General features: G+C 34.0%; 37 protein-coding genes and 1 tRNA gene (1 of these 38 only partly in view). 23 read left to right on the top strand and 15 right to left on the bottom strand.

All coding sequences use genetic code 11. The annotated features are described in order from the left end of the window. Positions 1–330: 330 nt before the first annotated feature. The 20 genes from HJ01_RS00820 to HJ01_RS17585 all read left to right on the top strand — a co-directional run bounded on the left by HJ01_RS00820 (position 331) and on the right by HJ01_RS17585 (position 31,872). A complete protein-coding gene (locus tag HJ01_RS00820) occupies positions 331–909 on the top strand; it encodes an RNA polymerase sigma factor (protein WP_007136348.1) in 579 nt (192 codons plus the stop codon). Positions 910–1,006: 97 nt separating this feature from the next. Then, complete coding sequence (locus tag HJ01_RS00815) at positions 1,007–1,945, top strand: FecR family protein (protein ID WP_007136347.1); 939 nt, start codon at positions 1,007–1,009, stop codon at positions 1,943–1,945. Between the two features lie 95 nt (positions 1,946–2,040). Then, positions 2,041–5,490 (top strand): SusC/RagA family TonB-linked outer membrane protein, encoded by a 3,450-nt coding sequence (locus HJ01_RS00810; RefSeq protein ID WP_007136346.1) that lies wholly within the window; start codon positions 2,041–2,043, stop codon positions 5,488–5,490. A gap of 11 nt (positions 5,491–5,501) precedes the next feature. Next, positions 5,502–6,935: a SusD/RagB family nutrient-binding outer membrane lipoprotein gene (locus HJ01_RS00805; protein WP_007136345.1), complete on the top strand. Its 1,434-nt coding sequence runs from the start codon at positions 5,502–5,504 to the stop codon at positions 6,933–6,935. 18 nt (positions 6,936–6,953) lie between these two features. Continuing rightward, positions 6,954–8,528, top strand: a complete 1,575-nt coding sequence (locus tag HJ01_RS00800) for a calcineurin-like phosphoesterase C-terminal domain-containing protein (protein WP_007136344.1) — start codon at positions 6,954–6,956, stop codon at positions 8,526–8,528. Between the two features lie 100 nt (positions 8,529–8,628). Then, a complete protein-coding gene (locus tag HJ01_RS00795; RefSeq protein ID WP_007136343.1) occupies positions 8,629–9,543 on the top strand; it encodes a glycerophosphodiester phosphodiesterase family protein in 915 nt (304 codons plus the stop codon). Between the two features lie 1,749 nt (positions 9,544–11,292). Continuing rightward, entirely contained in the window at positions 11,293–12,525 is a 1,233-nt protein-coding gene (locus HJ01_RS00790; RefSeq protein ID WP_007136342.1) for an ROK family transcriptional regulator, read from the top strand. A gap of 521 nt (positions 12,526–13,046) precedes the next feature. After that, positions 13,047–16,496: a SusC/RagA family TonB-linked outer membrane protein gene (locus HJ01_RS00785; protein ID WP_007136339.1), complete on the top strand. Its 3,450-nt coding sequence runs from the start codon at positions 13,047–13,049 to the stop codon at positions 16,494–16,496. 18 nt (positions 16,497–16,514) lie between these two features. Continuing rightward, positions 16,515–17,966, top strand: coding sequence for a RagB/SusD family nutrient uptake outer membrane protein (locus tag HJ01_RS00780; protein ID WP_007136338.1), 1,452 nt, complete (start codon positions 16,515–16,517; stop codon positions 17,964–17,966). Between the two features lie 106 nt (positions 17,967–18,072). Further along, the gene (locus HJ01_RS00775; protein WP_007136337.1) at positions 18,073–18,993 is read left to right on the top strand and encodes a dihydrodipicolinate synthase family protein; all 921 of its coding nucleotides are present in this window, start codon (positions 18,073–18,075) and stop codon (positions 18,991–18,993) included. A gap of 29 nt (positions 18,994–19,022) precedes the next feature. Continuing rightward, complete coding sequence (locus HJ01_RS00770; protein WP_007136336.1) at positions 19,023–20,195, top strand: kelch repeat-containing protein; 1,173 nt, start codon at positions 19,023–19,025, stop codon at positions 20,193–20,195. An 86-nt stretch (positions 20,196–20,281) separates the two neighbouring features. Then, complete coding sequence (locus HJ01_RS00765; RefSeq protein ID WP_007136335.1) at positions 20,282–21,526, top strand: MFS transporter; 1,245 nt, start codon at positions 20,282–20,284, stop codon at positions 21,524–21,526. A 144-nt stretch (positions 21,527–21,670) separates the two neighbouring features. Further along, on the top strand, positions 21,671–23,767 hold the full coding sequence (locus tag HJ01_RS00760; protein ID WP_007136334.1) for a GDSL-type esterase/lipase family protein: 2,097 nt from the start codon (positions 21,671–21,673) through the stop codon (positions 23,765–23,767). Between the two features lie 88 nt (positions 23,768–23,855). Then, positions 23,856–25,070 (top strand): AGE family epimerase/isomerase, encoded by a 1,215-nt coding sequence (locus HJ01_RS00755; RefSeq protein ID WP_007136333.1) that lies wholly within the window; start codon positions 23,856–23,858, stop codon positions 25,068–25,070. A 20-nt stretch (positions 25,071–25,090) separates the two neighbouring features. Beyond that, the gene (gene nagA, locus HJ01_RS00750; RefSeq protein WP_007136332.1) at positions 25,091–26,203 is read left to right on the top strand and encodes an N-acetylglucosamine-6-phosphate deacetylase; all 1,113 of its coding nucleotides are present in this window, start codon (positions 25,091–25,093) and stop codon (positions 26,201–26,203) included. 250 nt (positions 26,204–26,453) lie between these two features. After that, on the top strand, positions 26,454–28,382 hold the full coding sequence (gene nagB, locus HJ01_RS00745) for a glucosamine-6-phosphate deaminase (protein ID WP_007136331.1): 1,929 nt from the start codon (positions 26,454–26,456) through the stop codon (positions 28,380–28,382). Between the two features lie 96 nt (positions 28,383–28,478). Then, on the top strand, positions 28,479–28,820 hold the full coding sequence (locus HJ01_RS00740) for a hypothetical protein (RefSeq protein ID WP_040473558.1): 342 nt from the start codon (positions 28,479–28,481) through the stop codon (positions 28,818–28,820). Beyond that, positions 28,807–29,691: a BadF/BadG/BcrA/BcrD ATPase family protein gene (locus HJ01_RS00735; RefSeq protein WP_050855198.1), complete on the top strand. Its 885-nt coding sequence runs from the start codon at positions 28,807–28,809 to the stop codon at positions 29,689–29,691. The genes HJ01_RS00740 and HJ01_RS00735 overlap by 14 nt, the downstream gene beginning before the upstream one ends. Positions 29,692–30,652: 961 nt before the next feature. Further along, positions 30,653–31,531 (top strand): site-specific integrase, encoded by an 879-nt coding sequence (locus tag HJ01_RS00730; RefSeq protein ID WP_007136328.1) that lies wholly within the window; start codon positions 30,653–30,655, stop codon positions 31,529–31,531. A gap of 170 nt (positions 31,532–31,701) precedes the next feature. Further along, entirely contained in the window at positions 31,702–31,872 is a 171-nt protein-coding gene (locus HJ01_RS17585) for a hypothetical protein (RefSeq protein WP_157999912.1), read from the top strand. Positions 31,873–32,221: 349 nt separating this feature from the next. Here HJ01_RS17585 and HJ01_RS17845 read toward each other — a convergent pair whose 3' ends face one another. The 9 genes from HJ01_RS17845 to HJ01_RS00695 all read right to left on the bottom strand — a co-directional run bounded on the left by HJ01_RS17845 (position 32,222) and on the right by HJ01_RS00695 (position 39,554). Beyond that, positions 32,222–32,398, bottom strand: coding sequence for a cation transporter (locus HJ01_RS17845; RefSeq protein WP_007136325.1), 177 nt, complete (start codon positions 32,396–32,398; stop codon positions 32,222–32,224). Positions 32,399–32,463: 65 nt separating this feature from the next. Beyond that, positions 32,464–33,567: an AI-2E family transporter gene (locus HJ01_RS00725; RefSeq protein WP_007136324.1), complete on the bottom strand. Its 1,104-nt coding sequence runs from the start codon at positions 33,565–33,567 to the stop codon at positions 32,464–32,466. A 389-nt stretch (positions 33,568–33,956) separates the two neighbouring features. Further along, complete coding sequence (locus HJ01_RS00720) at positions 33,957–34,379, bottom strand: DUF2141 domain-containing protein (protein WP_238531054.1); 423 nt, start codon at positions 34,377–34,379, stop codon at positions 33,957–33,959. A gap of 356 nt (positions 34,380–34,735) precedes the next feature. Next, a complete protein-coding gene (locus HJ01_RS00715; protein WP_007136322.1) occupies positions 34,736–35,116 on the bottom strand; it encodes a mechanosensitive ion channel family protein in 381 nt (126 codons plus the stop codon). Positions 35,117–35,559: 443 nt separating this feature from the next. Continuing rightward, complete coding sequence (locus tag HJ01_RS17950) at positions 35,560–35,694, bottom strand: hypothetical protein (RefSeq protein WP_007136320.1); 135 nt, start codon at positions 35,692–35,694, stop codon at positions 35,560–35,562. Positions 35,695–35,841: 147 nt separating this feature from the next. Beyond that, positions 35,842–37,341: a trypsin-like peptidase domain-containing protein gene (locus HJ01_RS00710; protein ID WP_007136319.1), complete on the bottom strand. Its 1,500-nt coding sequence runs from the start codon at positions 37,339–37,341 to the stop codon at positions 35,842–35,844. Positions 37,342–37,791: 450 nt separating this feature from the next. Continuing rightward, a complete protein-coding gene (locus HJ01_RS00705; RefSeq protein ID WP_007136318.1) occupies positions 37,792–38,319 on the bottom strand; it encodes a DUF4833 domain-containing protein in 528 nt (175 codons plus the stop codon). 250 nt (positions 38,320–38,569) lie between these two features. Next, positions 38,570–38,791, bottom strand: coding sequence for a hypothetical protein (locus HJ01_RS00700; protein ID WP_007136317.1), 222 nt, complete (start codon positions 38,789–38,791; stop codon positions 38,570–38,572). 10 nt (positions 38,792–38,801) lie between these two features. Continuing rightward, entirely contained in the window at positions 38,802–39,554 is a 753-nt protein-coding gene (locus HJ01_RS00695; RefSeq protein ID WP_007136316.1) for a PRC-barrel domain-containing protein, read from the bottom strand. A gap of 1,583 nt (positions 39,555–41,137) precedes the next feature. On the opposite strand from HJ01_RS00695, the gene HJ01_RS00685 reads away from it, so the two are divergent. Then, positions 41,138–42,499, top strand: coding sequence for an exonuclease domain-containing protein (locus tag HJ01_RS00685; protein ID WP_007136314.1), 1,362 nt, complete (start codon positions 41,138–41,140; stop codon positions 42,497–42,499). A 194-nt stretch (positions 42,500–42,693) separates the two neighbouring features. Here HJ01_RS00685 and HJ01_RS00680 read toward each other — a convergent pair whose 3' ends face one another. Next, complete coding sequence (locus HJ01_RS00680; protein WP_007136313.1) at positions 42,694–44,073, bottom strand: exonuclease domain-containing protein; 1,380 nt, start codon at positions 44,071–44,073, stop codon at positions 42,694–42,696. Positions 44,074–44,758: 685 nt separating this feature from the next. After that, a tRNA-Met gene (locus HJ01_RS00675) sits at positions 44,759–44,832 on the bottom strand. Between the two features lie 156 nt (positions 44,833–44,988). Between HJ01_RS00675 and HJ01_RS00670 the strand changes: the two genes are divergently transcribed. Together HJ01_RS00670 and HJ01_RS00665 are read left to right on the top strand one after the other, a co-directional pair. Further along, positions 44,989–45,381: an START-like domain-containing protein gene (locus HJ01_RS00670; protein WP_007136311.1), complete on the top strand. Its 393-nt coding sequence runs from the start codon at positions 44,989–44,991 to the stop codon at positions 45,379–45,381. A gap of 54 nt (positions 45,382–45,435) precedes the next feature. After that, entirely contained in the window at positions 45,436–46,275 is an 840-nt protein-coding gene (locus tag HJ01_RS00665) for an aminotransferase class IV (protein WP_040473556.1), read from the top strand. Here the strand turns inward: HJ01_RS00665 and HJ01_RS00660 are convergent. From HJ01_RS00660 to HJ01_RS00645, 4 genes are all read right to left on the bottom strand, one after another. Further along, complete coding sequence (locus tag HJ01_RS00660; protein WP_040473568.1) at positions 46,272–46,832, bottom strand: YqgE/AlgH family protein; 561 nt, start codon at positions 46,830–46,832, stop codon at positions 46,272–46,274. The two genes, HJ01_RS00665 and HJ01_RS00660, sit on opposite strands and share 4 nt — an antisense overlap. Positions 46,833–46,955: 123 nt before the next feature. Further along, the gene (locus HJ01_RS00655; RefSeq protein WP_007136308.1) at positions 46,956–47,228 is read right to left on the bottom strand and encodes an HU family DNA-binding protein; all 273 of its coding nucleotides are present in this window, start codon (positions 47,226–47,228) and stop codon (positions 46,956–46,958) included. Positions 47,229–47,406: 178 nt separating this feature from the next. After that, positions 47,407–48,354, bottom strand: a complete 948-nt coding sequence (gene fmt, locus HJ01_RS00650; RefSeq protein WP_007136307.1) for a methionyl-tRNA formyltransferase — start codon at positions 48,352–48,354, stop codon at positions 47,407–47,409. A gap of 2 nt (positions 48,355–48,356) precedes the next feature. Then, a protein-coding gene (locus HJ01_RS00645) for an ATP-dependent DNA helicase RecQ (RefSeq protein ID WP_007136306.1) crosses the window boundary here: on the bottom strand, positions 48,357–49,267 show its final stretch. Its footprint extends 982 nt past the window's final position; the window shows 911 of its 1,893 coding nt (coding positions 983–1,893); its start codon lies beyond the right edge, outside the window; its stop codon occupies positions 48,357–48,359.

The following is a 49,267-nucleotide window of genomic DNA, read 5'->3' as shown; positions in this document are numbered from 1 at the left end:
CCCGTGACCTCAGGGTTATGAAAATTGAAATATAACTCCTGTTGCTTTATAAAGTGCTGATTATTAATGATTATGTTTTTGAGCATAAATTGGTTTATGTCGTATTTTTCACTTTTCCTCACTCTTTTTCCTCACTCTACCGAGTCGGCCCCAAACAGCTTTTATAAACTCAGTTTAACCTTCATTTAAAAAATAATATGAAACTATTCTAAATTCCCGAAATCACAAAAGGAATCATTTTAAATTAATAATCTTTAGGTAACTAAATCTTAAACTTAATGGTTCCTTTCCTTCTATATGATTGTTTTCATTTGTAAAAATCCACAAAAAATGAAAACCACACTTTCAAATTTATGCGACAGTGAACTGCAACAATATGTAAAAGAAGGCAATAAACAAGCCTTTGAAGTGATTTTTGACCGCTATTGGAAAAGGCTTTTTGCCTATGCTTTTAAGATATATAATGACGAAAAAATAGCTGAGGACATTGTTCAGGAAATTTTCATCAGTTTATGGGAGAAGTCCAATGATGCAAATATTCTAAATTTGGAAGCTTATTTAATAAAATCAGTGAAATATAAAATTGCAAATCACATAAGGGATTTGAAATTCAGCCCTGTGCATATAGAAATCCTTCACAATATTCCCAATACTTTTAAGACCGAAAAAGACTTGGAATATAAGGAGTTTGAAAAAGATATTTTTAATGAAATAAAAAAACTTCCTCCCAAATGTCAAGAGGTTTTTATGCTCAGCCGTTTTGAGGATTATTCTAGTGCTGAAATCGCCGAACAATTAGACATCTCTGTCCGAACGGTGGAAAAGCACATTAGTAATGCTTTGAAACATTTAAAAGCAACCATTGGCACCTATCATCTAGCGGTTCTTATTACGGGAATGTTTCTTTAATGTAAATAGAGATCTGCGATATTACCAAAACGTTATGACTCAGTTTCAGGCTACGTAGATGCTTTGAAAAATGTGACTATCTGTCAAAAGACATCAAGTGCAAAAAGACGAGTTTATACAATTGGCAAAAAAATATGCCCAAAACAAATGTTCTTGGGGAGAGCAACAGGCGGTGGAAGAATTCTTCAAAAAGCTCCAGGACAATGGTCAAGTCATTCCCTATACTTTTACAGATGAAAAAAGGAATTTTCTCTTAAAAAAAATAAACGCCAAAATCGGCAAGCCCAAAAAGAGGATATTACCTCTATATTCCACAGCCTTAAAAATAGCAGCTATAGTACTCATCTTAATAGGGATTCCATTTTTAGGAAACAGTCTATTAAAAAATGAAAATATATCGGTAGTTGCTGTCAAAGGAGAAAAGAAGACCATTCATTTACCTGATGGAAGTCTCGTTTTCCTTAACTCGAACAGCAGTATCAGCTATTTAAAAGACTTCAAAAATAGTAGGGAACTTCAACTTACTGGCGAGGCGTATTTTGAGGTCGTGAAAAACCCCGAGAAACCATTTTTAGTCAAAACAGACAAAATTACAACCCGGGTTTTGGGAACTTCATTTAATATTGAAGCTTATAAAAACAGCAGAACCAAGGTGAGTGTGAACAGCGGTAAAGTGGAAGTGGATATAAAAGAAATTTCAAAAAAAATAGTTCTAACAAAAAACCAACAACTAAGCTTTATAGCAGGAAGTCAAGCTGTGCTTTCAAAAGGCAATAGCGAAGATTTTAACGCCTGGACCAGAAACACAATTGTGCTCAACAATATTAGTTTGGGTGATGCTGCAAAAATCCTTGAAAATTGGTATGATATCAAAATAAATTTTTCTAATAAGAAATTAAAGGAAATGACAATATCTGGAAAATTTAAAGACGAAAAATTAAGCAATGTTCTTAAAAGCATCGCTATTGTAAAGGAACTCGAAATCGATTTTTTAACTAAAAACCAAATCCTTATAAGAGAAAAACAAAAAAAGTGAATTGCCGATTATAGAACAAAAAGCCCAGTTCTGCTGGAACAGAAATGGGCAGATTTAAAAACAGACTACAAATAAATAATTTATAGCCAATTACAATGAATATAAAAGTACAACAATATTTGAGCTTCAAGTCAAAAATGTTTATTTTTCGATTATGCTGCTTCTTTTTAGCTTCTGGAGCATTTGCTTCACCAGTAAATTATTCGATTTCAAATGAAGCAAACCTTTCTTTTGATCTAAAGAATGTCTTGATCACAGAAGTATTTGTGTCGATTGAAGATAAAACCGACGTTACCTTTGTTTTCGATGATAAAATTTCATCTTCAAAACAACATCTAACTTTAATTGTAAAAAACCAGAACCTTACAGCTGTTTTAAGCAGAATAAGTGCATTAACTGGTTTTCGATTTAAAAAATTAAACAATACCATTTCAGTAATTAAAATGGATGTAGCGCAGCAAATTTCGAGAGGTATCGTATTGGATCAAGAAGGATTGCCTTTGCCTGGTGCAATGGTAAAGGAAAAAGGAACCAATAATGGTACTCTTACCGATTTTGATGGTAAGTTTAGTTTAAAGCTTTCTGGGATATCTACTACATTAATTGTCTCCTTTATGGGATTTGAAGATAAAGAGGTAGTAGCCAATAGTTCTGGATTTCAGGAAATCATATTGACGGAAGACACCAATAAACTCGATGAAGTGATTGTAACGGCTCTGGGAATTAAGAGGGAAGAAAAGAGATTGGGTTTTTCACAAGCCACTATTGGTTCAGATATTTTAAATCAAGCGGTTCCCAATAACTGGTCTTCTGGTTTAAAAGGAAAAGTTGCTGGACTTAATATCATATCGTCCGGATCAGGTCCGATTAATTCCCAACAAATAACATTAAGAGGGAACAATTCTCTTAATCCGAACGGAAACAATGCTTTAATTGTAATTGATGGCGTTCCCATAAATAATGAAATGACAACTTCTGGGTCTTCAAGTGCTTATACTGGGGACGATTCTCCAATAGATTATGGGAATGGTATTTCAGATATAAATGCAAACGACATTGAAAATGTCACCGTGTTAAAAGGCCCTGGAGCTACAGCTCTTTATGGGAGTAGAGCGGCCAATGGAGCATTGATTATCACTACAAAATCAGGTAAAAAAACAAAAGGTTTGGGCGTTACTTACAATTCCAGCGTAAGCTTAGATATTATTCAAAGATGGCCCGATTATCAATATGAATATGGACAAGGAACGGGAAAATCTTTTGACAGTAATGGTGATCCTTATTATTCCTACGGAAGTTCTGCAGACGGTGGAAATACAGGCAGTACAAGTAGTGCTTGGGGGCCTAAATTTGAAGGGCAATTTTTCTACCAATATGACCCTGAACTACAAGGTCAATCTAAAGAAAGACAATTATGGCAGCCTTATAAAAACAATAGAAAGAATTTCTGGCGAACAGGAATTACGACTAACAACAATATTACGCTACAAGGTGGTGATAAAAATGGTTCTATGAGAGCTTCTATCGGCTATCAAAAAAACGAATGGATTATGCCTAATACTGGGTTCGAAAGAATCACTGCCTCTATTAATGCCAACTATCAAATTTCTAAAAAAATAAAAATTGGATCAGTCATTAATTACAACAATAGGAATAGCCAAAATTTACCTGGAACTGGATATAATAACGGTTCGGCGGCCTATTTTATGATCTTTCAAAACCCAAATATCGATTTGGACTGGTACCGCCCAATATGGTTAGACGGACAAAAGGACATTCAAAAAATAGCACCTTTTAGTTCTTATATCGATAATCCGTACCTGATAGCATATGAAGCAACAAATCCATTGCTAAGTGATCAAATTGTTGGAAATGTTTTTGCCAATATAGATCTTTCTACCAATCTGAAGTTAATGTTAAGGACTTCTTTAAATACGTATAGTCAGGATAGGGAACAAAAAAGACCATATAGTATCAACCGATATGCTAAGGGATATTATCAATCTCAAGACATCAATAAAGTTGAGGTTAATTCGGATTTCTTACTTACTTATAATAAAGATTTAACCAAGAAATTAGGTTTGTCATTTTCAGCAGGAGGAAATTCCATGACTTATAAGTACCGCCGAACAGATGCTTCTGTTGAAGGGCTAGTTGTGCCTGGAGTTTATAAATTGGCAAATGGGGTAAGCAATGCTATTATTACAACTCACGACAGGAATAAAAAAGTGAACAGTTTGTATGGTTTATTTTCCCTGTCTTTTGACAAAAAAATATTCCTAGATCTAACAGGAAGGAATGATTGGTCGAGCACACTTCCAGTAGAGAATAACTCCTTCTTTTATCCGTCGATAAATACAAGTTTTATTCTTTCTGAAATACTTAATTTACCTTCTGCCGTAAATTATCTAAAATATAGGTTCTCCTATGCTCAAGTTGGTACTGATACAGATCCGTATAAGACAAGTAAATACTACAGTCAAAATGCTTTTCCTAGTTCTGCGACAGTGCCCACCACATTATATAATGCGAATTTTAAACCAGAAATCACCACTAGTTATGAAACTGGTTTGGAATCAAAGTTGTTTAATAACAGGCTAAATTTTGATGCTACAGTATACCAAACGCTTACAAAAAATCAAATTATTTCCGTACCACTTGATATAACAACGGGTTACAGTTCTGGGGTTTTAAATTCTGGGGTGGTTAAAAATCAGGGAGTAGAATTAACTATGACCGGAAAAATAATTAAAGCGAATAATTTTAGCTGGAGCTCTACTTTAACTTGGTCTAAAAACTGGAATAAAGTTTTAGAATTAGCTGATGGGATTAATGGACAACAGGAAATTGGTTCAGGAGGTACAGCAACTCTTATTGCAAAAGTAGGCGGTACAACAACTGCTATTTATGGATATGGTTTTGTTCGGTCTCCAGAGGGTGAAATTGTTTATGACAGTAAAGGACTACCCGCTTATCCTGATGAAATACAACTAATTGGGGATGCTAGTCCAGACTGGAAAGCGGGACTTTTAAATAGTTTTAAATTAGGGAATGTCACTTTGAATGTAATGATAGATGGACAATATGGGGGAATAATATATTCTCAAACGCATCATAAATTAACGCAACAAGGGAAATTAAAGTCCAACTTAGAAGGGCGTGAAGAAGGTGTTATAGTGGGTGAAGGTGTAGTGCTAAATGCGGATGGAAGTTATTCTCCTAATACCACAGAAGCAATTACCCCTGACTGGTATAACCGCTACTATAGAAGGGCAAATATCGAATCGAATTCGTTTGCCGCGTCTTTCCTTAAATTAAGGGAAGTAAGTGTGAAATACAGTTTGCCAAAGCGGTTTTTAGGAAAGTCGGGGATATTGGGTATGGACATTTCTATATTCGGATCAAATTTAGCAACAATTTCAGATTTTCCAATTTATGATCCTGAAACCGCTGCCTTAAATGGAGATACTATTTTACCTGGTATTGAAATGGGACAAATGCCTTCTCCTGCATCATACGGAATGAACTTAAAAGTGAACTTTTAAAAAACATAAAGATGAAAAAAATTAAAATTTTATCACTTAGTCTGACGCTCCTTTTTATGAGTCTAGCTTGTACTAAGGATTTTGAAGAAATCAACGAAGACCCAAACCGAATTGCTCAAATTAGTCCTGGCACCTTGCTTAATCCTATTATTTATGGATTAGCGACTCATAATGCCGACAGAAGCGCAAGTATTACTTTCGATTTAATGCAAGTTTCCTTGCCTTTTCCAAGCGTTTCAGGAGGATTGCACAGATATGATGTCAGTCAAAGTATTGGAAATTCTTCTTGGTACTGGTATTACCGTTGGTTGAACAATATAAAGGAAATGCGATTAGCATCTGTTAAAGCGGAGGATCCTAATTACGAAGCAATTGCTCTCACTTTACAAGCATTAGCATACGCCAATTTAACTGATATATTTGGGCCTGTACCTATGACAGAGGCGGTGAATGGTGAAGAAGGAAATTTTTACCCTAAATTTGATTCACAGGAATTCATTTATCAAACCATTCTTGCCGATTTAGAAAGGGCAAATAATCTATATAATCCTAAAATTGCAATGGTTTATGCCGATGATATTCTTTTTAAAAACGATGTCAAAAAGTGGCAAAAATTCACGAACTCATTGCATCTAAGATTATTATTGCGAATCTCGAATAGAACTGAAACGAATGCTTTTCAAAAACTTGCAAGCATGATTCAGAATCCGACCCAGTATCCTGTTTTTGTAAATACCCAAGAATCGGCAATACTTCATGTAAGTGGTGTTACGCCAAATGTATCTCCTTGGGGAAGACCTCAGGATTTCAGGTTGAGTGTAAAAATAGGGGAGTTTTTTATTGACAACCTGAATCTATTAGAAGACCCAAGGAGACCTATTATTGCGACTATTGCCAGTGATTTTAATAGTAAGCCAATAGGTTACAAAGGAATTCCTAGCGCCTATGAAGGTGCCGAATCTCAATTTAAATATGACGCTTCGACTTTCAATATAGCACAAGTAACAAATCCAATGAAAATAGTTGTTTTACCCTATTCTGAAGTGGAATTTATTAAAGCAGAAGTCGCTCAAAAAGGATTTATTGCAAACCCAGAAGAGCATTACATCAAAGGAGTAAAAGCAGCAATGGAGCAACTGGATGCGGTGGTGCCAGCAGATTATTTTGACAACCCAATGGCAATTTATAATGGAACTTTAGAAAGAATAATGCTTCAGAAGTATTATGCTCTTTATTTTGTTGATTATCAGCAATGGTTTGAATACAGACGAACTGGATTTCCAGTCCTTCCTAAAACAGAGGCAATGGAAAACAACGGTGAAATGCCTTCAAGGTTTATGTATAATACGGATGTTCAAATAAATAATGCTGACAATTATCGTAAAGCTCTAGAACTCTTGGGCGGCAGTGATGCTATTAATACTAAAGTTTGGTGGGATAACTAATATTTTAAAAATAAGTAAATGAAGAAATCAATAGTATCAATTTGCGTTTTGCTATTTTCAATAGGAATTGCAGCGCAATCAAATGTTCAGGGTTATGTTTTTGAGGATGCTAATCAAAACGCCAAAAAGGATCGTAAGGAAAATGGAATTCCCAATGTTGCTGTTACCAATGGTGTCGAGGTTGTCCTTACAGATAAAAAGGGTAAATATGAATTACCCCTTGCTGACGATCAAATTATTTCGGTAATAAAACCATCGAATTATAGAATTAATGTGAGTGAAAACAATTTACCCCTGTTCTTTTACAATTATAAACCTAACGGTTCTCCTGAATTAAAATTTAAGGGTGTTGTTCCCACTGGAAAACTTCCAAAATCAGTAGATTTTGGTTTGATCAAACAGGAAGAAAAGGAGGAGTTTACGGCACTTGTTTTCGGAGATCCTCAGCCTTATACAGAAGAGGAAGTAGCCTTTTTTGCAAAAGGAATTGTTGCGGAGGTAGAAGGAATTAAAAATGTTCCTTTTGGATTAAGTTTGGGAGATTTGGTCGGAAATGACCTGAACTTGTTCAACCCCTATATTCAAACGGTAAAAAAAATAGGGATTCCTTGGTATAATGTCATTGGAAATCACGACTTGAATTTTGATGCAAAAAGCGATAAAATGGCCGATGAAACCTTCGAGGCTCATTTTGGACCTGCAAATTATGCCTTTAATTATGCGAAAACGCATTTTATAATTCTAGACGATATTCTGTATCCTGATCCTCGAGACGGGAAAGGGTATTGGGGCGGATTCACGGAAGATCAACTAAAGTTTATTGAGAATGATCTTAACAAGGTTCCTAAAGATTACCTGATTGTTTTGGCTTTCCATATTCCGTTAACAGAGCCTAGCGAAGAAGATACGTTCAGGGACAAAGACCGTGCACGATTATTTGAAATTTTGAAAGATTTCCCTAACACTCTTTCGCTATCGGCACATACCCATATCCAACGTCAGGATTTTTTCAACAAAAAAGAAGGATGGCAACGGGAAAAACAGCATCATGAGTATAATGTTGGCACAACTTCTGGAGATTGGTATTCCGGAAAACTCAATGAAGCGGGAATTCCAGTTTCGACCATGCGTGATGGTACACCAAAAGGCTATGCTTTTATTCGTTTCAACGGAAACGAATACAGCCTTGATTATAAAGTAGCTGGGAAGCCGAAAGAATTCCAGATGGAAATTTTCGCACCCAAAGTAGTAGCTAAAGGGCGAGGAACCAAAGCGGGTATTTATGTGAATTTCTTTATGGGAAGTAAGGATGATTCTGTAAAATATCGTGTTGACAAAGGCGAATGGAAAGTAATGGAATATATAGAAGAAATAGATCCAACCTATGCGATTGATGTTTATGAATGGGATCTTTCTGAAGAATTAATTCCAGGAAGACGCTCCTCTAATCCTATAGCGAGCAAGCATCTTTGGAGAGGGAAAATTCCAACTAATCTAGAAACTGGTGAACATCGTATCGAAATAAAAGCCACGAATATGTTCGGAAAAACATTCGACGCAAACAGTAGTTATAGGTTGGAAAACGCAAAATAACGAGTAGTAATCTTTATTTAAAGCATTTTTAATAGTTAATCTGAGCCTGTTTAATTTTATATCAGGTTCAGGTTGACGAATTAATTATAAAATCAAAAAAATGAAATTTTATAAAATATTATTAGTCTGTATCATTATTGCAAGCACATCCTGCAAATCAATTACTGAAGACAAAAAAGCAGTCAACGAAAATAGAGTAGATTCTTCTGAAATTGAAGTTCAAGGCCATCGTGGTCAACGCGGACATTCCCCAGAAAATAGTATTTCGGCTTTTTTAAAGGCAATAGAAAAAGGGGTGGATGTTATCGAAATGGATGTAGTGATTTCGAAAGATGGAAAAGTAGTCGTTTCGCATGAGCCTTATATGTCTTCATTATATGTACTAACACCTTCGGGAAAATCTATTTCTAAAGCAGAAGAGAAAAACTTCAATCTTTATGAAATGACTTATGATAGGATCAGGATGTTTGATATAGGGTCTAAAGGAAACAAAAACTTTCCGGAACAAGAAAAAATGAAAAGTTATAAACCCTTACTTTCTGAAGTGATTGATAGCGTTGAAAGTTATGTGAAATCACAGAATATTCCATCGGTAAAATATAATATTGAAATAAAATCAATCGTATCGGAATATGACAAATCGCAACCGAAGCCTTTAAAATTTATTAAAATGGTGATGGATGTTATTCAGGAAAAAGGAATTAAGAAGAAAATGAATATTCAGTCCTTTGATGAAAATATTCTAAATGAAATGAACCGAATTTATCCAAAAGTGGAATTAGCGTATTTAGTCTCTAATGAAGGAATTTCTAAAAATATGACTAAACTGAATTTTACCCCGGAGATTTATAGCCCCAATTTTAAATTGGTGAAGAATAAAGCGTTTGTAGATTCGATAAAACAAAAGAAGATGAGGTTAATCCCCTGGACGGTAAACGAAAAAGAGAACATTAAACAAATGATCAAACTCAAGGTTGATGGGATTATTACAGATTATCCAGAACGGGTCAGATGATTCCATTCTTCATGATGAAAAGATGCTATGTCCTACTTTGTTTGTAAAATGTTTTATTGACGGCGATAATCGCCGTTATTTTTTTTTTTAATATTTCTATTTTGGTACAGTTTTTTATGCCAGATTTCACTCTTTTTTCTTGATATAAAAATGAAAATAAAAAAAGGACTAGTGTAATTTAACCTGAGGTCTGGTTTCGTATTATTCACATTATTAAGGTGGTACCTTAGTGTTTTATTTAATTTCATCACTCTGATTCCTCACTAAGTGTGGAATTTATTCCAAAAACAAACCCTTAAACAATTGATGTTTAAGGGTTTATTTTTGTAGCGAGGACGGGATTTGAACCCGTGACTTCAAGGGTTGTGAAAATTGAACTTCCATTCTTATTGTTTTATAAAGTATTGATTATTAGTATTTATGCTTTTAATTATAAAGTGGTTTTTGTGGTTTTTTGGACATTTTCTCACTCTTTTTCCTCATTCCGCTCTCATATTTTCGTCGGTAATAATTAGACTAGCATTGTCTGACATTTTTTGTTCCAAACGGAGACACCATCATTATAAAACATTAACTGCGCACTTGCATTTGAAGTGGTTTTGCAGCCTTCTAAAGTAATTAATTCCCCATCTTTTAGAGCTATTGGACTAGCACTATTAAAGTCTAATCCTGCATGATTTTCAAAACACCAAATATTAGCTTCGCCTGTGCAAAACGCTTTAAAGAATGGAATAGTATTACAATAAGTAGTTCTTTTTATATTTTAACAAAGTAATTTTCGTAACAACAGACATTTTATCTTACAAAAACGACAAAAATACGTAATGAAATTTATTGTTTCGTAAATGAAGTTCAACTTTATACTTTAAAAAGAAATAGGATTAAAAATGATTGCTATTAAATTGATTTCTGTATAAAAGCTCAAAATAATGGTACGTTTTATTAAAAAAAATAATGATAGTAGAAATGTTTGTGTATGCTCTCATTGTTTCGTTATTATCTTTATTAAAAGATAATATGAATTAATTTGATTGAAAAATGTTTATTTAACGACGATAATCACCGTTTCAATATTGTAATTTTTATTATTTCTATTTAAGTATTATTTTATTTCAGTTTGCTATGTCTAATTTAGGTTTCTAATTATCAATAAGTTAGTGAAAAAATATTGTTATTTGGTAATTGTTCGCTAAGATGAGGAAGGAATAATTTTAATGAACCTGAGATCATGTTGTGTATTACTCAAATTGTCAAGGTAGTATTTTAGTGGTTTTTTAAAATTCGTTACCCTTTTGCCTAACTATTTAGTTTGTTATATTGCTTATGATAAATTATCGAAACTAATATATAATGAATAGGACCTTATTGCTCCTCTGATTTATTTTAATAAATATTCCTTAAGTACTAATCGAGCAAAAGTTCATGAATTTTCTTTGCCAAGTAAATTTATTATTTCATTTTTTTTTTTAACTTAAGGACTACTATGAAACTAGTAGCCGAATTATATTTGTTAGTTAGGTAGCTTTGTAACAGTACTATTAAATTAACAAAGAATTTTATTTCTGTTGAAGTGGTGTTAATAATAACAGTATGTCATTTATTACAGGAATTGGAGTAATTTGTGCTTTAATTTATTAAAATTTCCATTTTATTGATGTTTAATATAGTGAAATTAGATTTAAGCCATCGTGTAGAAAAATATATAGTAAGTTTGTAAATGAATCCAAATTAAATCTAAAAAGTACAATAATGAGTTTAAAAGATCTATTAGACAGTAGTAAAGACAAAAGCCTTTCTGGGCAGAAGTGGCATATGCTAAGACAAACAATCATAAAAAGGTTATTGTCTGTCGGTAATGCTACAATAGCAGAATTAAGTGCTGAACTACAATCTAGTGTTCCAACAGTTACTAAAGCTGTTAACGAGTTATTGCCAGAAGGCTACATCATAGACCTAGGGAAAATTACAAATAGTGGTGGTAGACGACCTTCCTTATATAGTATCAATCCAACTTGTGCTTACTTTTTAGGTGTTGAAGTCAGTATCGCCAGTATGTCTATTGGTCTACAAAATATTAAAAATGAATTTGTCAGTATTGAATTAGGGACCTCTTTTGTATTAGAAAATACGCAAGAATCTCTTTTTGAATTCTGTAATTTGATAAAGTCATTTGTTGAAGATTGTTCTGTTGAAAAAAAGATGATTGTTGGTGTTTGCATTAACTTCTCGGGGCGTATAAATTCCATGGAAGGGTTTAGCTACAATTATTTCTTTAGCGAAAACAGACCATTAACCGAAATTATTTCAGAACAATTAGACATGCCCGTTCATTTAGAAAATGATACCAGAGCGATGACCTTTGGTGAATATTCCGAAGGAGTAGTTGATGACGAACAAAATATAATATTTCTTAATTACAGTTGGGGAGTTGCTATTGGAATGATCACTGACGGAAAACTTTATTATGGAAAATCAGGTTATTCAGGAGAATTTGGTCACAGTACTATCTTTGATAATGGCATTATGTGTCAGTGTGGTAAACTTGGATGTCTAGAGACCGAGATTTCTGGTTGGTCCCTAGTAAATCAATTTAAGAAAGCTCTAAAAGAGGGGAAACAATCAAAAATTTTAGTTGATGATAGCTCGCCTGTATTACAACATCATGCCATTATTGCAGGAGCTTTTAACTTAGAAGATCCTTTGTGTGTGGATTTGGTTACAAAACAGAGCGAGAAAATGGGGCGCTACCTTTCTATTCTTCTCAATATCTTTAACCCCGATTTACTTGTAATTGGTGGCGATTTTTCTCAATTGGGTGATTACGTCTTATTGCCGATTCAATCTGGATTAAAGAAATACTCTTTAGGTTTAGTAAACCGAGATATGAAACTTAAAAAATCAACTCTAGGCCGTCGCGCTGGAGTTATTGGGGCATGTTGTGTTATAAAAGAGAAAATGTTATCCCCATTAATAAATAATTAAAATAACTTCTATAATTTTAATTATTAAAATAATTTAATAAGTACGTTGTGTTTATTAAATTTATTTATATATTTACGATGTGATAATAAATAACGCGGATAACAATTCTATTAAAAATTATTTTTCAAAATCTATTTTATACTTTTTCACTTAAAAGAAATTGAAAAAACTTTAGTTAAAACAAAACGCTGCATAAAATTACTATCACAGAAAAGGATTTCAGTATTGCGCTGTACTATTTTCAACTAAAATAATTGTTTTATAGGTAAAGGAAGTTTCCTTAAAACGAAAGCAGAAATTTATATTCTTAAAGGCAAAAGAAGGTTTTAAGATTGTCAACATACAAAAGCAACAAAATTGGGAATGCCCTTTTTTATAAAATATTCATTTGTTATCCATAAAAAAAAGCCAGCATATGCTGTACACATTGCTGGCAAGTTCTTCATAAAAGAACCGAAGCTGGAAAACAAATAAATAAACCAAGAAGGAAGAATTATTATTAACCTAACCATTACAAAAGTATGTATTTATTACCAAAAAGCAAGCCGAAAAATTACTGGCTTAACCCAAACTTAGGGAAAGCTCTGAAATTAACATCCTTATTTTTAGTAGCTTTTACTTTACAAGCATCAGCTTCGGTAACTAAACCAACCGTTTTTCGTTTAGAAAAAAAGACTGTCGTTACAAAGGAAACAATCAAATTAGGACTAATCCAAAAGAAAATTACTGGAAAAGTTATTAATGAAAAGGGAGAATCTCTACCTGGAGTTAATATTGTTGCAAAAGGAACAACAATTTCAACACAAACCGATTTTGACGGAAATTTTACATTTGAAGTTCCAGACAATGTTACAACATTATTAGTATCCTATATAGGGCTTCAAGAAGAAGAAGTTTCAGTTAAAAATTCGCCACTTACAATAGTTTTAAAAGAAGTAGGGCAGCAAATGAATGAAGTTCTTATTGTAGGATACGGTTCTCAAAACAGAAGAACTTTAAGTACATCAATATCTAAATTAGATAAAAAAGTTTTAGAGAATGTTCCTTATTCAAATGTTACGCAATCATTACAAGGAAATGTTACGGGTCTAGTAGTCCGTACAGCATCAGGTCAGCCTGGAAAAGCATCTAACATTTTAGTACGTGGTGGAACTTCTATTGATAACCCTGCAGGTGCAACACCTATGTACATCGTAGATGGAGTGATTCGTACTCAAATTGATGACATAAACTCCTTTGATATTGCATCATTACAAGTGTTAAAAGATGCGGCAGCTACCTCAATCTATGGAGCTCGTGCTTCAAATGGTGTAATCATTATCACAACATCTACTGGTAAGGCAGGTAAAACTAAAATTACTTATAATGTTTCTACCCAAAATAGTCAAGTTGGCAAAAAATATGATTTCTTAGATGCAGGAGAATACATTAGATTACAACGTTTAGGATTGTATAATGCTGCCGAAATCGCGGGACTTTCAACTACAACTGGTATCGCAAGATTAGGTCAGTTAACAGGAGCTACTCCTGCAGGTACAGGAAATAACTTATTGAACAATACTCCTTTTGCTACATTATTAAAATCAAATTTGGATGCAACTACAATCCAAGGATTACAAGCAAAAGGATGGCAAGAAATGACTGATCCATTAAATGCCAGTAATACCATTATGTATAAAAACACGAATTGGAATGATGTGTTGTTTCAAAATGCAATCACACAAAATCATACTTTAGGTATTAGTGGTGGTGGTGATACTGGTGTTTTTGATTTGAGTTTGGGTTATTTAAAAGGAGACGGAATAACCATCTTTACAGGTTACCAACGCTTTACAAGTAAATTAAACGCCTCTTTGAAAGTAGCGGATAACTTTACTCTAAATGGTAGAGTTTTATACTCAAAATCAAGTAACAATCAAGTTGTTGCCAATAGCGTTGTTTTCAACAGATATTTAGGAAATTCTCCTACTACAAAATTATATTTGGAAGACGGTACATTAGCACCAGGACAAAATAACATTAATGGAAATCCATTATACCAAATGGGTAAAGTGAAAGGAATTAATGAAAACAATAAATTGCAAATGAGCGTTGATGGTGATTTAAAACTTACTAAAGACTTAACTTTTACACCCTCATTATCGATTTATAACGAAAATGAAAATGATAATACTTTTCAACAAGCATTTTTAAGTGGTAGTAATGGCTTAATTGACAATACTCGTACAGCTACAAGATTAAGCAATCAAATAGCTCAACTGCAATACGAAGGGGTACTAAGTTATGATAAAAACTTAGAAAGCATAGGTGATTTTCAAGCGAAATTGGGAGTATCTAAATTCGACAGAACAATAAAAGCATTTAATGCTTCTGGAAAAGGAAGTCCTTCTGACCTTGCACAAACTCTAGATTCATCACCAATACCCGTTTCAGTATATAGTAACAATACAAAATTAGTATTGAATAGTGTTTTTGGTCGTGTAAATTATGATTACAAAAGCAGGTATTTTGCAACAGCTTCTTTTCGTTATGATGGTTCTTCTAGTTTAGGTCCTGATAATAAATATGGTTTTTTTCCAGGGTTATCTGTAGGTTGGAATGCACATGAAGAAAAGTTTTGGAAAGTAATGCCAGAGGTTCTTTCTTCATTCAAACTTCGTGGAAGTTATGGAGTTAATGGTAACTTAGGTACTTTGGGAGATTTTCAATCAGGGGGATTATATTCTGGTACTACAAACGGATTTGCTAATAGCTACAACGGTCAATCTGCAATTGTAAACTCACAAATTGCAAATCCAGGTTTGAAATGGGAGCAATCACAAACTATAAATGGAGGTTTTGATCTTGGTATTAACCATGATAAAATTAGAGTTATTGGAGACTTTTATAATAAACTAACTTCTGATTTATTAACGAATCTAACGCTTCCTTCTAATAGTGGTTTCTCTACTGTTCTAACTAATTTAGGTGGATTAAGAAGTACTGGTTTTGAATTGGAATTGAATGCTAAAGTGTACGATAAAAATGATTGGAAAATTAATGTTGGAGCTAATGTTTCTCACAATACTAATGTAATTGAAAAACTTCCTTTCAATGGAAATGCAAATAATAGAATTGGTGGAACTGAAATTTGGGATGCTGCTAGCGGTTCTTACAAATTTGTAGGTGGCTTACAAGAAGGTCAAAAAATTGGTGATTTTTATGCTCACAAACAATTGTATATCCTTTCTACACAAGCTGAAGCTGATGCTTATAATTTAACTACACATGATACTTATGTAGGTAAAACAAGTGGTGCGGGTGGAAATCCTACCGGTAAGAAATTTGCTGGAGACGCCGTATTTTTTGATGCAGATAACAATGGTGTTATTGATAGCCGTGACAGAACTTACATGGGTAATATGTTTCCTAAATTTGTTGGGGGATTCAATTTTGATGCCAAATACAAAGGGTTTTCATTGACAGTCCGAACTGATTACTCTTTAGGAGCTACAATTTACAATGAAGCTAGAGCGCGTTTTGTAGGGCAATTTCAAGGAAATTACGGATTATTATCTGAAAGTTTACAGTCTTGGCAAAAAGAAGGAGATGTTACTGATGTACCACGTTACCGTTGGGCTGATCAAACGAATCAAAACAACTTATTCCGTTCTGAAGCAAGTGGTGCAGCTTATAATACCAATATGTTCCAAGGAAATAGTCGTTACTATGAAAGTGGAGATTATTTATGTCTAAGAGAAGTAACATTCAGCTATACTGTTCCAAAATCAGTAGTGGAGAAGATTAAGTTAGCATCAGTACGTGTCTATTTAACAGGAAGTAACTTGTACTATTTCACAAAATACAGTGGCTTAAGTCCAGAAGTTCAAGGGATTGACGGTGGTTCCAGTTTAGGATTAAATTCAGCTGGCTCAACAGGGACCTATCCTGTTCCAAAAAACTTTATCCTTGGTTTAAACATTGGATTGTAAATTTTAACACTAAATATCATGAAAAATAAAATTCTATTATATTCTATACTTTTTACTGGTTTTTCATTATTGAACTCGTGTCAAGATGACTTAAACCTTACATCTGAAAGCGTAATAACTTCTGCCAGTTTTTGGAAAACAGAAGACGATGCAAAAGCAGGTGTAAACGGTATGTACTTCAATTTTAGAACCCAAACCCAACAAAATTATTATTTATTGGGTGGTGCAAGAAGTGCTGAACTTACAAATGGAGTTCAATCTCCGCTAACCTTAGCTAACTATTATAATAACAACCTTACTGCACAAAATATTGATGTGGATTGGGCTGGTTTGTATACTGTAATTCATCAGGCGAATTTGGTTTTGAAATATGTTCCTACAATTCAATTTAGTCCAACAACTGTTAAGGAACAAAAGAGATATCTAGCGCAAGCGTATTCTATGCGTGCTATGGCTTATTTCATCATGGCTCGTTCTTGGGGTGGTGTACCAATTGTAACTGCACCAACTGAGAATACAAATCAATCAGAATATATTGTTCCGCGTAATACAATTGAAGAGACTTTTGCATTTATAAAGTCTGATATTGAATCGGCTATTTCTAATTATCCTGATGCGACAAATAATAAAACGCAATTATCACTATCATCTACTTATGCCTTAAAAGCGGATGTAAATTTATGGACAGCAAAACAATTAGGAGGAGGAAATACGGATTTAAATATAGCTTTGGCTGCCATTAACGCTATTCCTACTGCACCTTCTTTATTACCTAATTTCAAAGATGTATTTAGTTACACTAATAAAGGAAATGCCGAAGTATTATTTGCGGTTAGATATTCTTTAGCAGATGTACCGTCAGCACTTTCTGATAATTGGAATTCTTTCATGTTTGTTGGACCAAGTGACTTTGCACCATTAACAGCGGCACAAGCGACTGCAACTTTTGGAACCTTAGGAGTTGGTACAGGAAATGCAGGTATTTCAAGAGTACAACCTGATATTACACATTTCAACTTTTCAGGAACTGATACTAGAAAAACAGCTACTTATTTAACTTTATACAATGGAACAACTCCAGTAGTAACAGGTTTAATGAAATACAGTGGAACTGTTGATGGTACAACCAGAAGATTTGTAAGCGATATCATTATTTACCGCTGGGCCGATATCTTGTTAATGAAAGCAGAAATTAAAAATGCTTTAGGTCAGGATCCTTCTTCAGAAATGAATTTGGTAATGCAAAGAGCCGATGCTTCTTCTTTATTTACAAACGGATCTCAAGTGGCTAATGACGCTATTATTTTGAATGAACGTTTGAAAGAATTAGCATTTGAAGGAAAAGCATGGTGGGATTTAGTACGCTTCAACAAAACAAATCTTGTTCTTTCAATGGCCGGTAAAAAGATATTGTTTCCAATATCTCAAAACACGATTAACTTCAATCCTAAAATCACGCAAAATCCATAGTAAAAAAAAGGATTTAAAGAGTATAGTTTAAATAGTGAGCCGGGAATATTTACATTCCCGGTCTATTTAAACAAAATAAATAAAAGACAATTAAAAAAAATACCTCATGAAAATTCAACATTTACAAGGCCTAATCTCTGCACCGTTTACACCTTTTGATAGCAATGGAAAATTAGATGTTAGTCAAATTCCAGGATATTATGCATTTTTAAAAAGAAATGGTATAACTGGAGCTTTTATCAATGGTTCAACAGGAGAAGGAGTCTCTACAACAGTAGCAGAAAAGAAAGCAGTTGCTCAAGCTTGGGCTGATTGTAGTAATCATGATGCTGACTTCAAAGTAATGGCTTTTTTGGCGGGTACTTGCCTTGCTGATTGTATTGAGTTAGCTAAACACGCCTATGAAATTGGATTGTATGCCGTTTCTTTGACCGGCCCTTTTTATTTTAAACCAGCAAATGTTGATGTGTTAGCTCAAGTTTGTATCGAAGTTGGGAAAAGTGTTCCTAACATGCCTTTCTATTACTACCACATTCCAGTATTGACAGGAGTGAACTTACCCATGTTTGATTTAGTACAAGCCCTAGACGGAAAGCTATCTAATTTTGCAGGAGTGAAATATACACACGAAGATTTTATGGATTTTCAAAGTTGTATGAGTTATGAAGACGGAAAATTCGATATGCTTTGGGGGCGTGACGAAAATATGTTATCAGCATTAGTGTTAGGAGCTAAAGGCGCTGTAGGAAGTACCTTCAATTATGCTGCTCCTTTGTATAATGATCTGATTGCTGCTTTTAATACAAATGACTTACTTACAGCGCGTGCTTTACAACAAAAATCAATCAATATGATCCGCTTATTGGGTAAATACGGTGGGATCTCTGTAGGAAAAGCCTATATGAAAGTAGTAGGGTTAGATTTAGGAGAATTTAGATTACCAGTTAAAAACATGAGTGCAGACCAATTTGAATTATTCAAAAAAGATGTAGCAAGTCTAAATTTTGAAGATTTCAAATCGAAATAATTTTACTCGATTTGTTTAAAATAAATACCATGAATAAACATTTTTATATTCTAATTCTTTCCTTCTTGATTATGTCAACAACTCATGCCCTTTCCCAAAATAAAGCTATAAACCATGTAGAATGGAAAAAAGCAGCGCAACTACAGAATGCTGATGGTTCAACCTCACTAGGTTTTGCAGGTGCTATTAATGGTATTAGTAACGACGTTTTAATAGTTACTGGAGGAGCTAATTTTCAAGATAAAATGCCTTGGGAAGGTGGGAAAAAACAGTATTCAAAAGAAATTCATGTATTACAAAAATGTAATGATACTTATAGCTGGAATAAAAAAATAAGCAGCACTTTACCCGAACCAATCGCCTATTGTGGTTCTACTTCTACTGATTTAGGAGTGGTATATGTAGGAGGAGAAAATGAAAATGGACTTTCGAATAAAGCTTTTATTCTAAAATGGAATGCTACTAAAAACGAGGTTGAAGCCACTTCCCTTCCCAATTTCCCAGTATCTATTGCAAATATAGCTTTAACCCATATTGACAACGTAGTTTATGCCATTGGTGGTGATGAAGCAACTAAATCATCTGATTTGTTTTTAAGTCTTGATTTAAACAATACTAATCCAGAGTGGAAAACATTACCAAAATTACCCATTGCTTTGGCAAATTCAGTTGCAGTGGTTCAGAAAGACAAGGACGCAATCCATATTTACGTAATTGGAGGAAGAACCAAAGCACCTTCTGGAATAAGTGATTTACACAATACTACTTTTGCTTTTAATATAAAAAAACATATTTGGGAAAGTCGTGCTAACATTTCCGATGGAGAAAACACAACCAACTTTTCAGCGGGTGCTGGTGTGGTAGTGGGGAACCATTCCATCTTAATCGTTGGTGGTGATAACGGTACCGTTTTTCATAAAATTGAAACTTATTTATCCCAAATTGCACAAACCAATTCCCCTGAAGAAAAAGCCAAATTAGTTGCAGATAAAAATGTATTGAATACAAATCATGATGGTTTTTATAAAGGAATATTACTGTACAATACCGATAACAATACTTGGTCAAAAATTGGAGAACTGCCTTTTCTTGCTCATGTGACTACAACGGCAACTATGTGGAATGATGAAATTGTGTTATCAAATGGAGAAATTAAACCCGGGATTCGTACTCCTGATGTCATGTTAGGAACAGTCAAATAATTAAACTCAAAATATGATTTTACCCCATTTTCCAGGTTGAAAAATGAAGGTAACATTACAAATAAAATTTTAAAGCATATCAAAATATGAAAAACAAAAAGTATTATCCTTGGGTAGTAGTAGGCTTATTATGGATTGTAGCCTTACTAAACTATATGGACAGGCAAATGCTGGCAACGATGCGTCCTTCAATGCAAACTGATATTCCTGAATTAGTATCTGGCGAGAACTTTGGACGTTTGATGGCTATCTTTCTTTGGATTTATGCGCTAATGAGCCCCATTTCTGGAATTATAGCAGATAAATTAAATAGAAAATGGCTGATTGTTGGGAGTTTATTTGTGTGGTCAGCAGTAACATTTGCTATGGGATATGCAACCACTTTCACTCAGGTATATTGGTTAAGAGCCCTAATGGGAGTAAGTGAAGCCTTATATATTCCAGCTGGATTATCACTAATTGCTGATTACCATCAACAAAAAACTAGGTCCCTTGCAATTGGTATTCACATGACAGGACTTTATGTGGGTTCAGCATTAGGAGGATTTGGCGCTACTATTGCCGCTGCCTTTTCTTGGCATACTACTTTTCATTATTTTGGAATAGTTGGTATTTTTTATGCTTTTGTTTTGGTTTTCTTTTTAAAAGAGAAAAAAACAACCCTAACTAAAATTATTCATTCTGATGTAACACCAATAAAAAATAAAAGTTCGTTTTTCAAAGGCATTGCTTTGTTATTCACTAACATCTCCTTTTGGGTTATATTATTTTATTTTGCCATCATTAGTTTACCGGGATGGGCAACAAAAAACTGGTTACCTACCCTGTTTTCAGAAAACTTAGGTATACCAATGGAAGAAGCTGGACCCATAGCTACAATTGCGATTTCTTTCTCCTCCTTATTGGGAGTGATTTTTGGAGGAATTCTATCTGATAAATGGGTGCAAAAAAATATAAAAGGAAGGGTTTACACCAGTGCTATTGGTCTGAGTTTAACGATTCCTGCTTTATTATTAATCGGTTTTGGACATTCATTATTCAATGTGGTAGGTGCAGCACTTTGTTTCGGTATAGGTTACGGAATGTTTGATGCCAACAACATGCCTATAATATGTCAGTTTGTTTCTTCAAAACACCGGGCAACGGCCTATGGCCTGCTTAATATGACTGGAGTTGGTTGTGGCGCTTTAGTAACTTCCCTTTTAGGCAAATCATCGGATAACGGAAATTTAGGTTTCGGTTTTGCTTTAATGGCGGGTGTAGTTTTAATTGCTTTAGTAGTCCAAATTAGTTTTCTACGTCCAAAAGTAAATGATTTTGTTGACGTTTAAAATCGATTAGCATCATTTACTAAGTTCAATAACTGTTTAAGTTGGTTTTGGTTTTTATCTTTTAAGGCGGAGCCTTGTGTTCCGCCTTAGGGATAATTTATCCCTATTTGCAATGATTTCTGAAAAAATAAAAACATAAATACAATGAAAAAGAATCTATTTCTAGTAGTCTTTTTGATTTCAATACTACTTCATTTTGAGTCATTTGCCCAAAAAGGAATACTTAAAGTGGCTTGTATTGGAGATTCGGTAACAGCAGGATATCTCTTATCTGATGCTGCAAATGAATCTTATCCAGCACAACTTCAAATTTTGATGGGTGAACAATATGAGGTGAAGAATTTTGGGCATAGTGGAGCAACACTTTTGAAAAAAGGAAGCACCCCTTATTTTAATACAAAGGAATTTACGGATGCTATTGCATACAGACCTGATATTGCTATTATCCATTTAGGTTTAAATGATACAGATCCTAGAAATTGGCCAAACTATAAAGAAGACTTTGATGCAGATTATTCTTGGATTATAGACACATTAAAAAAACAAAATCCTGCGGTAAAAATTTATATCTGTCAATTAACTCCCATATTTAATGAGCATCCCCGTTTTAAATCGGGAACTAGAGATTGGTTTTGGCAAATTCAATCTCATATACCCAACATTGCAAAAGCAAATCAAGTGGGTTTAATTGATTTGCATGAAAAGTTATATTCTCGTCCTGATCTTTTTCCAGATGCTTTACATCCAACAAAAGAAGGAGCAACAATTCTTGCTAAAACGGTATATGAAAATATCACTCAAAATTATGGAGGATTAAAACTAGCTGCAGTTTTCACAGACAATATGGTTTTGCAACGCAATCAACCCATTCAGGTTTACGGAACGGCTAACGGTGGAAATGCAATAGAAGTAACTTTTAAACAACAAAAAAAGACAATTATAGCCAATGCTTACGGAAAATGGAAAGCTATTTTTCCCGCGATGACAGAAGGTGGTCCATACGAAATAACGATCCAATCTAAGGGAACAAAGATTGTATTAAAAAACATTCTGGTTGGAGATGTTTGGTTTTGTTCAGGACAGTCAAATATGGCTTTTCAACTTCAAAACTCAGAAAATGGATCGGAAGAAGTAAAAAAAGCTATTGCTAATACTACTATCCGGTTATTCAATGCCAAAGCGATACGTGATACTGATGAAACGGCTTGGGATTCTCTCACTTTGGTTAAAACCAATCAGCTACAATTCTTTTCGGGAAGCTGGGAAGTTTGTGATTCAATAAATGCCAAAGATTTCTCTGCCATTGCCTATTATTTTGGTAAAAACATTGCCCTTGAAGAAAATGTACCCGTGGGTTTAATTCAGGTTGCCGTTGGAGGTTCTCCGATAGAGTCTTGGATTGACAGATACACATTGGAACATGATGACAAAGTAGTTGATGTATTAACCAACTGGCGAAAATCAGATTTTATTATGCCTTGGGTAAGAGAACGTGCCGATTTAAATTTAAAAAATGCTACAAATGCTAAACAACGTCATCCTTATGATCCTAGTTATAATTTTGAATCCGGAGTGAAGGCTTTTACACAATTCCCAATAAAAGGGGTAATTTGGTATCAAGGAGAAAGCAATACACATAATGTTGAATTGTATGAACATCTCATGCCAACGTTAGTACAAAGCTGGCGAAAAGCTTGGGGGGCTAACCTACCTTTCTATTATGTGCAATTATCAAGTATTGAGCGACCAACCTGGCCGGCTTTCAGAGATCTCCAAAATAGATTGCAAAACAAGATTCCAAACAGTGGTATGGCAAGTAGCATGGATTATGGAGATCCTATAAACGTGCATCCAATTAAGAAAAAAGAGGTAGCCGATCGTTTAGCGCTTTTGGCCTTGCGCTACACCTACGAAAAAGCTGTAATTGCGGATGGTCCTTCCGCTTTGAAAGCGATACAAAAAGAAGAAAACATTCAAATCTCATTTGCATTTGCAAAACAATTAACTACTTCGGACAAAAAAGAACTAATTGGTTTTGAATTGGTAAATGACAAGGGAATTCACATTCAAAGCAAAGCAACTATAATAAAAAATAAAGTCCTAATTTCTATTCCGAAAGGGGAGAAAATAAGAACCATTTTATATGCCTGGAAACCGTTCACTAAAGCCAATTTAGTAAATGAAGTAGGTCTACCCTGTTCTACTTTTAAACTGGAACTGAATCCTTCAACTGAAAACTAAAAATAGTCAAATCCATTATTTACTGACTAAACGACATAAAAAATAACATCTACTACAAAATACTAGTTACATAAAATATATTAAAAAAATGAGCTACTCAAAAACAGATCTTATCAGCTTAAAAGATTTTTATCAGAATCAATTATTAAATGATACCGTGCCATTTTGGTTTCCACGCTCAATTGATACAGAGTTTGGAGGTTATTTATTAATGCGTGATCAAGATGGAAGCTTGCTTGATGATGACAAAGCCGTTTGGATACAAGGACGTAGTGCTTGGTTATTGGCTACACTTTATAATACAGTTGAACAAAAGCAAGAATGGTTAGAAAATTCTAAAACGGGTATTGATTTCTTAAACAAACACTGTTTTGATACCGATGGCAGAATGTTTTTTCATGTTACTCGTAATGGAAAACCTATTCGTAAGCGTCGTTATTACTTTTCGGAAACATTTGCGGTTATTGCAATGTCTGCTTACGCAAAAGCTAGTGGAGATGAAGTAATTGCAGACCAAGCCCGTCATTTATTTGGAGAATGTATTAAATATTCAAGCACTGCAGGTTTATTAGATTCAAAATATACTGCTGAACGCCCTGCCAAAGGAATTGGGACTCCTATGATTATGATCAACACAGCACAACAGTTACGCGAAAATATTGGAGATCCGCGTTGTAATGAATGGATTGATACATGGATAACCGAAATTGAAACCGATTTTGTAAAAGATGACATTAAATGTGTGATGGAACAAGTAGCTCCAGATGGATCAATAATCGATCATATTGATGGTCGTACCTTGAATCCAGGTCATGCAATTGAGGGAGCATGGTTCATTTTACACGAAGCAAAATATCGTAATAATGACCCTCATTTAATTGAATTGGGGTGCAAAATGCTCGATTATATGTGGGAACGCGGATGGGATAAGGAGCATGGAGGAATTTTATACTTCCGTGATGTCTATGACAAACCCGTTCAGGAATACTGGCAGGATATGAAATTCTGGTGGCCTCATAATGAGGTAATCATAGCGACACTCTTAGCCTATACCCTAACTGGTAATGAAAAATATGCAACTTGGCACGAAATGGTACATGATTATGCGTATAGCAAATTCCATGATGTAGCTAACGGAGAATGGTTTGGATATTTGCATAAAGACGGAACCATTGCTCAAACAGCTAAAGGAAATATGTTCAAAGGACCATTTCATTTACCAAGACAAGAATGGTATTGTTTGCAATTGCTTAATGAGTATTTAAAAGATAACAAAAACACTGTCAATAGTCAACTAGATTAAATACCTTGAAATTATAAAAAATGAAACAAGCTATTGTTAACGGAATTGTACATACTGGCGAAGAAATAAATAATGACGTCATTATTATAGAAAACGGAATCATTATTTCTGTTCAAAAAGAAGTTCCCAATACTATTCCGCTAATTGATTTGAAAGGGGAACACATTTCTGCTGGTTTTATAGATATTCAAATTAATGGTGGACAACAACTTTATTTCAGTCAATTTCCAACTGAAGAAACTATTCAGGATATTTATGATTCGAGTTTGAAGTATGGTACCACTCAAGTACTTCCATGCCTGATATCGTCTTCCAAAGAAACCATTCTTCAAGGAATTGAAGCCATTCGAAATTATAAAGAAAAACACAATAACGGAGTGTTGGGAATGCACCTAGAGGGTCCATTTTTAAATCCAGTGAAACGTGGTGCACATAGTATTAATCGAGTTCGTAAACCTACCAATGCCGAATTAGAAGAAATTATCCGCTATGGCAAAGAGGTGATAAAAGTAATCACTATTGCCCCAGAATGCTTTACTGACGAGCAATTGGATATGTTATTAGAAAGTGACATTGTTATTTCGGCGGGACATTCGACCATGACATACAAACAAGCACAATATTACTTTTCTAAAGGGATTAAACTAGTTACCCATTTGTTTAATGCTATGACTCAATTTGGGCATCGGGAACCTGGTTTGGTTGGAGCAACATTCGAAAACGAAAACGTATATGCTCCTGTTATTTTAGATGGTGCGCATTGCGATTATGCCGCTGCACGATTAGCGTATAAACTAAAACAGGATAAATTCTTTTTAATTAGTGATGCTGCTTTCTTAGGACGCAAAGTTTCTAGTTTTAAATGGGAAAATTTTGATGCTCATCTCGATAATGGCTTTTACAGAAATGAAGAAGGTAATCTAGCCGGCGCTAGTATTTCAATGAAAGAAGCGGTTCAAAATGCATTTAATCATTTGAATGTTTCGGCAGACGAAGCAATTAAAATGGCAACTTGCCGCGTTGCAGCTGCTATTAATATGGAAAATCAATTGGGTAAAATAAAACCCGGATTTCCAGCAAGTTTTGTCAAATTTAATGGTAGTCTGTCAATTATCGAAACTTTACATTATTAAAGAATTAAATACTAAATGCATAGATAAAATAATTTAAACTATTGTCTTTTTTGGTTAAGCAATATTTCAGAATTAAAACTTTGTTTTTGCTAGACTACTTTTTCTTTTTTTGGTGCTGCACTTTTAACATTAAGAAGTAATTACTGTTTTTTTTTCAGTTATGTTATTGTTTGCTATTTGTCGACATAAGTATAAAATAAGTTTAAGAAAATAAATTAAATAGAAGTAAAAAAAATAAAAAAATAAAGCCATGTTAAATAGTCATATAGATAAAGCCACAGGCTTTGAAAAACGATTTGAGAATATAGGAACTACAGTTTATGAAAATTCAGCTATAGCTTCCAAATCAGTAGCGAGAGAAATAGCTGATTTAATAAAAAAAAAACAAGCCCAAAAACAACCTTGTATCTTAGGGTTAGCGACAGGTTCGTCTCCAAAAGGGTTGTATGCAGAATTAGTGCGATTACATAAAGAAGAGGGTGTAAGTTTTAATAATGTAATCACCTTTAATTTGGATGAGTATTATCCAATGCAAGCAGATTCTATAAATAGTTATGTTCGATTTATGAATGAACAACTGTTTAATTATATTGATATTCTTCCAGAGAATTGTCATGTACCAGATGGGACTTTAACTAAAGAACGGATTTCAGATTATTGTAGTCAATATGAAGCAAAGATAGAAGCTTTGGGGGGTATCGATTTACAAATATTGGGTATTGGAGGAAATGGTCATATAGGATTTAATGAATCAGGATCATTACAAAATTCGAAAACACGGTTAGTTGCTTTAGATCATATCACAAGAGTTGCTGCAAGTGGTGATTTTTCTGGTTTAAGCAATACTCCTAGAACAGCAATTACTTTAGGGGTTAAAAAAATTATGGAAGTGAAAAGAGTGATATTGATGGCTTGGGGAGAAGGGAAATCCAATATCATCAAAGCTTCAGTAGAAGGAACAGTAACTAATTTAGTTCCTGCTTCTTTTTTACAAGAACATAATAATGCCACTTTCGTTTTAGATCAAGGCGCAGCTTCTAAATTGACACGAATCAACACACCATGGTTAGTTGAAAAAATTACTTGGACAGATAGCCTTACTAGAAAAGCAGTTTTAGGATTAGCATTGAATCTAAAGAAGCCTATTTTGATGTTGACTGATGCTGATTATATAGAAAATGGTATGAGCGATTTACTAGCAGATTCAGGTCCAGCTTATGATATTAACATTACCATTTTCAACAAATTACAACACACCATTACAGGATGGCCCGGAGGGAAGCCTAATGCAGATGATACTAATCGGCCTGAGAGAGCTGAACCTGCCAAAAAAAGAGTACTGATCTTTAGTCCACACCCTGATGATGATATAATAAGCATGGGAGGTACTTTTAAACGTTTGCATGAACAAGGGCACGAAGTACATATTGGGTATCAAACTTCGGGTAATATTGCAGTCGCGGATGATGAGGCTTTACGTTTTGCAAGTTTTGTGTGTGATTACAATGATAAGTTTGGGATAGAAAATAAAGAGGCAGATAGTATTTATAAAAATGCAGCGACTTTTCTTAAAAACAAGAAAAACAGCGAAATAGATAGTCCAGAAGTAAGGTATATTAAGGGATTAATTAGAAAAGGTGAAGCAAGATCTACTTGCCATTATGTTGGGATTCCAGATGAACAAATTCATTTTATGAATCTTCCATTCTATGAAACGGGTACTATTGAAAAAAAACCTATTGGTGAAGAAGATATTCAAATCACAATGGATCTCATTGAAAAAATAAAACCACACCAAATTTATGCTGCCGGTGATCTAGCCGATCCACACGGAACACACAAAGTATGTTTAGATGCTATTTTTGAAGGGGTAAAACGCTTAAAGCCTAAAAAACTCATGAATGATTGCTGGGTGTGGTTGTACAGAGGTGCATGGCAAGAATGGGGAATTGATGAAATAGAAATGGCTGTTCCTATGGGACCAGATCAAGTTTTAGAAAAACGAAAAGGTATTTTTAAACACCAATCACAAAAGGATGGAGTAGTTTTTCAAGGAGCCGATAGTAGAGAGTTTTGGCAACGTGCTGAGGATAGAAACAAAGAAACAGCGGATCTCTACGACCAGTTAGGTTTGTCTCATTATGCCGCTATGGAGGCATTTGTTAGATGGAAGTATTAGATGTTGTTTTAATTGGGATAGTTTATAATTATTAATGACAATCCAAAAGTGGTTTTATTTTAAAAGCATTTATGGTAGTCTTTTATTAAAATTAGTATGGATTACAAAATAGACATAACGTATGAAGCTCCCTACTATAAATTGATTCAAAAGAAACCTATTGATTCAAAAGAAATCTATTCAAAGTTAATAAATTGGGTTTCTGGAGAGTTTGATGTATATCTACAGGATGAAACTTCAGGGTTAATAATATATTATCCAAACGGATCTTTTAGCATCGATTGTAATTTTCAACTTAATGATGAAATTATAGAGTTTATAGTTATAAGTAAATCAAAAAAGAGTTGCTTTAATATGTTAGTTAAAGTAATATTTATTTACAACAATATTTGTCAAATATATGGGTTCAATAATCCAATCACTTATGAATTACAATAATAACATCATGATATTAACGGCGGATAGCGGATCTACAAAATGTGATTGGATTTTGTTAAATGTAGAAACAGGAATAATTACTAAAATAAGAACTAAGGGTATAAACCCTAAACTTTTAAACAAAAAGCAAATAATACAAATAATAAAGCAATCTCCTGAATTAATTCAATTAAAAGAATCCATTTCGAAGGTCAACTTTTATGGTGCTGGATGTGGTGATCAAAAAGCTAAGGATGGAATCACAGATATTCTTAAAGAGGTCTTCCCAAATGCTTTCATAAATGTTTATGAGGACTTAGCAGCAGCAGTATTTGGAACCACAGATAAACATGCAGTTATATGTATTGTTGGTACAGGTTCAAATAGTTGCTACTACGACGGAGATAAGATACACAGACGTATAACCTCTTTAGGATTTTTAGTTATGGATGATGGTAGTGGTAATTATTTTGGAAAAGAATTGTTAAGGGCTTTTTTTTATAAGAAAACGCCCTCGATTTTGAAGTACAAATTCTCAAAATCATTTAATCTTAATGAAAATATTATTTTGGAAAATTTATATGAGAAGGAGAACGGTAGTGGATATTTAGCAAATTATGCAGTGTTTCTAATTGAAAATAGATCTCATCCATTCATACAAGAAATGATAAAGAAAGGTGTTTGTCAGATTTTTGACAATTTAATAAATCCTTATGCTTTGGAACTTAAGAAAGTCCCATTACATTTTGTTGGAACTATTGCCTATTTTTTACAGCAAGATATTTTACAAGAAGCTAATAAAAGAGGTTACAAAGTAGGTTCCTTTGTAAAAGCACCAATAGATAATCTAATTTCAAAATTATGTAGTAGTTCAAGGACTCAAATGTCATAAATAATTAAGTTACTTACTTATGGATTTTTTAGTTAATTTGTAATATTTTAACGACTTCAATAAAATAAGTGTTGTGGGTAAGTTACGCCGAGCGGAAGGTTAAAAAACTTATTGCAAAAAAACAATAGTGAATTATCTGTGACTTGTTAGCAACACTTTTAACTACCTAGTGAAACCAAGAAAATTATTTATTGAAGAAGTTTAATTGATTTGATACGATATAAATCAGTATCTTAAGTATAATAATGATGTTGTGTAATATTTATGTTTGTTATTTCAATATCTTATAAAAATTTTATTAGAAATGACTCTTGTTGTTTATTGAGACTTAATCGTTTTTTCAATGCCATATATTTCATCAATTCTAAATCGTAAAAGGCAATAATTAGGTCGAAAATAATGGTTTGATTGAGCTAAATTCAATTCCTTATTATAAACTCATATAGATGTCATCTAACTCTTCTTGTCTTATGCCCAAGTACCTTTTGGTAATTGCTGGTGATGAATGATTAAACAGCCCACTAAGGTAGAGTAATGCTTTATTACTTTCGTCATTATTTGACCACACCTGTCGACCAAAAGTTTTCCTGAGACTGTGGGTTGAAACACCTAATGATTTAGAAGCAAACATTTCTTTGAGTTTACGATTAACATATTGTTTACTATAAACTGTGTTTTGATTTGATAAAAACACAAATCCGTCAATATAAGATAGATTTTTAGTGTGTTATGATTTTGGCGTATGTTAAAGATCGTCAACGGAGAGATCCTAAAGGATGGAAGCGTATTATCAAAAAACGATCAAAAACGAAGTATTGTTTGAATTAATAATGTTCGAGTTAAAAATTATGGTCGATTATAGACCTACCACTAAAGTTAAGAGAAATAAAAGCGATGAGGAATTGTATAAACAGCTTTTGTCATTAATAAGTTAGTCCTTCCCAAAAAAGCATATAAAGGCATGAAGATATTTTGTCGCGTTTGTAATTTAGGCAATAGTAATTATAAGCATTTTGATAGTCAAGTTTACAGGGTTCGGATTCATGTTCTTGGGACTAAAATATTAGAAGCTACTGATTATGCTGATGCCTTAATTGAAGCAATTGCATTTGAAAAAGAATTGAATGCAACTGAATTTACTACAATTGGGAATGAAATAATTGAAAACGTACTAGATGAAGATATAAGAAATGATTATTCTCTTGCTGATGCAGTAATTAGATATAGTCAATATCTCAATGGTGAGAGTAATTATGCCCTTCTTAAAAAAGATATTAGTGTTGGGCATAGAAAAGAGCTGTTACGTTATTGTAAATTTTATTCGCAAAATGTGCATAAAAAAAAGAATATTACAAAACTTCGGGTAAAGGATATAGCTCGAGATGAAGTTTCTGATTTTTTTAAGTGGGCAGATAATAAATATAAAGAAAAGACATTAAAAAAATTTATGGGTACTTTGAAAGGTTTCTTTGAATTTTTAATCGACATTGAGGAAATTGATATGAGGAATCCGTTTCGAACCTATATAGTTAAGGACACTGGTAGTTCTGTAATTAAAACCATAATAAAAGAAGAGTTTCAAACAGTTTTGGAAGCTGTTGATACAGCAGACCCAATATTTAAGTTAGGTGGAAAAGGAGAAAAGAAAAATCTGTATAGGTCATATTTAAAACAGGCTTACAAACTATTTTTATTAACTGGATGTAGAAGAGAAGAATTAGTGGTTATGAAGTGGAATGATTTTCATAATTTTAATAAGAGTGTCAAATTTATGTATATTGATAATATAAAAGTGCAGAGAATTAAAAATAGGTCAAATATATTAAGCCTATTGCAATAACTACCCAATTGATGGAGTTGCTTGGTGAGATGGGACACAATGAAAAGTATTTGACGGATGATTATATTTTATGTCCAGATCGCGATATGAACGTGAATTCTCTGATGGATCTTTTGTCCAAATCTTTTTCGCATTAATGGAAAAGTACCGGAATTAATAAAGATTATAGTTTGAAAAATTTACGAAAAACATATTTTACTTGGGTCAATAGAGTAATGGGTGATGATACGATGATTGTTTCATCTCATTCGTCTAATGAAGTGCTAAAGAGATTTTATTTAGATCCTAAACTTTCGGCTGTGATTGCAAAAGGAGCTCTAGAAATTAAAATATTTGGCTAAACAGAAAAGGCATCCATGAAAAACTATATTTCAATTATACCTTTTTTTCTTAATGATTGGTGATATTTGAATCCCTATTTATACAATTCCTCACTCGAGTTCTTCACTTGACAGATTTGAAGTCTGTATTTTCGAAACATAATTCCAATATAAAACCCTTAAACAATTGATGTTTAAGGGTTTGTTTTTTTAGCGAGGACGGGATTTGAACCCTTGACCTCAGGGTTATGAATACCTTCATATATCGACATTCCACCTCCAATGCCGAATATAAGCAACAATTAGAGTCCAGAAATAAAGTTCCTGCCCGTAGCCGAAGGGATGTGTATTAGCCGAAGGTTTTTTACTTTTATTTATTTATTCCTAAAAGTAGCAGCAGTTGGTTTGTTGAGTCAACTGCATTGTGGATGCCTTCAGAAAGCATCGACGAACTTCTAGTAAACGCTGCAGCAATAAATTTAACGACGGCTATTCCAATATTTGCGCCTAACGCAACATAAATAGCTATTTTAGATTTTTCCTTCATTATAAATTAATCTGAAAAGTTTGAGAAATTAAACTACAAAAAAATATACTTGTATCCATTCTCAATTATTTTATCTGAGAAGCTTGCCTCTCAATATATAATTTGTTTACCAAGGTCATTATAACGACTACTACTGGAGTCGCCAACAATACTCCCCAGAAACCGGCTATTAATCCCATAACTACCTGACCGAAAATAATAAGTGCAGGAGGAATGCTTAACATTCTTTGTTGAATGAGTGGCTGGGTAACAGCACTCTGAATAATTTGAATTAACACATAAAGGCAAGCAACCAACACAGCTATGGAAGTTCCTTGGGTGAGACCAAGAAGTATTGCAGGAATGGCTGCAATTACAGGTCCGAAGTTAGGAACAAAGTTGGATAAGCCAGCTATTAATGCTAAAGTGAGTATGAGCGGTAATCCTAAAATCCATAAACCTAAAGCTGTAAGAACTGCTATAAAAAAGAAACCAAAAATCTGACCTTGTAGCCATTTTTTAAACTCTTCATTGAGCTTGGCCAGGATTTTTTCGCCCTTATCTTTGGCATTTGGCGGTAACAGTTTAATCAAGCCATTTTTATAAAGAGAAGGGCTTGCAATAAAAAAAGCGGCAAGTAACAAAATGATATACAGGTCGCTTACAATTCCAAAGCCCGAAGAAAAAAAGTTTTTTACGAATGCTGTGGTCATTTGTGAATTTCCAGAGTTTTCAAGAAAATTTAAAATTTTATTTCCTAATGGCTGTTGCTCCATTTGGGTTCTTAAATGCGCAATTGTTTTTGGAAGCGTATCAGATAACTCAGTTGCTTGTTGTTGCAATCTTGCTCCTACAAACCAGAAAAAAGCAATCAATAACAAAATATTTATAGCAGTAGAAATCCCAAGACTCCATTTTTTTGAAAAATGTAATTTCTTATGAATAATATTGGCGCATCCATGAAAATAGGATGCGATTAAAACGCCCGCCAAAACAAGGAGAAGAATGCTAAAAATAAATTTAATCAGAACTAACAAAATTATCATTAAAGATAGAATTGCTCCTGCAATCCAGATTTTTTTTGAATAAGAAATAGTGCTGCTCTGATCCTGAGCCGTTCTATTTTCCTTTTCTTTTACCTCAGATACCGTTTTATCTTTTATCTTATCAATTTTTTTAGCTTCTTTCATTGAATATATTTATTACAAATATTTTTATATATTGCTTCCTTATATTTCTTTTATCGTTCTATCTCTCGGCAATTGCATGATATTTGTTGTGTATTTAAAGATAATGAATTTAATCATCTTGACTGCTATGCAGTTAATTTTTTCACTTTAAATAATTGCTCTAAAGGGGTTATTTTATAATAAAAGTTACGTTATTCATACCTTTATTTCAGAAAAAGAGAGTCGAAGTGCAAACTAGAAAAACTCTAAATTTTCACCAGGGACCATCAAAGAGACTACTGCGTTATCTTTGTTATCAGGGAAGCTTTTCGTATTTTTTAAGATTTGCGATATCAGCACCTATATCTCTTTCTTTAAACTTCTGATAAACACAAGCTGAATTTTAAAATTTAGTAGTTAAGAGAGATAGACATTTGCAGATGTCCTCCGTCATATGAAAATACAGCATCAGAAAACGAAGGAGCACTCATTGTGACCTCTGCACCGCTGGAAAAACCATAGCCTTCTGTAGGTATCCCAAACAGATTACTGTCAAGTTTACCGTCTCGATTTTCATCATGGATTACGACAATAGCATATTTTCCTGGTTTAATATCTGAAAACTTAAAACTCGCATGTTTTCCTACTACTTGTGTTAATATGATCGTGGATGCGAATTTTAGGGATTTACTAGGGAAACCTTTCTCGGATTCAAAAAGCGCACAGGCGATAACCCCATTATTGTTAATTATATTCTGGATTTTTACGTTAATGAAAGGGTAATCCATCTGAGCAAAACCTCTTGATGGAAGCAATACTAAACTTATTGCCAACCAAAAAATCAGTCGGGAAAATTTTCGGGAAAAGCTGATCATTTGAAATTGTTCAGCATTTCGAAAAAATAGCCTATAAAAAATATTATTTAGCATTTTACTATATTATTTAGAAAGTTACACGATATTCATAGGGGTCTATTCCATCTTCGATAGGGTTGTATTAGATCCACTATGGGTCTTATTGATTCATTTTTAACCATCGTTTTGATATCATAGAGTTGCTTTGTATTGGGCAGCATCTATCTTTTTAAAAAACTGTATTTTATAGATTAACAATTAAAAGGGATCTTATAGATCGCTTTCGTGCATTGGAATTTTCATAAACTGGGACCTTAATTTACTTCTTTAGTTATTTACTTCTTATTCAATTCCATTTGGGAGAGTTTTTGCCCGCCTTTAATTCCAAAGTCCAATGTTCTAATTGGAAAGGGAATAGTAATATCTTGTTCATCAAATGCTTTCTTAATCGCTTTGATGGCTTTGTTTTTCATCGCGAAGTAGCTGGGTTCACCAGGATATTCTATCCAAAATCGAATATTAAAATTGATGGAACTAGAGTCAAATTCAGAATAGTCAAAAACCGTCAAATCTTTATCTATCGCTCCGTCACAGTTTTTTATTGTGCTCAATACAACATCTTCAACTTTATCAAGATCATCTGCGTAAGAAACTTCAACGGCTATATCAATTCGCCTTTTTTCTAAGACCGAAAAATTGTAAAAGGCATGCTGCAAAAAGCCACAGACAAGCTATATTTTTCTGAATTGTGTTGTGTAACATGAGTTGCCCACCAAAATCGATTAAAATGGGTTAATATATGTGACCCGTATCTACAAAAAATTATTGTAATAATGCAGAGAATGTATGCTCACCATTCGCTTGGGATACTTCACTTAATAACATTATAAAAAAACAGTATAATTCAAAAAAACCTATTTTTAATAAAGCTGAGATGTAAACATTTACAAGACCTATAAATTTGGCCGATAGGGAGTCTAAGCTATTTTAATAATCTTTTTTTTGAATAATGCTAAGAACCCACTCTACTAAGATAAGTAAAATCATTAGTTGCAATTTGAATAATATTCAAATCTATTATTTGATCTAATCGCATTTCAATGTTTGAAGGACTTTCTTTCATCATCTTTTTTTTAAAATAATAATTAAAATGTATATATTAATTTTTATTTTGATTCACTAGCTTAACAACCAGCCAAATAATAAACATAAGAACAACTAGGCCAATAATCCAACCATAACCATATGCCATTCCCCAACCATTATTCATATCATTATTCATTCCATCCATCATAATATTCGTCTTTAAATATACAAATTAGAGCTAAAAAAATCTTGTTATAGAGAGACAATAGCCCGTTCGAGTCTTTCTTTTATTTCTGCTGCTTTTCTGCCAAACTGGAGCTTTGAGTCTTTAGATAGTTCTCTTTTTTATCAAATATTAAGTACCTAAAGAAAGATTAAATACCACCTTGGATCCATCAGGTGCAATCGCAAAGATTTGTATAATTCCTCTTTGAGCAGACAAAAAGGCTAGATCAATATCTTTAGAACTATTGATAGGTTTACCGTTTATATAGGCAATTATGGTGCCGATGGGAATTCCATTATGGTCAAAAAAACCACCCTTGCGAACATTTGTAACGACTATTCCTGAATTAATATTGAAATATTGTTTCTGCCCTTCTGTAAGTGGCGCAAAACTGACACCAAGTTTATCATAAATTTGGTCGAGGGATTCATTACTATTAGATGTTGTCTTTGTTGGTGTTTCCTTTTTTAAAGTTGCAGAAACAGTCTTGATTTTTCCGTCACGCAAATAGCTTAATTTGATTATATCGTCAGGTCGATGTCTAGCAATCCTTTCCGAAAACTCTGTTGATGAAGACAGTTGTATTCCATCTATACTTTGTATAATATCGCCTTCTTTAAGTCCTGCTTCAGATGCTGCGCTTTTGTTCATTACATTGGTTATATAGACACCTTTTACTGTTCCAAGGGCAATATCTTGTTGCTTAAAATAGCGCTCTTCAACTAAAGGTGAAGGAAATGCAACGCCCAATATTCCCCGATTTACGGAACCATACTTTTTAAGATCATCGAGAATTTTCTTAGCCAAATTTACAGGTATTGCAAATGAATATCCAGCATAGCTCCCCGTTTGAGAAGCAATGGCGCTATTAATACCAATCAGTTCTCCATTTGTATTTACAAGTGCGCCTCCGCTATTTCCGGGATTAATTGCTGCATCAGTTTGAATAAAAGATTCAATTGCAGTATTCGTGCTTGTACCGGAGTTACTTTGAGAATTATTAGTCCCTGGGCGGTTTATTATCCCGATACTTCTCGCCTTCGCACTTATAATCCCTGCAGTAACGGTCGTATTTAGTGAGAAAGGATAACCAACAGCCAATACCCATTCACCAACCTGTACATTATCTGAATTTCCTAATTTTACAATTGGAAGTCCTTCTGCTTTTATTTTTAAAAGCGCTAGATCGGTATTCGGGTCACGACCAATTAATGCTGCTGAAAACTCGCGTTTGTCAGGTAATATGACTTTAATATCTGAAGCATTTTCAATAACATGATTGTTTGTTGCTATATATCCATCTTGGGATATTAAAACGCCAGAACCTGAAGCCATTGCAGGAACGTTGTTTCTGGATTCCGTGCGATAAGTTTGTCTAAGATTAGTATTCCCTGTTGTCGGTCTTAAGAGGGTTTTAATATGAACAACGGCAGGTGTTACCGCTTTTGAAGCGGCTACAAAATCTCCAATTCCGTTTGATTTATTCCCCATTTCTGTATTGCCAGCTGAAAATGCTTTCACAATACCGCCACTAGAGACAAAATCAGGTGATTTTTTTTTATCCGAACAGCCCGTGCTAAAGATTTGAATGAGTGAAAACAGAACTATAATTATTAATTTATTTTTCATAAAGTAATTTTTTATATTAAACTTATTAAGGCAAAACGCCATGACTTTAAAACAATATCAACTTTTCATGTGTATTGATGCTATTTTCCAATTCTAGAAGATGTTCTTGACCGGGTATTATTCTTGTTTGTGTATAGCAATTTTTATTAAGTGAATATATTGATTCTATTTCAGCCCCAGCTTTTTTCACAATAGTATGTTGAATAGCGATATATATTCCATTTATGGCTTGTTTCTTCAGGCCTCACAGGTATCCAATGGAGCCTTCCGCCTCTTATAACGGCATTATTTACAGGGCTTTAACTATGACTAGTAATTGCGTAAATGGGTTTCACAGCTGCTTTTACTAGCATTTCTACTGAATAATCTCACACATTTTTCGACATCATTCTTGTAATTTTTGTATTATGTTGTAATCCCTATACTAATTAATAGAGTGTTCAGGGGAATTTATTTCGGCTCATATTTTTCTATTACAGGTTTGCCGGAATAATAATCTTTGCCATAAAATAGAACATATTCGAATCCTAAATTGATGCCGAAAATTCCATTTTTAAGTTGTATTGACATCTTGTCTAGATACATCTTATGCTTATTTACGGTAACATAAATTCTAGCTCCTTCACTTTGATCATAATTGAGATAAAAAAATATTTTTTTCTTGGAAGCAAGTCTTAATTTGAATAAGTTAGGTTTTGAATCTAATATAATCATTCCGTAGGCGAATTTTTTTTGTATCCTTGACAAGGGTTTTTTTATACCATTTTGAGTATAAACTATTCGGTATGAGTTAATAGGTTGAGACGAATCAATAATTCCTGCTTTTATATTTGCATCATAGACGTAAGTATTATGGTTATCACTATGTTGAATGTAAAATAATCGTGTAGGTGTTTTTGCTGGTTCTGGGTAGTCGTTTTGTGAATATCCTGAAAAAAGGCAAATAAACATCACGAAAAAAGAAAGGATAATTTTCATATTGATTGTTATTTCTGGTAAATAGTGGCCTATTTTAAGATATTGCTACATTTCGACGCTAATTAACTTTTTTATAGTATTCAACAAAACAGCTGTTAGTGACTTTGGTTTTAGCGATTTTTTTTGATCTTAACTCTGTTAAAAAAAAACGCTAGCTTAAGGCCACTATTAAGTCTCATCAAGTAGGGAAGTTACAGCGTTAATTATCAAAATGATATTGGTATAAATGTCGACTTATTTAGTCGTATGCTCAAGGATTAGGTCTTCCTTTCAATCGAATATCTATTCTTTTTTTCTTGGTGGTTAACCGCTTCATTATATCCATTAAGGTTGCTTCTTTTGTCTTCTTATAAATTTTGTTGATTGCTAATACAAGTCGTTTTGCTTCTCTTGAAGCTGTCACTCTATCACTATTAGACATATTAGTCATTTTGGCTTTTTCAAATACTTCTGCTTCTTGTAAAATTTCCATAATTAATTTTTTATTTTTCGTAATAGTCATTGAGTGAACGCTCATAGGAATCACTTATCGGTTGCGAAGAATCATATTCGGGACTGTTTTTTACTCCTTCCTTTGAGTGATTAATAGTAACTGTCTGTTCCTGCCATTTTACATCTTTAATCCAACGTGGAGAAATAATCACTCTTTTTCCCGAAAACCAGTTGCCGGTTTCCACAATAAGAAAATGGATTTTCCAGCTTACATCATCAATTATAAAATCTTCGACTTCGCCTATGTCGCCGTCCGTTGCATGAATATCATACCCTGTAACTTCTTGTGTGCTGCGTAGATACGGTTTGTCATTAGTATGCTTTTCCATTTTCCTTTGTATCATTTCCTTTTCTGTTTTCCTTACTTCAACTAACGGATATCCCCACATGCCTAAGCCCATGTGTCCATACATTCCTTTTCCGTAATAGCCTGGCCAAGAGTAGTATCCACGAATCAACTCTTCCTGTTGTTCTGAAACAGGTTTATCTGTTTCAATATCGGGACTGTTTTTTATTTTTTCTTGCGTAAGATTTACAGATAGTATTTTTGATTCGCAATCCAGTTTTTGAATTACTTCGGGCGAAATCAAAACTTTTTTTTCGGAAAGCCATCCTCCCGTTTTTACCACCATATACCTTATGGTTGAGGTCTGATCATCAAAATAGAACTCTTCTACTTTTCCAATTTCACCGTCAGTTCCTTTAATAGTGTAGTTTAATAAACTGTTTATACTTCGTTTCATATTATTATTTTATATTGCTTAAATTATTTAGTTCATTACTACAATTAAGCAGGTTTCATCCGAACATTAATTCAAATTATCAATAAAGAACCCAAGCTTATAACTAATCCTATAGCTTGTTTCTTAGGAATTAGTAGTGGTAGCATCTTGAGCCGAACTGAACTCAACTAACTTTTTTTCCAAATCTTGATCTAATAGGTATAGTACATCACCGTTTGCTGTTTCACCGCCTACAATTTTAATGTATGACTTTAATGCGATTTTAGTGAAGATACTAGCTTAACCTGGTAATGCCATTACACAATTAGGAGGAATAGTTGCATAATTCCCACAACAAGAAAATTGAGGGTAGGAAAAAATTAATACGACCCTTGGTTATTTGTGAAAATGGTTTATGCTTTTCTCATTTCTAGCAATCTGTTTTTGAGTGGAGATTTTCTTCACTTGATGCGAAAGTTTGGTATTTGCGGGTTTGTTTTCCAATCCAGTTTCAACAACAAAAAAATAGAATCAAATATATTCAAATTGTTTTTCATTAACTTCCGCGCTATTCCTTGTCTAAAAAGAAACAGGTCTAAGACTAAAGTTCTGATGCGTATACCTATTTTGAGACTAAATCTTCGAAATAAATATTTCCAAGGCTGTAAATTTTGTCTCGGACAAAATTGAAAAAAGGGTTTGTTTGCAGTCCAGATAATTAAATGCTGCAACACTCCATTTTCAAGGTTCTTTGAAGAGCTGAGGTTTCCCTTGTCATCAAAGATGTCTTTCATTTACCAGCTTCCATTAACTGTATTATGAGTAATTCTATGAACATGCTTGTCCTGGATGAATTAGTCGGCACTGACTTGATCTGTGCTTTCGGAAATAGTTTTTGGGTTCAAACGGCCAAAACCTATGTAATCGGGGAATTCACTGACAGCATCCATAACATAACAAATTTAAAGTTACACTTTTGTTAGGTCTTGAAATGATGATAAGAATTGTGGTTTCTCAACACATTTGGACGACTGTCCCACATACTAAGCCACCTTGTCTTGAGCTGATCGGTTGGCATCCCGATAAATCGGGACTCTTGATCCCAATAGAAAGCATAAAAAATATCTTAGATATGCAACTATTTGACTGATTTTTAGTACATATAAGAGCATAATTATAACGTTCCAAATGAAAGGATGGTATTCGACGAATTTCATTTTGTGCAGTAGGGGAATCAACCACACTAAAGGATTTGCTAAGCACAATTCGGCCATTTGCCTCGGGTGACTGCGTCGAATCTTCGATTTCGTGCGGGAGCGGGTTTAGGGATAGAAGATAGGTTTCTTTTATTTTGGATCAAATCTAAATCATTTTTTATACACTTCTCCTTTTGGGATTAGATAATTTCCATTGATTTTAGTAGGAAGTGCTGGGGTCTCTAAAGCACAAAAGCTAAAACTCGTTCCACGGTAATGTCCAGTGATAATTCGCTCGCAATTGAATAAGGGATGCCCAGTAGTTCGGACAGGAAGTAGTATCTTTGCTGCAAGAAAACTGCTTGCAGAAATCCTGTAAAGTGAACACCGTAAATTGAACACTGAATTTTGTACGCAATACTTGACATCGAAACTACCGGAGGAGAATTCAATAAAGAAGGGATTACCGAAATCGCCATTTATAGATATGATGGTCACCAAATTGTAGATCGATTTATTAGTTTGATCAATCCTGAAATCCCGATTCAGCCTTTTGTGGTACAATTAACTGGGATAAATAATGAGATGTTACAAAGCGCTCCAAAATTTTTTGAAGTGGCCAAACGCATTATTGAAATGACCAAGGATTGTGTTTTGGTAGCACACAATGCCAGTTTTGATTATCGAATTCTTCGCACTGAATTTCTGCGTTTGGGATATGATTTTAATCAAAAAACACTTTGCACGGTAGAATTATCCAAAAGATTATTGCCCAAACAAGCTTCCTACAGTTTGGGTAAATTAGTTCGTGCTTTGGGAATTCCTATCGCAGAGCGCCACCGTGCGAGTGGCGATGCGTTGGCCACCCTGAAATTGTTTAAACTATTTTTGGATACGGATCTCAATAATGAAATAGTAGAAGAGCACATCAAATGTGAAGTCCAAAAAGGAATTGCTCCCAAATTGAAGAACCTTTTAGAAAGTGCGCCTTGCACTACCGGCGTTTATTACATGCACAATCAAAAAGGAAAGTTGATTTATGTTGGCAAAAGCAACAACATTTATAAACGAATCAAGCAGCATTTTACAGGAACTTCCAGCAAATGCAAGAAAATTCAAACTGACGTTTTTGCCCTAACTTATTATGAAACCGGAAGTGAACTCATTGCTTTATTGAAAGAAAGCGAAGAGATAAAAATCAACAAACCCATCTATAATCGTGCGCAAAGAAAGAGTATTTTTCAGTTTGTACTGTACGCTGAGAAAGATGAAAATGGCTATTTGAATTTAAAATTGCAAAAAGCAGATGGTCAAAAAAAAGAAATCACCTCCTTTGCTTCCCTGCAAGAAGCCAAAAACAGCCTGTTCAGCATTACATCACACTACCGTTTATGCCAAAAATTTACCGGTTTATACCAAACAAAAAAGGCATGTTTTCAATATCAAATAAAAGAATGTGATGGTGCCTGCATTGGCTCTGTTTTACCTGAAGAATACAATGAAAGGGTTCAAAAATTTATTGATAAAAGCAGTTTCGAAGCGGATAGTATGATACTCCATGACAGAGGTAGGAATAGTAGTGAACTCAGCGCAGTTTTGATTGAAAACGGAATTTACAAGGGCTACGCTTTTTATGATTTGAATTCCCCAATTTCCCAGATCGAAAACCTAAAAAACATACTTATACCCATGCAGAACAATCGCGATGCGCGAAATATTATTCAACGTTTTTTGCGAAAAGACAAACTGATGAAAATTGTGAATTTCTGATTTTTGAACTTTATTCATCTCCTGCTTGAATGGGACGGCATAATATGCCGGGTGAACGCTAGACGGTATTATTCTGGATGGGGTTTAAAATAAAACTTAAGTACCTCGGGTTCAACTGGAAATAACACGAGCGTAGCGATTGAGGAAGTAAATTCGACGACGTTAATTTATTTAGATGTAATTGAAATGAATTATCATTCCTTCTCGTTTTGTTTAAAAAGAACTTTGCCCGGATATTTATCAGCATAAGAAAGGATTAAATCCACAATGTATTGGTTGCTTTTGTAGGGAGTAACATGATCCTTTATCTCTGAGGGATCCGTAAAACCAATATCCGATGCGATATATCCCATGCCATAAAAGTGACCGTTTTCAACCCAAATGCAACTGCGTTCTTCAGCAGCTCTGCCTTTGTCTATGATGGCAAAGCTTGGCCTGTTTTTTACTAAAAAAGCAATGGCATTTTCGACTTGCTCGTTGTGTTGTTCCACTGCGGGTAAATTGTCCCGATCCGGTTTTGGGATGAATTCTCCGTGGTCGTCCATGCCGTAGTTACAGAATCGGTTATCAATGCCAAATTGTTCAGCCAGACTGCGCAATATATTGATGCCTTTATACAAGCTATTGAAAGATTCAATACCCGCCTGAAATTTCCCCAGTTTTCCGATTGCCAAATACCGATATCCATTACGGGCTTCATATTCATAAAGTCCATATTTAGGGTCAAAGCGTTTGAGTGCCCTGTTGTAGGTGGGCCAGAGCTTTTTGATTTCGCTACACTCAAGCAATAGCGCCATTAATTCGGTAGCACATATTTCAAAGGAAATACTGTGTATGTCTCTCAGGAAATTTTGCCTTTGTGGCGTGATATTATGTCCACTGAAATGGGAGGCTACCCGTTTTTTTACGTTGATAGCCTTTCCTACGTAAATGACTTTCCTTGTCTGATCATAAAAATAATACACACCTACTTTTTCAGGTAATTGCTCAAAATCAGCAGGCGGTAGGTTAGGGGGTAAGCGCTGGTCTTGTGCCGTCTTTTTTATCATTTTTTTGATTACGCCTTCGACGTCCCATTCCAGTAAACGTGAAAACAATATGGCTGTGGCATCGGCATCACCACCGGCACGGTGTTGGTTTATCAAAGGGATATCTAGCGAGTGGCAAAGTTTTCCCAAGCTGTACGAATCTAATCCGGATTTAATCTTTCTTGCGGCGCGAACGGTACACAATTTTGGCGCAGTCCATTTGAATCCGCTTGCTTCGAGTTGGTGGCGAACAAACGAATAATCAAAGTTGACATTATGTGCAACGAAAATGCGTCCGGTAAGCATTTCTAAAACCTTTTCAGAAATAGCATCAAAAATAGGTGCATCACGTACCATTTCATTTTTAATGCCCGTGAGTGAAAAAATGGCAAGCGGTATTTCCTTTTCTGGGTTGACGAGGGTTTCCCAGCGGTCGATTATGTTAGTTCCGTTATGGATTATAATGGCAATTTCTGTAATGCTACTGCCACTGGCATTCCCGCCTGTGGTTTCTATATCTACTATTGCGTATTCCTGTTTTTTCATTTGTTATATAACGTGAACTGTATTGTTATTCTTGTGCAAAATTTTAAAAAAGCGCTGCCGCCTTTCCCAAAAAGAGTCAAAAAGACTCTTTTTTTGCGCCCACTTCCATTTTATGCCTTGGCAGGTTAATTTCATGTTCCTGTAGATACGGTACCGATGGATTATGCTGAGATCTTCCCGAATTTGTTGGTGCACTTAATCTTGCCATGATTGCAGCCTGCATTAATCAAAGGTAGACCCTCCAGTTTTGAATTCCCCAGTCTATCGCAGGACACAAAAAAAGTATCCAAATCCATATGTACAATTGCTCTTTCCATCTTCTTTTCTGTTCTATAGGTTACAAAATTAGTATAGATTACAACAAATTTTATTGTATTTTTTGTTACAAATTATAACAAAATAGGTAAGTCTTTATTTTCCGATAACATCAGTTAAAGTGTATTACTTTAAAACTGTAGTACTTTTTTCTACAAATGCATTAAAACAACGCAGCAGAATTTTGTTATGTTTTTCCTTTGAAAAAAAAGGACGAGTTGGGCTGGACTTGAGGTCTGGTTATGTATTGTTAACATTATGAGGGTTGTACGTTGTTGTTGTTTTAAATTCCTCACTCAAATTCCTCACGGAGTGAGGATTTAATTCCAATAAAAAACCCTTAAACAATTGCTGTTTAAGGGTTTGTGTGTAGCGAGGACGGGATTTGAACCCGTGACCTCAGGGTTATGAATCCTGCGCTCTAACCGACTGAGCTACCTCGCCAAATGTTCTAAGGATAACCGTCCCTGAACGCGGGTGCAAATATAAAAATTATATTTCAGTGTGCAAGCTAATTTGAAATAAAAAAAAATATTTTATAAAAGGTTTTTTTTTAGGCATTATATTCTATATATTCGAGAAAAAAAATAAATGTAGCTCATGGATCAAAAAGTACGTTACGAAATAGAGTTCCCCATCAATTCATCTCCGCAATTATTGTATCAGTACATTTCAACTCCTTCTGGTTTATCCGAATGGTTTGCGGATAATGTGAATTCACGCGGTGAATTTTTTACTTTTATTTGGAATGATTCGGAGGAGAAAGCGAGACTTGCTTCTAAAAAATCAGGTGAAAAAGTGAAATTCAAATGGGTGGACGGTAATGGAAAGGATACCGAGTATTTTTTCGAGCTTCATATTTTAGTTGATGAGCTAACAAAAGATGTTTCTCTAATGGTAGTGGATTTTGCCGATGAAGATGAGGTTGATGAGGCTTCATTATTATGGGAAAACCAAATTTCGGATCTTAAACATCTAATTGGATCTGTATAGTAAAATTGTATTTTATAACTTACCTTTGCCTTGAACAAAATTCAGGGCTTTTTTATGATTAATTTTAATGGGACTATAGTATCTCAAGATACAAATGTGTTGACGCAGAATCGTGCTTTTTTATATGGCGATGCCGTTTTTGAGACGGTTAAGATTGTAAATTCTAAAATCCTGTTTTTAGAAGATCACTATTTCAGACTAATGGCATCGATGCGCGTTATTAGGATGGAAATTCCAATGAACTTTACCATGGAATATTTTGAAGAACAATTGCTGTCTTTGGCAATTGATAATGCCTTTTCAAATTCCTGTCGTGCCAGAATTACTATTTTTAGAAATGATGGAGGGTACTATTTACCGGAAACTAACGAAATATCCTTTTTAATCCATGTAGTAGGTATAGAAAACGCTTTATATGCAATCGCAGATCAGGAATATGAAGTAGATCTGTTTAAAGATTTTTATGTTACGAAGCAGCTGCTGTCATCAATAAAAACTACAAATAGAATATTAAATATTACAGCAAGTATTTTTGCAAATGAAAATGGACTAAACAATTGTTTGTTGTTAAATGACAGCAAAAATGTTGTTGAAGCGATTCAAGGGAATATTTTTATGCTGATGGGGAATAAATTGATTACACCTCCTATATCAGAAGGTTGCCTAAATGGAGTTATGAGGAAGCAAATTCTGGAAATAGCCAAAAACATGGGTTCTCTAGAAGTTGTAGAAGAGGTGATTTCTCCGTTTGACCTACAGAAAGCCGATGAGTTGTTTATCACAAACGTGATTAAGGGAATTCAACCAATCACGAAGTATAGGAAAAAGAGCTTTGATGCAGTTATATCAAAGGATTTATTGGGAAAATTAAATGAAATTGTAACCGCTATTTAGTTTAAATAGGGGTTTTCAGGCGCATTCGACCAAATAAGATAGTCGCCACCTAATTCAATAATTTGTTCTTTCCAAAAGTGAGTACTAGATTTTCCTATAATTTTGTTTTTATAGCTATTTGGAGCAATAATCCATGAATTATCATTCATTTCGGACTCTAATTGCTGTTCATTCCAGCCAGTGTAGCCCAGAAAAAAACGGATATTTTCCTTGTTTATTTTACCGTTGTTTATAAGCCCTTTTGTGCTTTCAAAATCACCACCCCAATATATTCCATTCGAAATTTCAATGCTGTTTGGAATCAATTCAGGAATGTTATGGATAAAATAGAGGTTATCCTGTTCGACAGGTCCTCCATTGTAAATTTTAAACCTAGCATTAATCTCTGGTAGCAAATCATGAATGGTATACTTCAATGGTTTATTTATGATAAAACCCACCGATCCATCCTTATCATGGTCAGCCAATAAAATCACAGATCTGTTAAATGATAGATCTCCGATTATAGAAGGCTCTGCTATAAGTAGTTGTCCTTTTATTAGTTTTTCTGAAATCATAATGCTGCTTTTTCTAATAAATTTAAGAATAAAATTAAAATATAACCAAATTAAATCGTTTAAATGTATAAAAAAACCTTCCATCAGGAAGGTTTTTATTATATTAGGTTTTAAAACTTAAAATTAGTTTACTGCACCTTCTAATTCAGCACCAGCTTTGAATTTCACAACATTTTTAGCAGCGATTTGAATTGTTTTTCCTGTTTGAGGATTTCTACCGTCTCTTGCAGCTCTAGCTGAAACTGACCATGATCCAAAACCTACTAAAGAAACTCTGCCACCTTTTTTCAAAGTACCGCTTACGTTTCCTAAAAATGACTCTAAAGCTAACTTTGCAGCTGCTTTTGTAATTCCTGCATCAGCAGCGATAGCATCGATTAATTCTGATTTGTTCATAATAATAGTTATTAATTGTTGGTTAAAAATAATTGTTAATACACAAATTTAGCAGGAAATCCCTACCTCACAAGTGTTTTCTTTTATTTTACTCTGTTTTGTTGATAACTTATTTTTTTTGTTCATAAAACAAAGGTTTTTTCTAATGATTCGTAAAAAAGCCCCGTTTTTAGTAGTGTTAGTGCGCTTTCGCGAGCTCAGAAAAAGAGATTCCATTTAATAATTCGGATGTTGTCATCTTCTTTTTGCCTGGAAATTGTAAACTTAAAATTTGGATGTAGCCATTTTCCACTGCAATTTTCATTTCCTTTTTGGTACAAAGGAGACTTCCGTTAGCTAAGTTGTGTTCTTCTACGATCACTTTTGCCTCGTAAATCTTAACGTTCCAATCTTCATTTTTATCAGAAAAGAAACACCAGGCAGCTGGATACGGGCTTAGTCCTCGTATTAGATTATTAATTTCCGAAGCTGATTTAGTCCAGTCTATTTTACAATTGTCTTTGTTTAATTTGTATGCTGTTTTTATTTCGGGTGGGTCTGTTTGTATAGTAGTGCTCGCATTTCCTTGTTCAATTAACTCTAGGGTCTTTACAACGGCCTCGCTACCTAAATACATAAGTCTGTCGTGAAGATGGCCAGCATTTTCATTTGGATCAATGGTAGTTTCTGAACTCAGGATTATGGCGCCCGTGTCAATTTTGTCATCAATAAAAAAAGTAGTAACGCCAGTTTTTGTTTCGCCATTAATAATGGCCCAGTTTATGGGTGCTGCACCACGATAATTGGGTAGGAGTGAAGCGTGGAGGTTAAAGGTTCCTAGTTTTGGCATTTCCCAGACCACTTTTGGCAACATTCTAAAGGCTACCACTATTTGTAAATTGGCATTTAGCGATTTTAATTCCTGAAGGAAAGATTCTTCCTTTAGGTTAGTGGGTTGCAACAAGTTTAGGTTATTGGCCAAAGCATATTCTTTAATAGCGGAATACTTTAGTTTTTGTCCGCGACCTGCTGGTTTGTCGGCCGCTGTAATGACGCCGACAACATTATAGTCGTTTTTAATTATGGTGTCTAGAATACCGACCGCAAATTCAGGTGTTCCCATAAATACAATTCGTAATTTTTCCATTATTATTTTAAGGTATATTTATTGTTTGGTTGTACTATTATAAATTCATGTTCTAATAGCTGTTGTATGGCAAAGATAACATCATGTGAGGTATTCTTTGTCCTGTTTTCGATCTCTCTTGAATTTAACTCCTCTATTTTTAATAGGGCAATAATTTTTTTCGAAAGTTTTATTGTATCTGTTTTTATATTTTTTTGAGCAATACAATAGGAACAAATGCCGCAATCATCAGTTGTTTTTTCGCCAAAATAATTTAAGATCAATTTGCTCTTGCATACGTTTTGCTCGCTGATATAATGTAAAACTGACTTAAGTTTTTCTTTTTTTAGTTGATTTTGATTTTCTAGGTATTTTGAAACCCTACTTATTGTTCTTTCGTCCTCGCGTATTTCATTAAAAATCAGGGATGCATCATTATTTTTAGAATGGTATTCTACAATATTCCGTTCTTTTAGTTTTTGTAAAACGGTCTGTACTTGAGTTTCAGTATGATTTGATTTTTTAGCTATAAACGGTAAGTTAAATGCGGTTTCTATATCGTAAATTCCTGGATAGGTTCTGAGTATGGCTAAAACAATTTCTTCGTCATTAGGATTTAAACTCATATAGCGCATCACTTCTTTTGAAGGGATGATGAATTGCAAGCTAATTTTTTCAGAGAATTCTTGGGATAATGTAATGACTCCTTGTCTATCTAGAAATTGCATCGCATTGTAAGTTCTTAAAACAGGGAATTTATATTTCAGACAAAACTGATTTAAATTAAAAGAAAATTTTTCGTCGATGCCTTCTCCGTATGCGATTTGGAAAAAATTGCATAGTTTAATGAATATTTCATTCAAGAATTTTTTGTCGGGAAGTACATGGATAAACTGACTTTCTACTTGTAGAATGTCAGAAGGGCTGGTTAATA

The organism is Flavobacterium frigoris PS1 (assembly GCF_000252125.1).
Taxonomy (GTDB): domain Bacteria; phylum Bacteroidota; class Bacteroidia; order Flavobacteriales; family Flavobacteriaceae; genus Flavobacterium; species Flavobacterium frigoris_A.
This window is presented reverse-complemented; position numbering and strand designations above follow the sequence as displayed.

Excerpts from the sequence above, each read along its gene's own strand:
- HJ01_RS00820 (WP_007136348.1), top strand. The coding sequence starts at position 331 with ATGAAAACCACACTTTCAAATTTATGCGACAGTGAACTGCAACAATAT.
- HJ01_RS00810 (WP_007136346.1), top strand. The coding sequence starts at position 2,041 with ATGAATATAAAAGTACAACAATATTTGAGCTTCAAGTCAAAAATGTTT.
- HJ01_RS00805 (WP_007136345.1), top strand. The coding sequence starts at position 5,502 with ATGAAAAAAATTAAAATTTTATCACTTAGTCTGACGCTCCTTTTTATG.
- HJ01_RS00800 (WP_007136344.1), top strand. The coding sequence starts at position 6,954 with ATGAAGAAATCAATAGTATCAATTTGCGTTTTGCTATTTTCAATAGGA.
- HJ01_RS00795 (WP_007136343.1), top strand. The coding sequence starts at position 8,629 with ATGAAATTTTATAAAATATTATTAGTCTGTATCATTATTGCAAGCACA.
- HJ01_RS00790 (WP_007136342.1), top strand. The coding sequence starts at position 11,293 with ATGAGTTTAAAAGATCTATTAGACAGTAGTAAAGACAAAAGCCTTTCT.
- HJ01_RS00785 (WP_007136339.1), top strand. The coding sequence starts at position 13,047 with ATGTATTTATTACCAAAAAGCAAGCCGAAAAATTACTGGCTTAACCCA.
- HJ01_RS00780 (WP_007136338.1), top strand. The coding sequence starts at position 16,515 with ATGAAAAATAAAATTCTATTATATTCTATACTTTTTACTGGTTTTTCA.
- HJ01_RS00775 (WP_007136337.1), top strand. The coding sequence starts at position 18,073 with ATGAAAATTCAACATTTACAAGGCCTAATCTCTGCACCGTTTACACCT.
- HJ01_RS00770 (WP_007136336.1), top strand. The coding sequence starts at position 19,023 with ATGAATAAACATTTTTATATTCTAATTCTTTCCTTCTTGATTATGTCA.
- HJ01_RS00765 (WP_007136335.1), top strand. The coding sequence starts at position 20,282 with ATGAAAAACAAAAAGTATTATCCTTGGGTAGTAGTAGGCTTATTATGG.
- HJ01_RS00760 (WP_007136334.1), top strand. The coding sequence starts at position 21,671 with ATGAAAAAGAATCTATTTCTAGTAGTCTTTTTGATTTCAATACTACTT.
- HJ01_RS00755 (WP_007136333.1), top strand. The coding sequence starts at position 23,856 with ATGAGCTACTCAAAAACAGATCTTATCAGCTTAAAAGATTTTTATCAG.
- nagA (WP_007136332.1), top strand. The coding sequence starts at position 25,091 with ATGAAACAAGCTATTGTTAACGGAATTGTACATACTGGCGAAGAAATA.
- nagB (WP_007136331.1), top strand. The coding sequence starts at position 26,454 with ATGTTAAATAGTCATATAGATAAAGCCACAGGCTTTGAAAAACGATTT.
- HJ01_RS00740 (WP_040473558.1), top strand. The coding sequence starts at position 28,479 with ATGGATTACAAAATAGACATAACGTATGAAGCTCCCTACTATAAATTG.
- HJ01_RS00735 (WP_050855198.1), top strand. The coding sequence starts at position 28,807 with ATGAATTACAATAATAACATCATGATATTAACGGCGGATAGCGGATCT.
- HJ01_RS00730 (WP_007136328.1), top strand. The coding sequence starts at position 30,653 with ATGAAGATATTTTGTCGCGTTTGTAATTTAGGCAATAGTAATTATAAG.
- HJ01_RS17845 (WP_007136325.1), bottom strand. The coding sequence starts at position 32,398 with ATGAAGGAAAAATCTAAAATAGCTATTTATGTTGCGTTAGGCGCAAAT.
- HJ01_RS00725 (WP_007136324.1), bottom strand. The coding sequence starts at position 33,567 with ATGAAAGAAGCTAAAAAAATTGATAAGATAAAAGATAAAACGGTATCT.
- HJ01_RS17950 (WP_007136320.1), bottom strand. The coding sequence starts at position 35,694 with ATGATGGATGGAATGAATAATGATATGAATAATGGTTGGGGAATGGCA.
- HJ01_RS00710 (WP_007136319.1), bottom strand. The coding sequence starts at position 37,341 with ATGAAAAATAAATTAATAATTATAGTTCTGTTTTCACTCATTCAAATC.
- HJ01_RS00705 (WP_007136318.1), bottom strand. The coding sequence starts at position 38,319 with ATGAAAATTATCCTTTCTTTTTTCGTGATGTTTATTTGCCTTTTTTCA.
- HJ01_RS00700 (WP_007136317.1), bottom strand. The coding sequence starts at position 38,791 with ATGGAAATTTTACAAGAAGCAGAAGTATTTGAAAAAGCCAAAATGACT.
- HJ01_RS00695 (WP_007136316.1), bottom strand. The coding sequence starts at position 39,554 with ATGAAACGAAGTATAAACAGTTTATTAAACTACACTATTAAAGGAACT.
- HJ01_RS00680 (WP_007136313.1), bottom strand. The coding sequence starts at position 44,073 with ATGAAAAAACAGGAATACGCAATAGTAGATATAGAAACCACAGGCGGG.
- HJ01_RS00670 (WP_007136311.1), top strand. The coding sequence starts at position 44,989 with ATGGATCAAAAAGTACGTTACGAAATAGAGTTCCCCATCAATTCATCT.
- HJ01_RS00665 (WP_040473556.1), top strand. The coding sequence starts at position 45,436 with ATGATTAATTTTAATGGGACTATAGTATCTCAAGATACAAATGTGTTG.
- HJ01_RS00660 (WP_040473568.1), bottom strand. The coding sequence starts at position 46,832 with ATGATTTCAGAAAAACTAATAAAAGGACAACTACTTATAGCAGAGCCT.
- HJ01_RS00655 (WP_007136308.1), bottom strand. The coding sequence starts at position 47,228 with ATGAACAAATCAGAATTAATCGATGCTATCGCTGCTGATGCAGGAATT.
- fmt (WP_007136307.1), bottom strand. The coding sequence starts at position 48,354 with ATGGAAAAATTACGAATTGTATTTATGGGAACACCTGAATTTGCGGTC.